Genomic DNA, 57671 nt, shown 5'->3' with positions numbered 1-57671 from the left:
TCCGGGGCCAGTGCCGCCAACGGCGCAGGTGCATCTTCGGCGAGAAACGCATAGGCGCCATCCTCGACGATCATCAGGTTGTGCTGCCGGGCAATCGCCACCAAACGCTTGCGCTGCTCCAGGCTCAGTACCCAGCCCAGCGGGTTATGCAGGGTTGGCATGCTGTATACCGCACGTACCGGGCGCTGGCGACACAGGCTATGCAGATGGTCCAGGTCCGGGCCGGCCGTGGTCACCGGGATGGCGACGATTTCCAGGTGCAGGGTTTCGGCCAGCGCCTTGAAGCCCGGATAAGTCAGCGCATCCACCGCGATCACATCCCCAGGCTTGAGCAACGTCATCAGGGTCACCGCCAAGCCGTGCTGGGCGCCGCTGACCACCAGTACCTGCTCGGCGGCCACCGTGAGTCCTCGATTCAACAAGTGCCGGGCCATGGCGGCGCGCTCATGCACGCGCCCTGCATGGGGCTGGTAACGCAGCAGTGCCTCCAGATCGCCCGACAACGCCAACTGGCGCAACGCCGTGCGCAACAGCTCGGCCTGCCCAGGCAAGGACGGGTAGTTGAAATTCAGGTCGAGCAGGCCCGGCGCCACCGTCATCTGCCCGCTGCCCTGCCCCGGCGGCAAGGTGATTTCACGCACGAAGGTACCGCGACCGGTCTCGCCACTGACCAGGCCCATGGCTTCCAACTCGCTGTACACCCGGCTCGCGGTGACCAGTGCCAAGCCATGCTCAGCGGCCAACTGACGATGGGTGGGCAAGCGCGCGCCGGCAGGCATCTGCCCACTGCGGATGGCCTCGGCGAAGGTATCGACCAGCAATTTGTAGCGCGCACGGGGCATCGGGATGTATCCATGACAATTTTTTGATTGTCCTAATCTTCAGCCCTAGGATGAGCCGCACGCAACCCCACTTTCGGACATACCGCCATGGAACGCATCGCCCGCTTCGGCACCCTGGATGTCAGCACTCAGGGTTGGATCAACGGTTTTATCGGCGTGGTGATTTTCAGCGGATCGCTGCCGGCCACGCGCCTGGCGGTCATGGAGTTCGACCCGGTGTTCCTGACCATGATCCGCGCCACCCTCGCCGCCCTGCTGGGGGGCTGCCTGTTGTGGCTATTCAAGCAAAAACGCCCCACCCGTCAGCAATGGGCTCCCTTGGTGATCGTCGCTCTGGGCGTGGTGATCGGCTTCCCACTGCTCACAGCCCTGGCCCTGCAATACGTGACCTCGGCCCATTCAATCGTCTTCATCGGCCTGCTGCCCCTGGCCACGGCGGTATTTGGCGTGCTGCGTGGCGGCGAGCGACCCAAGCCAGTGTTCTGGTTGTTTTCCATCCTGGGCAGCCTGTTGGTGATGGGTTACGCCTTTGCCCAAGGCTTGAGCGCCGCCCCTGCAGGCGACTTGTTGATGCTGTTGGCGGTGCTGGTCTGCGGCCTGGGTTATGCCGAAGGCGCCAAGCTGTCGCGCAGCCTGGGTGGCTGGCAGGTGATTTGTTGGGCGCTGGTGGTGTCGCTGCCGCTGGTGGCACCGTTGAGCCTGCTGCTGGCGCCTTCGACCCTCAGCGGCATTAGCCTGCCGGCGTGGCTGAGCCTGGGGTACGTGGCGCTGTTCAGCATGTTGATCGGCTTTGTGTTCTGGTACCGCGGCCTGGCCCAGGGCGGCATTGCCGCAGTCGGCCAGTTGCAGCTGCTGCAACCTTTCTTCGGCCTGGCGCTGGCCGCGGGCCTGCTGCATGAGCAGGTCAGCCTGGGCATGGTGCTGGTGACGTTCGCGGTGATCGGCTGCGTGGCCGGGGCGAAGAAGTTTGCCCGCTGACGCGTGGCCTGCTAAACAGGGAAGTCGCCTGAACAATAACAAGGACTTTGCATGACCACCGCTTCTCTCCAAGACATCACCGCGCCAGAAGGCATCTGCTACGGCTGCGGCAGCAGCAACCCCCATGGCCTGCATATCAAGAGCCGCTGGGCCGAAGATGGCGTACACGTGGTCGCCGAGCATCAACCCGAAGCCAGATACAGCGGCTGGCCAGACCTGGTCTACGGCGGCCTGATCGCCATGCTGGTGGATTGCCATTCCAACTGGACCGCCATGGCCTACCACTACCGCGCCGAACAGCGCGAACCCGGCAGCCTGCCGCGCATCGACTGCGTCACCGGCAACCTGGGGATCAAATTCATCAAGCCCACACCGATGGGCGTGCCACTGACCCTGCGCGCACGGGTCGAAGGCGACATCGGGCGCAAAAGCCGCGTGGTCTGCGAGGTGTACGCCGGTGACGTGCTCACGGCCATCGGCGATTCAGTTTTCGTACGCGTCGACACCGGTCAATTGGCCGCGGCCGCCCATGGTCGCGAGGTGTGATCCTGGTCTACAGTGACTGCAACCGCTGATCGAGGACTGCACCCATGCCCCGTCTTACCGCCAAGGACTTTGCTCCCGAACTGCTGGAACTCTACGACGGCTACGCCCACGGCAAGATCAACCGCCGCGAGTTTCTCGACCGTGCCGCGCTGTTCACCTTGGGCGGCCTCACCGCCTCGGCGCTGCTGGCAGCCCTGAGCCCCAACTACGCCCTGGCCGAACAGGTCAAATTCACCGATCCGGATATCGTCGCCGACTACATCACCTACCCTTCGCCCAAGGGCAACGGCACGGTGCGCGGCTACCTGGTGCGCCCGTCCAAGGCTGCGGCAAAACTGCCCGCCGTGGTGGTGGTGCATGAAAACCGTGGCCTGAACCCCTATATCGAAGACGTGGCCCGGCGCCTGGCCAAAGCCGGCTTCATTGCCCTGGCACCCGATGGCCTGACGTCCGTGGGCGGCTACCCCGGCAACGATGAAAAAGGCGTGGCGCTGCAACAGACTGTCGACCCGACCAAACTGATGAACGACTTCTTCGCCGCCATCGAATGGCTGATGCACCACGACAGCAGTACCGGCAAAGTCGGCATCACCGGCTTCTGTTACGGCGGCGGCGTGACCAACGCGGCGGCGGTGGCCTACCCGGAACTGGGCGCTGCGGTGTCGTTCTACGGGCGCCAACCCGAGGCCAAAGACGTGCCGCGCATCAAGGCACCGATCATGTTGCATTTCGGGGAACTGGATACGCGGATCAATGAGGGTTGGCCGGCGTATGAGCAGGCGTTGAAAGCTGCGGGCACGACGTATGAGGCTTACATCTACCAAGGCGCCAACCACGGTTTTCACAATGACTCAACGCCGCGGTATGACGAGCCAGCAGCCAACCTGGCCTGGGAGCGCACCCTGGGCTGGTTCCGCAAATACCTCGCCTAGCCGCCCCTCCCACATTCTTATTCAATACACGTCTGCAACCACCCCTTGAACGCAGACATCGCGGGTGTCTCATTGCGTGACTGCAAACGGGTCAACCAATAACTGCCGGTCGTGATCCCCACATCGAACGGCTGGCGGATCACATCGCTTTCCAACTGGCGTGAAAACATCAACGCTGGCGCCAGGGCCACACCGCTGCCTTGCAGGGCGGCCTCCATCATCGCCAGCGACGAGTCGAACACGATACTGCGCGGTACCAGGGTGTCTGCCGGCAACCCGGCAGCCTGCAACCAAAGGCTCCACTCATCGGCACGGTAAGAGCGCAGCAAGGTGTGCTTCAACACGTCGGCCGGGCTGTGCAATTGCTCGGCAATCTGCGGCACGCACAACACCGTCAGCGGGGCTTCCAGCAAAGGGCAGGCCTCGGTGCCATGCCAGGCGCCTGCGCCAAACCGAATGGCGTAATCCAAGCCCTCGGCAGCGACATCAACGCGGTTGTTGTGAGTGGACAGGCGCAAATCAATAAACGGATAGCGGCTGTGGAAATCCGCCAAACGAGGCAATAGCCAGCCCACGGCGAAGGTGCCGACCGCGCCCACTGTCAGCACCTCGCGGTAGTGACCGCCCTCGAACTGGCCCAGGGTGTGGGCAATACGGTCGAAGGCTTCACGCAACACCGGCAACAGGGTTTCGCCTTCGCGAGTGAGCATCAGGCCGCGTGGCAGGCGCTTGAACAGCGTGACATTGAGCTGCGCTTCGAGGCTTTTGACTTGATGGCTGACTGCGGCTTGGGTCACGCATAGCTCGATGGCCGCGCGGGTAAAGCTCAAATGGCGCGCCGAGGCTTCAAAAGCGCGCAGGGCATTGAGGGGCAGATGGGAACGCAGCAAGGCTTACCCCAATTTTTCTAATGGCTGGTGCGAGATATCATCGTTTGCTCCGGGTATAAAATCCACCTAGATTTGCCACGCCTGCGCAGGCTCCGATCATCATTGCCACCTTTACATGGAAGCGAATCACCATGAAATATCAGCCAAAGTACCTGGTTTCAGCTTTGCTGCTCGTATCCGGCGGCTGTATGGCCGCCACCGATATACGCCAGGTCGTGGACAGCAACGTCAAACCCTTGATGCAACAGCAAGGCATCCCCGGCCTTGCAGTCGCGGTGGTGAACCAGGGCAAGGTGCAATACTTTAATTACGGCGTAGCCGCCAAGGACACCCAGGCCGCGGTCACTCAAAACACGCTGTTCGAAATCGGCTCGGTAAGTAAAACCTTCACCGCTACCCTTGGTGGTTATGCCCAGGCCATCGGCAAGCTCAAGCTGTCGGACACAGCCAGCCAGTACTTGCCGTCCCTGGCCGGCAGCGCGTTCGATCGCATCAGCCTGCTGCAACTGGCGACCTATACCCCTGGCGGCTTGCCGCTGCAATTTCCGGATGCAGCCGACAGTGCATCGACCATGCTGGGCTACTTCCAGCATTGGAAGCCGACTTACGCTGCGGGTGAACAACGCTTGTACTCCAACCCCAGCATCGGCCTGTTCGGCTACCTGACCGCGCAAAGCCTGGGCCAGCCGTTCAACGTTGCCATGGAGAAGACGCTGCTGCCCAAGCTAGGGTTGACCAACACGTATGTCAGCGTGCGCACGGACAAAGCCAGCCAATATGCCCAAGGCTATGACAAGCAGCAAAAACCTGTGCGCGTCAGCCCCGGCGCGCTGGACAGTGAAGCCTACGGGCTCAAGACCACCAGCCAGGACCTCGCCCGCTATGTCATTGCGAACATGCACCCGCAAACCCTGGAACAGCCCGTGCAACAGGCCATCGCCGCCACCCACGCTGGCTACTACACCGTGAACGGCATGACCCAGGGCCTGGGCTGGGAGCGCTACCCCTACCCCATCACCCTGCAAGCGTTGATCGACGGTAACTCAACACCGATGGCAATGGAGCCGCACAAGGTCACCTGGCTCAACCCGGCCCAGGCGCAGCCGGCCAACGTGTTGTACAACAAGACCGGCTCTACCGGTGGCTTTGGTGCGTATGTGGCGTATGTGCCGAGCAAGGATATGGGCGTGGTGATTCTGGCCAACAAGAACTACCCGAATGCCGAGCGGGTAAAAGTGGCCCATGCGATCTTGAGTGCGATGGATCAATAGCGCCCAACACAAAACATGTGGGAGGGGGCTTGCTCCCGATGAGGGGGTGTCAGAAAGCACATCTGTGACTGACCCACTGCTATCGGGAGCAAGCCCCCTCCCATCTTACATCCCCAGCCACTGCGGCAGCGCGAGGGAAATGAACGGCAAATAAGTGACCATGATCAGGAACACCAACAGAATCATCAACCACGGCATGGCCGCGCGGATGGTCTGCCCCAGCGTCAACCCGGTCACCGCCGAAGTCACGAACAGGTTCAACCCCACCGGCGGGTGCACCAGGCCGATTTCCATATTCACCACCATCACGATGCCCAAGTGAATCGGATCAATGCCCAGCTTCATCGCAATCGGGAAGAAGATCGGCGCCAGGATCAACACAATCGCCGAAGGCTCCATAAAGCTGCCGGCAATCAGTAGCACCACGTTGACCATGATCAGAAAACCAATCGGCGTCAGCCCTTCGGAGATCACCCACGCAGTGATTTCCTGGGGGATCTGCTCCGTGGTCAGCACATGGGCAAACAGCATGGCGTTGGCGATGATGAACATCAGCATGATCGACAAGCGCCCCGACTCCAGCAGCACCTTGGGGCAGTCGCGCAGCGTCATGTCCTTGTAGATGAACAGCGCGACAAACGCCGAGTACACCGCCGCCACCGCTGCGGCTTCAGTCGGGGTGAACATGCCGCTGTAGATACCGCCGAGGATGATCACCAACAGCAACAGGCCCCAGAACGCCCGGCGTGCGCAACTGAGCCACTCGCGGAACGTCGCCCGTGGTTGCGCGGGTAGCTTCTTGATACGCGCGACGATGTAGATCGCGATCATCAACATCAGGCCCAGCAACAGTCCCGGGATCACCCCAGCCATGAACAGCTTGCCCACTGAGGTTTCGGTCGCCGCCGAATACACCACCATCACAATCGAAGGCGGAATCAGGATACCCAAGGTCCCGGCGTTGCAGATGATCCCCGCACCAAACTCCTTCGGATAACCGGAACGCACCATGCCTGCCACGGCAATCGAGCCCACCGCCGCCACCGTGGCCGGTGACGAGCCGGACAGCGCCGCAAACAACATGCAGGCCAGCACCGCCGCAATCGCCAGACCGCCACGGATATGACCGACACAGGCATTGGCAAAGTCGATCAGCCGCTGAGCCACGCCACCAGTGGTCATAAAGGCACCGGACAGCAGGAAGAACGGGATCGCCAGGAAGGTATAGGCGTCGCTGGTTTCAAACAGCTTGATCGCCAGGGAGCTCACCGAGTCCTGGCTGAACATCAGGATCGACACCGCGCCGGACAGCCCCAGGGAAATCGCAATCGGCACGCCAAGGAACATGAACACGAACAACAGCAGAAACAGACAGAGCACGGCCATCAGTGACGCTCCTCATGGCTGCCGGCCAACTTGCTGGCCTCCCCGGCCTCATCGGCCAATCCCAACCCGACCTGGCGGTGGGTAAAAATGCGGTAGAAAATTTCCAGGTAGCGAATCAATACCAAGGCAAAACCGATAGGCACGATCACCACGATGTCACCGACGTCGATACCGAACTGGTCAAGGTCCTCGGCACCGATATGCGCGGTCATTACCGCACTCACCCACTTGTAGCTGGCGACCATGAACAGGCCGGCGTAGGCCAGGCAGCACAGGCAGGCGAGCATCCCGAGCAAGCGTTGTACCGGGCGTTTGGTCAACCTGACCAGCGCGTCCACGCCCAGGTGGCCGGCAGTGCGTACACCGTAGGAAATACCGAAGAAAATCAACCAGCCGAACATGGCCTTGGTCAGCGCCACGCTCCAGGTCATGTCCTGGGCCCAGGTCATGGTGGTGTCGCCCAGGGCATTGAAGAAGTGACTGCTCCAGGCCCATTTATCCGCCAGAGCAAAGAACAGGGTGTAGATGTTATTGAGCATGACGTAGACGAATGTCACCAGGGTCATGGCGGCCAGCAGGAAGGCAATAAAGCCTTCCTCCAGGTGCTCCCAGACGCGCCTTAGCGTTTGCATGGCAAAACCTCGCGAGGCAAATGAAATACCAGGGTGGAACTTGCCCAAATGTGGGAGGGGGCTTGCTCCCGATAGCAATGTGTCAGCTTGCAGATCTGTCTCTGATCCACCGCTATCGGGAGCAAGCCGCCTCCCACATTGGATCTCAGTACACCCTGGGATTATTGGTTGGAAGCGTCCGCTGCCTTGATCAGCTCAGCCCCGATCTGGCCTTCGAACTTCTGCCACACCGGGCGCATGGCTTCGCGCCAGAGCGTGCGTTGCTCGGGGGTCAGTTCGATGATCTCGCTGGTCTTGGCATCGATGATCTTCTGCCTGGCCGACTGGTTCAGCGCTTCGGCCTGCTTGTTCACCTCGACAGTGACTTCGGCCATGATCTGCTCCAGCGTGCTGCGCACATCCGGCGCCAGGCCGTTCCAGAACTTGGCGTTGGTGATCACCATGTAGTCGATCAGGCCATGGTTGGACTCGGTGAAATACTTCTGCACCTCGTTGACCTTCTGGCTTTCATAGTTCGACCAGGTGTTCTCAGTGCCATTCACGGTGCCGGTCTGCAAGCCCTGGTAAACCTCGGCAAAGCTCATCTTGCGCGGGTTGGCGCGGATCGCCTTGAACTGCTCTTCAAGCACGCTGGAGGCTTGCACGCGAAACTTCAGGCCACGGGCGTCCTTGGGTTCGTGCAGGGCCTTGTTGGCGGAGAGTTGCTTGAGGCCGTTGTGCCAATAGGCCAGGCCGAGAATGTTCTTGTCCTGCATTGCAGTCAGCAGTTGCTTGCCCTGGGCGGCCTGGAAACGGTCGACGGCAGCCAGGTCGTTGAACAGGAACGGCAGGTCGTAGATCTGCACCTGTTTGGTGTACTGCTCGAACTTGGCCAGGGACGGCGCCAGCATCTGCACGTCACCCAACAGCAACGCTTCCATTTCCTTGCCATCGCCGAACAGCGACGAGTTGGGGTACACCTCGACCTTGACCTTGCCGGGCAGGCGTTCTTCGGCGAGCTTCTTGAACAGCAGCGCGCCCTGGCCTTTGGGCGTGTTCTCGGCCACCACGTGGGCGAACTTGATCACAATCGGGTCAGCCGCCTGGGCCAGGCCCGCGGCGAACAAGGTGGCGGCGCACAGCAGCGCCCGAGAGAGCTTGAGCATGGGAAATCACCTTCTTATTGTTGTGTTGTAAGGCAAAGTGCCTGATGTGCTGCATATTGAGAATTTCGAATTTTAGATACCTGCGTTCGGCCTGGCCGAACACCAACCTCAAGGAGCATGTCGATCCTGTGGGAAGGCTTATCCAGTCAGGGTTGGGCAGCCAGCAGTCTCTGTGCCCGCAGCAACACCGGCGCATCCACCATCTGCCCATCAATCTGATAGGCCCCTGCCCCATGGGCACTCGCCTCCACTACCCGCTTGGCCCAGGCCAGTTCTTCGGCGCTGGGCGCCAACGCCTGGTGAATCACCGGCACCTGCTTGGGATGAATACACAACGCCCCGGCAAAGCCCATTTCATAGGCGTGCCGGATCGAACTGCGCAGGCCCTCAGGGTCGTCGATGGCCGGATGTACGCCGTCCAGCGGTGCCACCAGGTCGGCGGCGCGGGAATGCACGATCAGTGACAGGCGCGCCTGGTCGAGGGCAAACTCAGCAGCGCGGGAATGGCTGCTCAGGTTCAGATCCAGGGCCAGGTCCAAGCCACCGAACGACAGCCGCTCTACCAGCGGAGCATGGGCAATCTCGGCCACCGCCAACAAGCCGCGAGCGCTTTCGATGATCGGCCAGATGGGTTTGCCGGTGGCAGCCACTACGGCGACCTGGGCTGCGCTCTCGACCTTGGGGAGCAGCACACCCGCGACATTTGCATGAGCCTTGCAGAACGCCACATCCTCAAAATGCTCGACGTGTTCCGGCGCATTGATGCGCACCCACACCTGAGCCTCGGGGTGGGCCTGCAGGAACATCCCCAGATTGTCCCGGGCCTGGCGCTTGAGCGGCTCTTCCACGGCGTCTTCAAAATCCACAATCACTGCGTCGGCGCCGCTGGCCAAGGCTTTGGCGAACCGCTCCGGGCGGCTGCCCGGCACAAACAACGCTGAACGAACTAAAGGCTTTGGCATCGCACACTTCCTGATCAGATAACGCCGCGCGCACGCAGGCTGTCGATGGCCTCACCGGAATAACCCAGCTGGTCGAGAATGCCCTGGCTGTGTTGCCCCAGTGCCGGCACACCATCCATGCGCGGGGTAAACGCGGCGTTACGCGCTGGTGGCAGCAGCGAGGGCAACGGCCCGGCCGGGCTGTCGACTTCACGCCAACTGTCGCGGGCCTTGAGTTGAGGGTGGGCCCATACGCCTTGCATATCGTTGACCCGCGCGCTGGCGATCTGCGCATCCTCCAGACGCTGAATCACCGCCTCGGCGTCCAACCGGGCAAAGCTGTCCACGATAATCTGGCGCAGCGCCTCGCGGTTGGCCGAACGCTTGAAGTTGGCGCTGAAACGTTCGTCCGTCGCCAGCGCCGGGGTGAGCAGTACCTTGTCGCAGAACGCCGCCCACTCGCGCTCATTCTGCAACCCGAGCATCACCGTGCCGCCATCACCAGTGGGAAACGGCCCATAGGGGTAAATCGTCGAATGTGCTGCGCCCGCACGCGGGGGCGGCGGCGCGCCGTCGAAGGCGTAATACATCGGGTAGCCCATCCACTCCACCAGGCTTTCCAACATGCTCACATCGATACGGCTGCCCTTACCGGTCGTGCCCCGCAGCAGCAACGCCGAAAGAATGCCGCTGTAGGCATACATGCCCGCGGAGATATCCGCGATGGAGCAGCCGGCCTTGGCCATCTGCTCATCACCCGGGCCGCCAGTCACCGACAGGAAGCCGCCTTCGCTCTGGATCAACAAGTCGTAGGCTTTCTTTTTCTCGTAGGGCCCGCCTTCGCCATAACCGGAAATATCGCAGACGATCAGCCTTGGAAAACGTTGATGCAGTACCTCGAACGACAAGCCCATGCGCGCCGCCGCGCCGGGTGCAAGGTTTTGCACCAGCACATCGGCATCGGCCAGCAGCGCTTCAAGGATTGCGCCCGCCTCGTCCTGCTTGAGGTCCAGGGTCAGGCTTTCCTTTGAACGGTTGGTCCAGACGAAATGCGATGCCAGGCCGCGCACGCGTTCGTCATAACCTCGGGCAAAGTCACCGACACCGGGGCGCTCGACCTTGATCACGCGGGCGCCGAGATCGGCCAATTGGCGGGTACAGAATGGCGCGGCAATCGCGTGTTCCAGGCTGACAACCGTGATGCCGTCCAGCGGTCGTTGATTACTCATGACAAATCCCTCAAAGCCAATGGGCCATGGACACGGTGTTACGCAGGTTCCATACCTGCTCGATCAGGCCACTTGCCTGGGCGGGGGTACGGGCGCCGCTGAAGTGAGTCAGGCGCTGGAACTTATCCGCCAGTTCGACGCGGCTCAGGGTGTTGCCCGGGTCGCCCTTGGGCTCGTCGATGGCACCGTGCAGCGTGCGCCCGTCAGTGGTGGTGACGATGACACGGCCCAGCCAGCGTTGCGGATAGGCACTATCGACCTCGGGGTCGAGGGTCATGCTGACCTTGTCGCGAAAGGCCGCGACCGCAGGGTCGGTCAACGCCAGTTCATGGAACTCGGGCAACCCTGCTTTGCCATGCACCGCGATCAGGCCAAGCACGGTGCCCATGGAGAATTTGGCCTGGTGCACGGTGGCCGGCACCGTCACCCGGCCGAGCACATCGATGGCGCCTTGATGCACGCGGGTTTCCACTCGGGAGATTTGCGCCGCGCTCAAGCCTTCACGCTGCATCACGTCCAGTAGCGCATCCGCAGCGGGATGGGTGTGGCGGCAGGAGGCGTGGAACTTGAACGAGGTTTCCACCAGCGCCCAGCGGCTACCCAAATCAGCGGACAACTTGCTCGGCTCTGAATCACTCGACATGCCCGCCGCCAAGCCTTGATCGCCTTCAAGGATATTGCGCGCACCGGTCAATCCATCGGCTGTCAGGTAAGCTGCCAGCAAGCCATCCGCTGCGGCTTTGGCCGTGTGCAGTTGCTTGGAGTCGGCGGCATCACGCAAGAACTCCCACAGCCCTGCCGCTTGAGTGCCGGCACTGCCGAGCAGGTTGATGAACTGTTCCTGGTTGAAGTCGAGCAATTTGCCCACGGCGACCGCCGCCGCCAGGGTGCCGACGGTGGCCGTGGTGTGGAAGATGCGGTAGTGCGAGCGGCCCAGGAACTCGCCGATGCGAATCCCGGCCTCATAACCGGCCACCGCAGCCAGCAACAGATCGCGACCCGATTTGCCCAGGTCCTGGGCGGCCGCCAGCGCGGCGGGAAACACCACCGTGGCCGGGTGCAGCACCGAACTGTTGTGCAGGTCATCCTGCTCCACCAGGTGCGACGATGCCGCATTGACCAGTGCCGCAAAATACGCGCTGCTGCTGGCGCCGCTGACGATCACCTGGGCCGGGCCGCTGCTCGGCCCCATCTTCTGCGCATAGCGCTCGAACAGGGGAATCGGGTGTGCGCCCTGGCTGGCCAGCGCCGAGGCGAGCCAATCCAGATACAGCTCCTCGATGCGATCCAGTACGTGCTCGGGCAACTGCGAGTAGGTCAGATCAGCGAGGAATTGGCACAGGGCTTGGGTATGACGCATGCTCAGGCCCTCAGAAACTGCGTGGCAGTTCGAGCAGGTGCTCGGCCACGTAGGACAGGATCAGGTTGGTGGAAATCGGCGCCACCTGGTACAGGCGCGTCTCGCGGAATTTGCGTTCCACGTCGTATTCGCAGGCAAAACCAAAGCCACCGTGGGTTTGCAGGCAAGCGTTGGCTGCCTCCCACGACGCCTTGGCCGCCAGGTACTTGGCCATGTTGGCGCTGGCCCCGGCGTTCTTGCCGCTGTCGTATTCCTCGCAGGCACGCCAGCGCATCAAGTCGGCCGCTTCGATCTCGATATGCGCTTCGGCAATCGGGAATTGCACGCCCTGGTTCTGCCCGATCGGCCGGCCAAACACCACGCGGTCGCGAGCATAGGCGCTGGCCTTTTCGATAAACCAGCGGCCGTCGCCGATGCACTCGGCGGCGATCAGGGTGCGCTCGGCATTGAGGCCATCGAGGATGTATTTGAAGCCCTTGCCCTCTTCGCCAATCAGGCTGTCGGCCGGCAATTCCAGGTTGTCGAAGAACAGTTCGTTGGTCTCATGGTTGACCATATTGGCGATGGGCTGCACGGTCAGGCCGTTACCGATGGCCTCGCGCAGGTCGACCAGGAAGATCGACATGCCTTCGGACTTTTTCTTCACCTCGGCCAAGGGTGTAGTGCGCGCCAGCAAGATCATCAGGTCGGAATGCTGCACTCGCGAGATCCAGACTTTCTGGCCGTTGATCACGTACTTGTCGCCGCGTTTGATCGCGGTGGTCTTGATCTTGGTGGTGTCAGTGCCCGTGGTGGGCTCGGTGACGCCCATTGATTGCAGACGCAGTTCACCGCTGGCCAGCTTGGGCAGGTAGAAGCGCTTTTGCGCCTCGCTGCCGTGACGCAACAGGGTGAACATGTTGTACATCTGGCCATGCACGGTGCCGGAGTTACCGCCGCAACGGTTGACCTCTTCGAGGATCACCGACGCTTCGGCCAGGCCCAGGCCGGAACCGCCATACTCTTCGGGGATCATTGCCGACAGCCAGCCGGCAGCGGTCAGGGCCTTGACGAAGGCTTCGGGGAAGCCTTTGTCTTCGTCGATCCTGCGCCAGTAGGCGGCATCGAACTCGGCGCACAAGGCGCGCACGCCTTCGCGGATGGCATTGAGTTCTTCGTTGTCATTGGGGTTCATGCGCGGCTCTCCGCCTGTTGTTCTTGGGTTATTCGAAATGCACCTGGGCGGTCTGCGCCAGACCTTCAGCGTTGCCAGCCCAAAGTTCTGCGACGCCGGTTGCGCTGATGCGCCCGCCGACTTCAAACGGCTGCGGTGCAATCAACGGGCGCACGCCGCGATAGATGAAACGGCGCAGCGTGGCTTCAGGGTGCGCCCGGCAGAACGCACGCAGGCTCAAGGTGGCGATCAGTGGGCCATGCACCACCAAGCCGCTGTAGCCTTCAGTGGCGGTGACATAGGGATAGTCGTAATGGATGCGGTGGCCGTTGAAGGTCACGGCGCTGTAGCGGAACAACAGGGTTGGTGTCGGTTCCACCGCTTCTGTCCATTCGCCCCGGACCAGGGCATCGCCGCTGCCGGGTTTGGGCGGCGTGGGCTCGCGATAGACGATGTCCTGTTCCTCGCGGATCGCCAGGCGCCCGGCCTGGGAATAGTCGTGGCGCACCGTGACAAACAACAGCGAACCGGTGCGACCGGTCTTTTCTTCGACCTGAGTGATGGTCGACACGCGGGTCGCCGCCTCGCCGGCTCGCAGCGGGTGCACAAACTCGATACGCCCACCGGCCCACATGCGATTACGGTTATCGGCCGGTGGCAAGAACCCGCCGCGAGCCGGGTGGCCATCGCTGCCCAGGGCCGACTCCGGCAGCGGGTCCTGGAAAAAGCACCATTGCCACAATGCGGGTACGGCTGCACCGTCGGCAGGCACCCCTTCACCGAACGTGGCGGCGATGCGCTTGAGCAGGTTATGGCTCAGGTGGTCGTGGGCGGTCTCGCTTCGGCCGATCCAATCAGTGGCGCTCATCGGGTGCAGATCCTCAGGCAGTGGGTGTCTGCTGCCGATCATGCAAGGGCCTGCCCGTTCTGAGAATTTGCATTTCAATAAACCAGCGTTCGGTTATGCTGAACGCTGCCACCCTGTACCGGGAGTCTTGCATGCACTTTGATCTCGCCGACCTGCGCCTGTTTATCCATATCGCCGAATCCCCCAGCCTGACCCAGGGCGCCAAGCGCGCGTTTCTGTCGCCGGCCGCCGCCAGTGCGCGGATCAAGGCCCTGGAAGGTCAGCTCGACACCCGCCTGTTGTACCGCGACAGCCGTGGCGTGGAGATCACCCCGGCGGGCGAGCGCCTGTTGCACCATGCGCGATTGATCATGCGTCAGGTGGACTACCTGAAAAGCGAGTTCACCCAATACGGCGTGGACTCAGCCGGGCATATCCGCATCTTCGCCAACACCACGGCGGTCACCGAGTTCTTGCCGGAAGTGCTGGCGGGCTTTTTGTCCCAGCGCCCAGGCGTGACCGTCGACCTGCAGGAGCGCCTGTCTCGGGACATCGTGCGCGGCGTACTCGATGGCACCAGCGACATGGGCATTATTGCCGGTCCCGTGGAAGCTGCTGGCTTGCAGGTGCTGCATTTCAGTACGGATGAATTGGTGCTGATGGTGCCCGTCGGGCATCCCTTGGCCGATCAGCCTTCGGTCACCCTCGAACAAACCCTCGCCTACCAGCATATCGGCCTGCATGAAGGCAGCACGCTGCTGAGTTTCCTGCGCGAACATGTCGAGCGCCTGGGCAAGCAGTTGTCGCTGCGCATCCAGGTGTCGAGCTTCGAGGCGATCTGCCGGATGGTCGAGGCCGGCGTGGGCATCGGGATCATTCCCGAGTCCGCCGCCCAGCGCCACAGCCGCACCATGCAGTTGGTGACGGTGAAGCTGGACGAGCCTTGGGCGATTCGCGAGCGCAGCATTCTGGTGCGCGAGTTGGAGGCATTACCGGGGACCATTCGGGCACTGATCGCCACATTGATGCCCTGATCTTGTAGGCGCGAGCAAGTTCGCTCCTACAGTTGGCCGTTAACAGTCTTTGACAGTTTCCCGACAAAGCACTCAAAGATTCTCAGCCCCCGCCGCCCTAGCATTCCAGCATCCAAATCATCATTCGGGTGCTCTTGATGTTTCGCAGACTGCGCGGTATCCCGCTATTGGGTTGCCTGCTGAGCAGTATCGGTTGCCACTCGCAACCGCCTGCTCCGCCGCCGATTCAAAAAGGCGATTACGGCGCGATCATCCGTTACCTGCAAACACGCATACCCCGGGAGATGGTCCGGGAAAATGTGGCAGGCTTGTCGATTGCCCTGGTCAATGGCCAGGAGTTGATCTGGGCCCGTGGCTTTGGCCTGGCCGACAAGGCCCAGGGCGTGCCGGTTACGCCCAACACGGCGTTTCGCGCCGGGGGGATTTCCAAACTGATCACCGCCACGGCGGCGCTGCAGTTGGTGGAGCAACAGCGCCTGGCACTGGATGCACCGATCCAGCAAACCCTGCGTGAGTTTTACGTACGCTCGCGCTTTCATGACGACCAGGCCGAAGCAGATCGCGCCATCACGTTACGGCGTTTGCTCAGCCATCAATCCGGCCTGCCCAGTGAGCACCTGCGTGACCTGCACAGCACCTATGCCATGGGGCAGATGCCGATGCGCGTGTCGGGCGTATGGCTGAGCAGCCCGCCCGGTTTTCAGGTGGCTTATTCCAACCTCGGCTATTCGCTGGTGGGTGCCGCCATCGAGCGCAGCAGCGGCAAAAGCTTCGAAGCCCAGCTACAAAGCAGCCTCTTGACCCCCTTGCACATGAACCAGGCCAGTTTCCTCGGCACCGGCGCGCAATTGAGCTTTCGCGCCCTGGGTTATGAGGACGGCAACGCCAGCACCGACGCCCAGGTACGCGACCTTGCCGCCGGTGGCCTGTGGGCCAGCCCCAAGGATCTGAGTCACTACGTGCAGATGTTGTTTGCCAAAGGCACCTACAAGGGCAACCGCGTGCTGGGCAGCGCTTCAATAGATCAAATGTTCACCCAGCAAAACACCGGCAACGCCTTGGATTTTGACTGCCAGATGGGCCTGGGCTGGTTTCTGGCGCCATGCGGTGACGAGCCGATTGCCCCCGGTGTGCGTACTTACCAGCACAGCGGCGGCGGCGATGATTTCGCCGCCCAGGTGACCCTGCTGCCGGACCAGCAACTGGCCGTGATCATCATGGCCAACGACAGCAATGCCGAAGAGATGGTGGTGTCGCTGTCCACCGACAGCCTGCGCCTGATGCTTGAAGCACAAACCGGCGAGCGCGCCTGCGCCGACGACTGCCAGGCTCCCGGCCACGGTCTAAAACTGCGCCACGTGCCAGCGGCCGTCGACCGCAAGCGCCTGGCCGGGTTCTACGCGACCCCCTGGGGCATATTCCGTATCAAGGATGACCGTGAGCGCCTGGCCGGCGAACTGGCCGGCTACACCTTCGACTTGTTGCGCGATGACCAGGGCTGGCTGCGTGCGCAGAAAAAGGTCCTGGGTTTTTGGCTCAAGGACCTGGGCGACCTGGGTCGCATCCAGCTTGATGTAGTGACGGTACAAGGCCGGCAGATGCTCACGGCCCGCAGCCACGGCCAACGCATTGCTATCGGTGAGCGCATCGAGCCGCCGACCCTGTCTACGGCTTGGGCCGACACCATCGGCACCTATCAGGTACTCAATAGCCATGAACCCGACGCACCGTTGAGCGGTATCAGCGTGCGCCTGGAAGACGGCTTCCTGGTGATACGCGGCCAATTGCACGACGAGCCTCTGACTGACTACATCCTGCTGCCGGTCGACAACGCCCACGCGGTACTCGCCGGCACCGGCTACGGCCTGGGCGACACCGTCAGCCGCCAGGTCAACGGGCTGAGCGCTTCGGGTTATTCCTTCAAACGCACCCAGTCCCCCCACACACCCTTGAATTTCTAACCTGGAGAAACACCTGATGCACGCAAAAAACCTGTGCCTGTCAGTGACCTCACTGTGCCTGCTTGCCGCCGCCGACACGGCGCTTGCCGAAGACTGGCAATACAGCCTCAAGGCCGGCATAGCCAACGCCCCCCGCTACAGTGGCAGCGACGAACGCATGACGGCGCCTGTGCTGGGCGGCAAAATCATCAGCCCTTGGGGCGTCTTCCTCGACACTGATACGGGCCTGGGCTGGGGTTACGAAGGCAATGCCTTGAGCTTCAGCGCATACGTTGGCGCAAGCGATTCGCGCAAGGATAAAAACGAAAGCATGCATGCCGGCTCCAAACGCCTCAAAGGCATGGGCGAGATCAAGTCACGCCCGCAATTGGGGGTGAGTGCCGCCTACAACCTCGGCGGTGTGATCATTGGCGCCACCCTGGAACATGCGCTTGAAGAAGATAAACACAAGGACACCGGCAAGGCTTTTACCCATCTGGAGTTGAGCCTGGGGACCAATCTCTATGAAGGCCGTTACGGTTCCGTCGATACCGCCATCAACAGCCACTTTGGTGACCGCGACTACCTGCAGACCTGGTACGGCGTGACCACCGGCCAAGCCGCGCGCAGCCGCTTCAAGGCATACAAGGCCAGCGGCGGCAATATCAGCAATGGCATGAACCTTACGTGGAGCTTGCCAATCAGCGAGCACACACAGTTCTCGACGCTGCTGGATGTGCAGTACCTGGCGGATAAAGCGGGCAAGAGCCCGATTGTGGAGCGCCGCTTGCAGACGTCGGTGATGGGGATGGTGGAATACACCTTCTGATTCAAGTTGGTAACCCAATCAAAATGTGGGAGGGGCAGTGCAGTATTCAAAAGGTGTTACTCGCCATACGCCCAGGTCATCCGAAACGACGCCCCGCCCCACTCCGAATCCAGCACTTCCACCTGCCCGCCATGCCACTGGCTGACGCGCTTGACCAACGCCAGGCCCAAGCCAAACCCTCCAGTACGACGGTCGCGGCTGGCGTCGAGGCGCAGGAAGGGTTCGAAGATCTTGGTGCGGCCCTCCAGCGGCACGCCTGGGCCATCGTCATTGACCCGTACTTCATAGCCGTTGCCGAACTTGACCAGCGACACTTCCACGCGGCGATCGGCATAACGGATGGCGTTACGCAGCAGGTTGATCACCGCCCGCGCCATAAAGCGTGGCTCGATGCGGATAAAGTCGACCTCACAGGTACGCAGCGATAACTGCACCCCCTGTGCTTCGGCCTCCAGGGCCACACTGCCGATCACGCTGTCGAGCCAGCTGTGGGCTTCGATGTTCTCGCGGGTGACCTGGGTGGCACCGCGCTCCAGGCTGGCGTAGGTCAACAGTTCGGAAACCATTTCTTCCAGCTCGCCGAGGTCGGCGTACATATCGGCAATCAACTCGCTGCTTTGGCGTGGATCGATCTGCTGGCGCAGTTGATCAAGTTCAAACGACAAGCGCGCAATCGGCGTGCGCAATTCGTGAGATACGGCGTTGGTGAGTTCGCGCTGGTTGGCGATCAGGCTCTCGATGCGCTCGGCCATCTGGTTGAAGTGCCCTGCCAGTTCGCGAACGGTGGAGCGCCTTGGCAACAGGATGCGTGAGCCGAGGTCATTGTCACCAAAACGTTGCGCCGCCAGGCGGATATGCTCCAGGTCACGCCAGTGCGGGCGTACCCAGAAATACAGGACGATGGCCAGGCCTGCGCCCAGAAAGCCATAAGCCCACAAATACAGCCATTTGGGTTCTTCCGGCAGCTGGATCTCAAGTAATTGCGGGCCGCCGTCAATCGCTGACAGGAACTTCATAAAATCCTCGCGTACCACCACTTGGTCACTCGCCAGGAGTTTCTGTTCGCGCTCGCTCAGGTGCTGGGCGTCGCGCTGCACCAGTTTCAGGCGCAAGCCATAATGCGGTTGCAGCTCAGCCAGGCGTGCCTGGCGCGCCTCTCCCTGTACCGGTCGCAATTGTTCCACCAGGGCCCACGCCGGGCCGCGCAAGGCTTCACGGTTATAGGTCTCGTTGGACTCGGGCATGTACGCGTCCAGGCCATAGTTGACCAGCCAGACCGACCCGGCCAGGCCGAGCGCGAGGATCACATAGAGGCGCAGATACAAGCGCAGCATCTAAACCTCCCACGCGAACGGATTGAACAGGTAACCCTTGCCCCAGATGGTTTTGATGCACACCGGCTCGCGTGGGTTGTCGTTGAGCTTACCGCGCAATTTGCTGATGTAGACGTCAACGCTGCGATTGAGGCCATCAAAGGCAATGCCACGCATACGGTTGAGGATGTCATCGCGCGAGAGGATCTTGCCCGAGCTGCTGGCCAGTAACCACAGCAACTCGAACTCCATGGTCGTCAGATCGATGGTCTGACCGCCCAGGCTGACGACCCGGCAGCTGCGATCAATCGACAAGCGGCCGAACTCCAGGGCACCCCGCGCCGCGGGCTCGGGCACCTGGCGGCGCTGCAACGCACGCAAACGTGCAAGCAGCACTGGCGGCTTGATCGGCTTGATCACGTAATCGTCAGCACCAGACTCAAGGCCCAGGATATGGTCCAGATCGTCTTCCTTGGCTGTCAGGATCACGATGGGCGTGTCTGACACAGTGCGAATTTCGCGGCAAACATGCAGCCCGCTCTGGCCCGGAAGCATCAAATCGAGCACGACAATCCTGGGTTTGAAGTCCAGGAACGCCGCCAGGGCTTCATCGCCCCGGTGCACGACACGCACCTCAAAACCATGCTGCGACAGGAACTGCGCGATCAGCCCTGCCAGCTTTTCATCGTCCTCAACGAGCAGGACCTTGCCCAGACCCAGGTTTTCCATAAGTTCTCAGTGTAGAAACGCAGATTGAAGTGCGCGCATTATAGGTAGCAAGCAGGCGCACAGAAGCAGCTGGCCAGTACGAGCCGATGAAACTTCATGCTTTTAAGAGTTTTTAACAAATAGCCTGCAATCTTTAACGCCATTCTCAAGGAGTTGTATGCGCAAGGATTACCTGGCGTTCTTCGTTTCGCTGTTCCTCTCGCGGCTGGCCGACCAGATCCTGCTGTTCATCGTGCCGCTGATCGTGTTCCAGACCACTCAAAGCGTGTCGTGGGCGGGCCTGGCGTTTTTTGTCGAATCGCTGCCGCGCTATCTGGCATTTCCGGTGTGCGGAGCCTTGTGCGACAGGTTTTCACCCGTACGCATTCTGCATATCAGCCAGGTGTATCGCGCGCTGGCCTGCGTGGTGGCGGTGGCGCTGTATGGGCTGTTCGACGGGATCCATTGGCTGGTGATGCTGTCCGCGTTGTGCGGGGTATTGACCACTCAGGGCATCATGGCGCGGGAGGTGGTGATGCCGCATGTCTTCCAGCATTACACCTACGCCAAGACCTTGTCCTATTCGCAGATTGCCGACCAGAGCGGCCTGGTGCTCGGGCCGTTGCTGGCAGCGTTGATGCTGCAGGTTTGGGCCTGGCCCTGGGTGGTGCTGGCCATCGCCGCACTGTTTGTTCTCGCTGACCTGGCAATGCTGATCTGGCAGCGCAACACCACGGTGAGCCTGCAAAGCCATGGGCAGCACCCGGGTATCTGGCTGCAACCGCTGCGCACCGCGTTTGGCCACATCCGCAACCTGGTGGAACTCAAGCGCATCATCATTCTGGCAGTCGGCGTGAACCTGATTATCGGGGTCACACTGGCCACCTCGGCCGCCATGGTTACCGGCCAATACGTCGCCGACAAGGATGCCTACGCCCTGCTGCAAGCCGCCGGCGCGCTGGTCACCATCGGGATTCTGTTTTACCTGGCACGCTCATCACTGCCGTTGAAAGTAATGGGTGGGCTGTCGTATTCGATGATTGCAGTCGGCGCGCTGATCACCGCCGTCAGCCCCGGTGTGTGGGCGTATGCCGTGGGCTTCCTGCTGGTGACGGGCTTCGACAAGATGTTCAACGTGTACCTGCGCAGCACCCGTCAAAAAGTGATTCCGGTGCAGGATTTCGGCAAGACGGTAGGCGTGATCACCTTGCTCAACAACCTGCCGCAGCCGTTGGCGGGCTTGATGATCGCCGTGCTGGCAGCGCCGTTGGGCACGCATACGGTGATCCTGCTGCTCGCCGGGATCACCGCCTTGATCGGCGTGGCGGTGGCCTCAGGCTGGCACGCCACTGTGAAAGCGGAACTCGATGTCGGGTGATTCGATCAGCTCCTGCTCGGCCGCCCTCACCCGCTCGATCACCTGGGCGATGTCCTTGGCGTCGCCATACTGGTAGGCCAGCTTCAAGTAACCCTGGAAGTGCCGGGCTTCGCTTTTGAGCAAACCGAAGTAGAACTTGCCGAGCTCTTCGTCCAAATGCGGCACCAATGCTTCGAAACGCTCGCAGCTGCGTGCTTCGATAAAAGCGCCGACCACCAGGGTGTCCACCAGCTTGACCGGCTCGTGGCTGCGCACCACCTTGCGCAAACCCGAGGCATAACGGCCCGCGTGCAGTTGGCGCAGTTCAACCTTGCGCTTTTTCATCAGGCGCATGACTTGCTCGTGGTGCACCAGTTCTTCGCGGGCCAGGCGCGACATCATATTGATCAGGTCAACATGGCCGTGGTACTTGGCCATCAGGCTCAGGGCGGTGCTGGCGGCTTTGAATTCGCAGTTTTTGTGGTCGATCAGCAGGGTTTCCTGATCGGCCAGAGCGGCCTGGACCCAGGCGTCGGGGGTGCGGCAGCCGAGGAATTCGTGGATTTCGGACAGGTTCATCGGGCTCACGGGCAAAGGATCACAAAAGGGCGCCGATTATACCGACCCCGCCGCAGACCACCAGCCACCGGCCTTGATGTGCATCAACATGACGTCTGGCGGGCAGCAACTATAGTTGTTGCATGCCCCTTCCTGGAGATCCCGATCATGCAAGCCATCCGCAGCATCCTGGTGGTCATCGAGCCCGAGCATTCGGAAAGCCTGGCCCTCAAGCGTGGCAAGCTGATTGCCGGGGTGACCGACGCACATCTGCACTTGCTGGTCTGCGACAAGAAACACGAGCATTCGGCGCTGTTGAGCGTGCTCAAGGAAGGTTTAAGGAACGACGGCTACAGCGTCTCCACCGAACAGGCGTGGAACGACAGCCTGCATGACACCATTATCGAGGTGCAGCAAGCTGAAGGCTGCGGCCTGGTGATCAAACAGCATTTTCCCGACAGCCCGCTGAAAAAAGCCCTGTTGACGCCGGCGGACTGGAAGCTGCTGCGCTATTGCCCGACGCCGGTGCTGCTGGTCAAGACCGCCACGCCATGGGCCGGCGGGGTGATTCTGGCGGCCATCGATGTGGGCAACACCGACGGCGAACACCGCTCGCTGCACAATTCGATCATCGACCACGGGTTTGATATAGCCAGCCTGGCCAAGGCGCAGCTGCATGTGATTAGCGCCCACCCGTCGCCGATGCTGTCGGCAGCCGACCCGACCTTCCAGCTCAAGGAAACCATCGAGGCGCGCTATCGCGAACAATGCAAGGCATTCCAGGACGAGTTCGACGTGGACGGCAGGCACCTGCATATCAAGGAAGGCCCGGCCGATGTGCTGATCCCGCATATGGCCCATCAGCTGCACGCGGCGGTGACCATCATCGGCACCGTGGCCCGCACCGGGATTTCGGGGGCGTTGATCGGTAATACGGCGGAGGTGGTGCTGGATGCGGTGGAAAGCGACGTGCTGGTGCTCAAGCCGCAGACGTTGATGGATCATCTGCAAGAACTGGCAACCAAGCCCTGAAGAACAATAGAGGGCAAAATGTGGGAGGGGGCTTGCTCCCGATAGCAGTGGGTCAGTGAAGGATGGGCTGACTGACACACTGCTATCGGGAGCAAGCCCCCTCCCACATTTGGATGCATGCTGTCAGGTAGACAGCGCATCTCTCAGGAACCCCGGGGCGATATAGCGCTGGTAATGCGCCTCGGACAAGATAAAGAACTCCCGGTCAATCGCATCGCGCAGGTCCGGCAAGGGCCAGTCGCGAAACTCCGGCAACAGCACCATGCCGTACGCCTCAAGGTTATTGATCACCCGCGCCCCGCGTGCGATCAACTGGTAGGCCCAGCAATACTCGGACTGGTGCGGCACGAAGCGGATCTTGCGTTGCTCCAACTGCCCGCGCAGGGTCTTGGGGTCAAACACCTCCACTTTGCCGGCCATCACCTGCACCAGCAGTTGCTCAAGCCTGAGCCAGACTGCACGCTTTTCTTCTTCGTTATAGCCATTCCACTGGATCACTTCATGGTGGAAACGCTTGCAGCCGCGGCACACGAGGTCGCCGTAGACCGTGGAGCACAAGCCGACGCAGGGGGTCTTGATGGTTTGGTTGGACATGGGCGATAACACGCAAATCAGCGAAACAGTGCGCCATGTTAGCCCTTTGTCTAAGGTTGATCACCCAGCAAACTTGGCCAGGCAACTTACCTTTAGATTTTTTTTGCCGTAGAATCACCCGGCCTTGTAAGGCGCCAATAATCCGCTGGAAGCTGTTTTCAAAGCGTCACGAGCACAGTCGTTCCTTCAGAACGGTGTTGGCGTGGTTTCGACCCGGTAGGTCAGAGCCCACGCCAACCCTCATCAGCTCCGTTCTGCAGGCGTAAAACTTTGAAAGCAGCTTCTGTAAAGGAATGCCGGCAGCGCTGGCTTTGCGGCCCAAAAAGCCCCTGAGCGCATGCGTGCCGTTCATTTCTGGATGAGCGTCCCGTGGGACCACTGATGAGGGTAATAACTGTGCTTGAAGCCTACCGCAAACATATCGAAGAGCGTGCAGCACTGGGTATCGTTCCCCAGCCGCTTAACGCCGAACAAACCGCAGGCCTGGTCGAGCTGCTGAAAAATCCTCCGGCTGGCGAAGAAGAATTCCTCGTTGACCTGATCACCAACCGCATTCCACCAGGCGTTGACGAAGCTGCCTACGTCAAGGCCGGTTTCCTGTCTGCCCTGGCCAAGGGCGAAGCCACTTCCCCCCTGATCGACAAGAAACGCGCTGTTGAACTGCTCGGCACCATGCAAGGCGGCTACAACATCGTGACGTTGGTCGAGCTGCTGGACGACGCCACCCTGGCGCCCGTCGCGGCCGCCCAACTCAAGCACACCCTGCTGATGTTCGATGCGTTCCACGACGTCGCCGAAAAAGCCCGCAACGGCAACGAACACGCCAAAGGCGTGATCCAGTCCTGGGCTGACGGCGAGTGGTTCCGCAACCGCCCTACCCTGGCCGACAAGATCAGCCTGCGCGTGTTCAAGGTCACCGGCGAAACCAACACCGACGACCTGTCCCCGGCGCCGGACGCCTGGTCCCGCCCTGACATCCCGCTGCACGCCCTGGCCATGCTGAAAATGGCTCGTGAAGGCATCGTGCCGGACGAGCAAGGCAAGACCGGCCCGATGAAGCAGATCGAAGAAATGCGCGGCCAAGGCTTCCCGATCGCCTACGTCGGTGACGTGGTCGGTACCGGTTCGTCGCGTAAGTCGGCCACCAACTCGGTACTGTGGTTCTTCGGTGACGACGTGCCTTACGTGCCGAACAAGCGTGCCGGCGGTTTCTGCTTCGGCAGCAAGATCGCTCCGATCTTCTACAACACCATGGAAGATGCTGGCGCATTGCCAATCGAATTCGACGTCACCAACATGAACATGGGCGACGTGATCGACCTGTACCCTCATGCTGGCAAAGTCTGCAAACACGGCACCGACGAAGTCCTGACCACCTTCGAAATGAAGACTCCGGTACTGTTGGACGAAGTTCGCGCCGGCGGCCGTATCCCGCTGATCATCGGTCGCGGCCTGACCGACAAGGCCCGCGCCGAACTGGGCCTGGGCCCTACCGACCTGTTCAAGCTGCCTGAAGCGCCTGTCGACACCGGCAAGGGCTTCACCCTGGCACAGAAGATGGTCGGCAAGGCGTGCGGCCTGCCAGAAGGCAAAGGCGTTCGTCCTGGTACCTACTGCGAGCCGAAGATGACCACCGTGGGCTCCCAGGACACCACCGGTCCAATGACCCGTGACGAACTGAAAGACCTGGCGTGCCTGGGCTTCTCGACCGACCTGGTGATGCAGTCGTTCTGCCACACCGCGGCGTACCCGAAGCCGATCGACGTGACCACCCACCACACCCTGCCTGACTTCATCATGACCCGTGGCGGTGTATCGCTGCGTCCGGGCGACGGCATCATCCACAGCTGGCTCAACCGTATGCTGCTGCCGGACACCGTCGGTACCGGTGGCGACTCCCACACCCGTTTCCCGATGGGCATCTCGTTCCCGGCCGGTTCCGGTCTGGTCGCGTTCGCCGCAGCCACTGGCGTAATGCCACTGGACATGCCGGAATCGATCCTGGTGCGCTTCAAAGGCAAGATGAAGCCTGGCATCACCCTGCGTGACCTGGTTCATGCCATTCCTTACTACGCGATCCAGGCTGGCCTGCTGACCGTAGAGAAGAAAGGCAAGAAAAACGCCTTCTCTGGCCGCATCCTGGAAATCGAAGGCCTGAACGACCTGACGCTGGAACAGGCTTTCGAGCTGTCCGACGCCTCGGCTGAACGTTCGGCTGCCGGTTGCACCATCAAGCTGTCCAAAGAGTCCGTTACCGAGTACCTGAACTCCAACATCACCCTGCTGCGCTGGATGATCGGTGAAGGCTACGGCGATGCCCGCACCCTGGAACGTCGCGCCCAAGCGATGGAAGCCTGGGTTGCCAACCCGGAACTGATGGAAGCCGATGCCGACGCCGAATACGCCGAAATCATCGAGATCGACCTGTCGGAAATCAACGAGCCGATCCTCTGCGCCCCTAACGACCCGGACGATGCCCGTCTGTTGTCCAGCGTTGCCGGTGAGAAGATCGACGAAGTGTTCATCGGTTCGTGCATGACCAACATCGGTCACTTCCGCGCTGCCGGTAAGCTGCTGGAGCAGGTCAAGGGCCAGCTGCCGACTCGTCTGTGGCTGTCGCCGCCGACCAAGATGGACGCTCACCAGTTGACCGAAGAAGGCTACTACGGCATCTACGGCAAGGCTGGCGCACGCATGGAAATGCCGGGCTGCTCGCTGTGCATGGGTAACCAGGCACGTGTAGAACCGAACTCCACCGTCGTGTCGACGTCGACCCGTAACTTCCCGAACCGCTTGGGTGACGGTGCAAACGTCTACCTGGCATCGGCCGAACTGGCGGCAGTGGCCTCTACCCTGGGTCGCCTGCCGACTGTCGAAGAGTACATGGGCTACGCAGCGAAACTGGACACCATGGCCAGTGACGTCTACCGCTACCTGAACTTCGACCAGATCGCCGAGTTCCGCAAGATCGCAGCAAGCGCCAACATCCCGGTGATTCAAGCTTAAGGGTGTGTTGATGTGAAAGACGCCGCGTATCGCAAGATACGCGGCGTTTTTTTATGCCTGGAACTAACCTTTACTGCCAACACAAAACCAATGTGGGAGCTGTGCAGTCAGATAGACCGCATCAGGGCTTAGGCAACCAGCGAATACACCAATGCCGTAATGGCAACCAAGCCGACTGCCGTGACAAACACATTCGACGCCTGCCCACGGTACTTGGCCATGGCCGGAACCTTGCGGATCGCGTACATCGGCATCAGGAACAGGATCGACGCAATCACCGGCCCACCCAGGGTCTCGATCATGCCGAGGATACTCGGGTTGAGCGTGGCGACGATCCAGCACACCACCAGCATGAAGGCGGCGGTCATGCGGTCCAGGGTCTTCGGTGCCGGGCGGCGACCGGTCTTGACCACCAGCCCCTTGAGACCCTCGCTGGCACCGATGTAGTGGCCCAGGAACGACTTGGCAATCGCCACGAACGCAATCAACGGGGCGGCAAAAGCGATGGTCGGGTTGTCGAAGTGGTTGGCCAGGTACGACAGGATCGACAGGTTCTGCGCTTTCGCCTCGGCCAGTTGCGCGGGCGACAGGGTCAGCACGCAACTGAACACGAAGAACAGCACCATCGCCACCATCAACAAGTGAGCGCGGGACAGGATCTGCGAACTGCGCTCCTCGGCGTGTGCGCCGTACTGGCGTTTCTGGTCAACCGCGAAAGCCGAGATGATCGGCGAATGGTTGAACGAGAACACCATCACCGGAATCGCCAGCCACAGCGTATTGAGCAGCGCCGACGGTGCTGGCACCTCGCTGGCAGTGCTGAGAATGCCGCCATTCCAGTGCGGCACCAGGTACACGGCCAGGAACAGCAGGGCGACGATAAACGGATACACCATCAGGCTCATCGCCTTGACGATCACTTGCTCGCCGCAGCGCACCACGGCCAGCAGGCCGAGGATCAGCACAAATGCCAGGATCGCACGAGGCGGCGGCATGATGTGCAGTTGGTGTTCCATGAAGCTGCTGACGGTATTGGTCAGTGCCACGCTGTAGATCAGCAGGATCGGGAAGATCGCGAAGAAATACAGCAAAGTGATCAACGCGCCTGCCTTGATGCCGAAATGCTCTTCGACCACATCAGTGATGTCGGAGCCTTCACGGCCAGACAGCACGAAACGGGTCAGCCCACGGTGGGCAAAGAACGTCATCGGGAACGCCAGTAACGCCAGGATCACCAGCGGCCAGAAGCCCCCCAGGCCCGCGTTGATTGGCAGAAACAAAGTACCGGCGCCAATGGCGGTACCGAATAGCCCGAGCATCCAGGTGGTGTCCTGGCGGCTCCAGCTTGTGAGGGTTGCAGGTGTCGTTGCATAGCGTTCGTCGACGCTATTGGCCTGATCATTCATCCGGTCGGATCTCCGCATTCACATGGCCAGCACGAGTCAGAAAAACCTGACAGGCAGCGCCCTGGCCGTAACAAGGGCCGGATTGTCCGGGATTCTCTTGAATAAGCAAAGACTTAGATGAGGAACGGTAATGCAGTGCAAAGGCTGGAAGGCAGCCCATGGGGCGGCTCAGTTGATTCAACGCCAGATGTCCACCGCCTTTACCCACCTCACGAACGCCCCTGCCAGCGGGGCATTGGGAGGGTCGATCACGCAAGGCCGACGAAGCTTTGTTTAAATAAACCCAGTCACTCAAAGTTCGCCAGTGGGGAGCCGCTGACAGAGACCCAATATCAATTAAAGTTAAACACCCTCACATATAAGAAAGTTCTTACATACAGTTAATCAACGCCTCTCGATTGAAACTCTAATGATTGCGGCATTTGTTGCAAGGGTTTTCCCAGGCATTGAGAGCCCCTTCTATCACGTTTATATTCCAGTCCAGTTCAAAAAAACAAAAGCATCTAAACCCACCACAGCAGAATTAAAAACCTCACTCATCAGGAGCGACTAGATGAACAAACACAACCTTATTTTCTCCCTGATACTTGCCACCGGAATACTCAGCCCATTGGCCAGCCAAGCACAACCGGCAGTAGAAAACTCAGACGCAAGTGCCCTGGGTACATCCCCCCGCTGGCTGACGACAAAAGTTTATATAGAAGGCGCCCCGGAGATCGACGTAAAGGACAAGTACCCAGGTGTCGTTGGAATATCAGTGTGGGACCCTGAACGTAATCGCTACGAATTTTTCTACACCGATACCGGGCTATCAAAATATGACAACGGCGGCGGCGGTTACTTCATGGTAACGGGTGACAAGAAAAACCATATCCTGATACCGGATAAAGGTGCAACGAAAACCATCGTCAGAAAACTTGAGACGTTGAACAATCAGGAATTCACTTATTCTCGTGAAGTGCCGCGCGACATGATCGACGCCAACCCTCTTGTTCGAATACATGTGGTTCATGCGCCCTATACCGGATCAGTCAAAACCACCCCCACCCACTAACCCTCAACACTCATCCCACGAGTAGCGACAATACTCATAAAAGGCCTCACTCAATGAAAACACTATTAAAGCCTTTACTGGCGTCTGTTTTATTGCTCTCTACCCTTGTTTCAGGCGGCCTTCATGCGCAGGCTTCCACGTCAGGAAAACCTGTCGCCATCAGCGCTGACAATGCGGTCATGTTGACCGTCTTCCTCAAACATGACCAATCTCGCAACTTGAACGAAATAAGAACAAAACTCACCGAACAGGAACTCTTTAAAGTATTCCCTCCTGAAGGGGTAGAGATTGTCAGTTGGAACATCGCCATGGGGATCGGTCACGTCATCGTTCTACGCTTCCCCGCCTCGCGCCTGCGGGAAGTCAATCTCGCCATCGAACGCTCTGCATGGGGCCCCTTCAGGACGGAGTTCTTTCCTACCTACGATTACATGGACATCGTAGCGGCCGAACAGAGCAAGGTGCGCAAGCCCGTAGCCGCTAAATAATTCGCACGCGCGCAAACAGCGTCTCCCACTCGCCGAGACGCTGGCACTTTTCGCAAAATCAGTGGCGCTTTCTCTGCGCCCTCAGCATTTCACACAACACAAATGCAGCATAATCCGAGCATCGAACTCACCGGAGAGCTGCCCCATGCCCACCACCGTTCTAGTCCTGGTTGAAACCATCAACGAATACCTGCAAATCATCGAGAGCAATGACTTTCATGTGATTCTGGCGCCGACGCCCGCCGAACGCGCTCAGGCGATCAAGTTGCACGGTGGGCAGATCAAGGCCGTGCTGACCCGTGGCCCGCTGGGGTTGTACGCTGATGAAATCGCGGCACTGCCGTTGCTGGAACTCATCTGCGTGATCGGTGCCGGCTACGAACATGTGGACCTGCAGGCGGCAAGCGACCGTGGGATAGTGGTCACCAACGGTGCCGGCGTGAACGCCCCCTCGGTGGCCGATCACGCCATGGCGCTGCTGCTGTCGCTGGTGCGCGGGATTCCCCAGACCGATGCCGCCGTGCGGCGCAGCGAATGGCCGAAGGTCATGCGCCCTTCCCTGGCCGGCAAGCAACTGGGAATTCTCGGGCTCGGTGCCGTGGGGATGGAAATCGCCAGGCGCGCCGCCCTCGGCTTCGGCATGGAGGTGAGCTATCACAACCGCCAACCCCGCGATGACGTGGATTACACCTACTGTTCAACGGCCGTCGAACTGGCGCGCACCTCGGACTTCCTGATCCTGGCCACGCCAGGTGGGGCCAGCACTCGCCATCTGATCGATAAACATGCGCTGGATGCGTTGGGCCCCAATGGCTATCTGGTGAACATTGGCCGCGGCAGCGTGGTGGTGACCGCTGACCTCGTGGCTGCCCTGGAGCAACGGCGTATCGGCGGCGCCGCGCTGGATGTATTCGACGACGAACCCAAGGTGCCCGACGCCCTCAAGCGCCTGAGCAATACCGTCCTGACCTCCCATGTGGCCGGCCTGTCACCGGAGGCTGCCCATGACACCGTGCAGCGGGTGGCCGACAACCTGGTGGAATACTTCGCCGGCCGTCCTGTGCTCACGCCGGTTGCGCTGCCAGCGCCCGCAAAATGACCGATCAGGCACGCTGATCACCCTTCAACACGCTAACCTATTAAGCCGCCCCGACCTTGTCGCTGGGCGGCGGTGCGCATTAGATTAGGAAATAGTCCAAGGCCTTTAGAATAAGCAGAAGGGATAAGCATGGCGCTGAACGACCAATCGACCCAGATTCGCCCCGGCGAAGAACTTGATGCCAGCCTGATCGATCCCTACCTCAAGGCCCACATTCCGGGCTTGAACGGCACGCCTGCGATCAGTCAGTTCCCCGGCGGCGCATCGAACCTGACCTACCTGCTGGAATATCCAGGCCAGGAATTCGTGCTGCGTCGCCCGCCGTTTGGCCACAAGGCCAAGTCCGCCCACGACATGGGCCGCGAATACCGCATTCTCAACCAGCTCAAAGATGGTTTTCCGTATTGCCCCAAGGCATACGTGCACTGCACCGATGAATCAGTGATCGGTGCCGAGTTCTATGTGATGGAACGGGTCAACGGCATCATCCTGCGCTCTGACCTGCCGCCCGAACTGGGCCTGGACGCGGCCAAGACTCAAGCGCTGTGCAAAAGCTTTATCGACAAGTTCGTCGAACTGCATCAAGTCGACTACAGCGCCTGCGGCCTGGCCGACCTGGGCAAGCCTGAAGGCTACGTGGCGCGGCAGATTCGTGGCTGGGGCGAGCGCTACGAAAAAGCCCTGACCCCTGATGCGCCAAAATGGGAAGCGGTACGCGCCTGGCTCAACGACAAAATGCCAGCCGATTCGCCCACGTCCAGCATCGTGCATAACGACTACCGCTTCGATAACGTGATCCTCGACCCCCACAACCCGATGCAGATCATCGGCGTGCTGGATTGGGAACTGACCACCCTGGGCGACCCGCTGATGGACCTGGGCAACACCCTCGCCTACTGGATCGAAGCCGCAGATCCGGCGCCGGTCCAACTGATGCGGCGCCAGCCGAGCAACGCCCCGGGGATGCTCACCCGCCGTCAGTTTGTCGACTACTACGCCGAGCGCTCGGGGCTTGCGATCGACAATTTCGATTTCTATTACACCTACGGCCTGTTCCGGCTGGCCGGCATCGTGCAGCAGATCTACTACCGCTTTTTCCACGGCCAGACCCAGGACAAACGCTTTGCGCAGTTCATCCACATGAACAAGCTGCTGGAGCAAATGAGCCTGAATGTCATTGGCAAATCAGCGCTCTGATCGCAACCACAAGGAACCCTTATGTCCAAGACCAACCTGTTTGACCTTGACGGCAAGATCGCCTTCGTTTCCGGCGCCAGCCGTGGTATCGGCGAGGCCATTGCCAAGCTGCTGGCCCAGCAAGGCGCCCACGTGATCGTCTCCAGCCGCAAGCTGGAAGGTTGCCAGCACGTCGCCGACGCGATCATTGCCGACGGCGGCAAGGCCACGGCGATTGCCTGCCATATCGGTGAAATGGAGCAGATTACCCAGGTGTTCGCCGGCATCCGCGAACAGTTCGGCCGCCTGGATATTCTGGTCAACAACGCCGCGACCAACCCGCAGTTCTGCAACGTGCTGGATACCGACCTTGGCGCATTCCAGAAGACGGTCGACGTGAATATCCGCGGTTACTTCTTCATGTCGGTGGAAGCCGGCAAGCTGATGCGCGAGAACGGCGGCGGCAGCATCATCAACGTGGCGTCGATCAACGGCATTTCGCCGGGCGTGTTCCAGGGCATCTACTCGGTCACCAAGGCTGCCGTGATCAACATGACCAAGGTGTTCGCCAAGGAATGCGCGGCATTCGGCATCCGTTGCAACGCACTGCTGCCGGGCCTGACTGATACCAAATTCGCCTCGGCGCTGGTCAAGAACGATTCGATCCTGAAAGTGGCCCTGGCGCAGATCCCCCTCAAGCGCGTCGCCGACCCCAGCGAAATGGCCGGCGCGGTGTTGTATCTGGCCAGCGATGCGTCAAGCTACACCACCGGTGTGTCGTTGAATGTAGACGGCGGCTTCCTGTCCTGACACTGCCTGGTTTCTTCAGATCGATTTGCGCGTAACCTTGGCGCGGATCGATCTGTCTCCAGGATGAAACATGGAACTGCACCTCGTCATCAATGGCCGCAAGGACCTGGCTGCCCAGCTTTATCAGCAACTGCGCGAAGCTATCGCCACCGGGCGACTGTCGGCGGGTACGCAACTGCCACCGAGCCGACTGCTCGCCGAACAACTGGGCGTATCGCGCAAGACGGTGTCGGATACCTACACCACCCTCACGTACGAAGGCCTGCTGATCGGCAAGATCGGCCGCGGCACTTTCGTCAATGCGTGGGCGCCCCAACCCGATCGCGTGCAAACCGCCACCGACCTGGCCTGCGCCGCCAACCTGGGCAAGTGGGCAGCACTGCCCTCGCCCATGGGCCACCCTTCCCGTGAGGGCATCCTGCGCTACGAATTTATCGGCGGCGCGACTGCACGCAACCAGTTCCCTCAGGACGAATGGCGACGCTGCACCCAGGATGCGCTGCGCCGTATCGCCCAGAACAGTGGTTTCTACAGCCAACCGGAAGGGTTACCGGCATTGCGCGAGGCCATCGCCGGGCATATCGCGTTTTCCCGAGGGGTCAAATGCCGCGCCAGCGATATCGTGGTCACCAATGGCGCGCAGCAGGCGCTGGACCTGATTGCCCGCGTGGTGCTGGAACCCGGCAGCATGGTCGCGATGGAAGACCCAGGCTATAGCCCCGCGCGCCAAATGTTCGTAGCGATGGGCGCCAGCGTCGCCAGCGTGGCCGTCGACGAACAGGGCCTCCAGGTCGATCAGATCCCCGATGGCACCCGTCTGATCTACGTCACCCCGTCCCACCAGTTCCCCCTCGGCATGCCGATGAGTCAGAGGCGCCGCCAGGCACTGCTGGACCGCGCAATCGAGCTGGGTGCGATCATCATCGAAGACGACTACGACAGCGAATTTCGCTACGAAGGGCGCCCCACCGACTCCCTGCAAAGCCTGGACACCCGAGGCGTGGTCACCTACGTCGGGACCTTTTCCAAAACCCTGTTGCCCGAGTTGCGCCTGGGCTACGCGGTGCTGCCGCCAGCGATCTATGGCGCGGTGCTCAAGGCCAAGCAGTTGACCGACCAGCACAGCTCTACCCTGCCGCAGTGGGCATTGGCCAAGTTCATCAGCGAAGGCTACCTGCTCAAGCATATTCGCCGTTGCCACAGCATCTACGCGGGGCGTCGCGAACGAATACTGCAGCGTCTGGCGGGCGATCTGTCACCGTGGTTCGAGGCGGTTCCGACGGTGGCGGGCTTTCACCTGGCGGCATTGTGCAAGGTGGCGTTGAATATCCCATTGCTGATAGAACAGGCGCGTCAGGTCGAGGTGGGGTTGTACCCCCTGGACGTATTCTTCCAAGACGTGCCATTACGCTCGGGGCTGATTTTCGGCTTCGGCGCCATCGAGACCCTGGACATCGATCCGGCGCTGGACAAGGTGCGCGATATTCTCCGGCAGATTGGCTAAGGGGTTTTCCGGCGTATTGGTCATTGGTGGCGTACAGGCTACGGCGTAGGGTGAAGAGGTCTCGAACTACGCGGAATCCTGATCATGAAACGATTGCTCGCCACCACGCTGATGCTCACCTCCCTCAGCGCATTTGCCCACGACCCGGTATACAACCAGGAAACGCTCAAGGTGCTGCAGGAGCACCCCTTGACCAACGTGCCCGGCAAGAAAACCATCATGCTCACCGTTGACTACGCCCCCGGCCAGGCCACCGTGCCCCATAGCCACACCGGCACTGCGGTGGCTTATGTGCTGCAAGGCGCGATCACCTCGCGGGTCAATGATGAAAAGGCGATCACCTACAAAGCCGGGCAATCGTTCTACGAACCGGCCGGCTCGCGGCATTTTGAGTCAAGCAATGCCAGCCAGACCCAACCGGCCAGGCTGCTGGTGGTGATGGTGCTGGATGACAAGGCTGAGGTACTCACCCCGCTTCCTAAATAATCAGCAACACCACAAAACCCATGGGGGAGCTGGCTTGCCTGCTCCCACAGTTTTAACCGTATCTGGTCAGGGACGTTTGAATAGGTCGCGCTGGTCTTCAATGCGCAGCCGGCACTCGCAACCCTCCAGATGATCATTGACCATCCCCATCGCCTGCATCAACGCATACATCGTGGTCGGGCCGACGAAGGTCCAGCCGCGTTTCTTCAGGGCCTTGGACAAGCGCATCGAAGCCGCTGAGGTCGGATTGGCCGTCCAGTAAGCCATGTCCACCACTGCCGGCCGCTCTTCTGCGCCGGGCTCGAACGCCCACAGCCAGCGCGCCAGCGAGCCGGTCTCCTCCACCAGTTCAGAGGCCCGGCGTGCGTTGTTGATGGCCGAGATGATCTTTGCCCGATTGCGCACGATGCCCGGCTCGCTCATCAACCGCTCAATGTCCGCTTCGCCGTACTGCGCCACCCGGCGAAAATCAAAACCCTCGAACGCCTGCCGAAAGTTATCGCGCTTGCGCAGAATGGTGATCCACGCCATCCCCGCCTGAAACCCCTCCAGGCAGATCTTCTCGTACAACGCGATGTCATCCGCCACCGGCACCCCCCACTCGTGGTCGTGGTAATGCAGGTACGCAGGCGCTGCAGTGCGCCAGGCGCAATACATGCGCCCTGCTTCGTCGGTTGTAAGCCCTGATTGGTCCATCCATCACCTCGTATGCCCAAGGCGATGATACGCAAAAAAAATTAATCCCCGTCAACCGCTCAAGCACCGTACTTACCGACCAACTGGTCAGACCGGGACCTGCCAACCGCTGAATATTTACTTGTTGTTTGAAAAAAACCAAGCGTAGACTGGCCGCGCACTGGACTTACCGGTAAGACCACAACAATTAAGCCCTGGAACCACCAGGGCACCGAATAGAGATCCCTCCCATGCTCAGATGGTGCTCGCGTTCGATTTTCCTGCAAGTCGTGATTGGCCTGATGCTCGGCATCGCCTGCGGCCTGGCCCTTCCCGAATTTTCCTCACAACTCAAACCCCTGGGCGACGGCTTTATCAAGCTGATCAAAATGCTGATCGGCCTGATCGTGTTCTGTGTCGTGGTCAGCGGTATTTCCGGCGCCGGCGATTTGAAGAAGGTCGGGCGTATCGGGCTCAAGTCGGTGATCTACTTTGAAGTGCTGACCACCGTCGCCCTGGTGCTTGGCCTGATCATGGCCTTCAGCACCGGCATCGGCAGCGGCGCCAATATTCATCTTGAGCAACTCTCTTCCGCCGGCTTGAATGAGCTGGCCGACAAGGGCCAACACATCAAGGGCACCAGCCAGTTCCTGATGGACCTGATTCCCAACTCGGTGATCGGTGCGTTTGCCGATAACAACGTGTTACAGGTGCTGCTGTTCTCGGTGCTGTTCGGCAGTGCGCTGAACCTGGTGGGCGAAGCGGCCAGCGGTATCTCGCGGCTGATCAATGAGCTTAGCCATGTGATCTTCCGCATCATGGGCATGATCGTGCGCCTGGCGCCGATTGGCGTATTCGGTGCCATCGCGTTCACCACCAGCACCTACGGCCTGGACTCGCTGCAACACCTGGGCAGCCTGGTTGGGCTGTTCTACCTGACGTGCTTTGCCTTTGTCGCGCTGATCCTCGGGCTGGTAATGCGCTTGTCCGGCCTGCGGATGCTGCCGCTGCTCAAGTACCTGCGCGAAGAGCTGCTGATCGTGATGGGCACCGCTTCGTCCGACGCTGTGCTGCCGCAGATCATGCGCAAGCTGGAACATTTGGGCATTGGCAGTTCCACCGTGGGTTTGGTAATTCCCACCGGGTACTCGTTCAACCTCGACGGTTTCTCGATCTACCTGACCCTGGCCATCGTGTTTATCGCCAACGCCACCGGTACACCGCTGTCGATGACCGACTTGCTGACCATCCTCCTGGTATCGTTGATCACCTCCAAAGGCGCCCACGGCATTCCGGGCTCGGCATTGGTGATTCTAGCGGCGACACTCACGGCGATCCCGGCAATTCCGGTGGTGGGCCTGGTGTTGGTGCTGGCGGTGGACTGGTTCATGGGGATCGGTCGTGCGCTGACCAACCTGATCGGCAACTGCGTGGCTACCGTGGCGATTGCTCGCTGGGAAAAAGATATCGATATCCAGCGTGCCAACAAGGTGCTCGACGGCCAGCAGGGCTATGCCTTTCAGGCCAAGAAGCCGGTGCTGCCGGCGCATCAGGAGTTCTAGGACAACACCCATCCAATGTGGGAGCTGGCTTGCCTGCGATAGCGGTGAGTCAGCGTCAAATGTAGTGCCTGACACTCAGTCATCGCAGGCAAGCCAGCTCCCACATTGGCCCTTTGCCAGACTGAATACTGTATGAGCAACATCAAGGAGCCTTCGACGTGATCAGCACCTCAACCGTCGTCAATTCAGTGGTAGAAAAACTGCGCGCTGCCCTGGCACGCGGCCAGTGGAGGCGTGGCGAAATGCTGCCAGGCCAGCGTGAGCTGGCCGAGCAACTGGGTATCAGCCGCCCGAGCCTGCGTGAAGCGGTGATCGTGCTGGAGACCTTGGGCCTGGTGCGTTCCATGCCGGGCAAAGGTGTGGTGGTACTGGAAACCAGCGTCAGCGAGCCGCAGTCGAACGACGCGGTGGCCGACGCCAGCCTGGAAGACATCCTGCAACTGCGCTATACCCTCGAACCCTTCATCGTCGGCCTGGTCGCCCAATCCATCAGCAGCAAGGAAATCGGCCAACTGCGCCTGACGCTGATGGACATGCGCGAAGCCCTGGATGCCGGCGACGCCGAGGCGGGCATGAACGCCTACATCGACTTTCACGAAGAACTGTTTGCCCTGACCTCCAACCCGATCTTCCAGAACGTGGTGCAGCAAACCAGCACCGCGCTCAAACAAAGCGCCCAGGTATTGCGCAACTCCCCTGAACACCTGGCCGAACGCCTGCAAGAGAACGAAGCCGTGGTACGCGCCATCCGCAACAAGAACAGCGCCCTGGCCAGTGCCGAAATGCGTCGGCACATCCTGCAGGAAGGCTTGCGCATGGGCATTCGCTTGAATATCCCGAATGACCATCTGGGCAGCTGAATAATTGGAGACCGGCCATGAACGTCCACGCCCTGCAACGTGACCCTCTGCCCTGCCTGCGCCTGGTGTCGGGCAAGAAGCCTTCGGTTGACGACATCTACCCGCGCTTGTTCGACGCGATCCTTGAGCAACGCATTGCGCCCGCCAGCCGCTTCACCGAAGAAGGCCTGGGCGAACTCTTTGGCGTGAGCCGCAGCGTGATTCGCCGGGTGCTCGCCAAGCTGTCCCATCAGCAAGTGGTCATCCTGCGCCCCAACCAGCGCGCCCAGGTCGCCGCGCCGGATGCCCAGCACACACGGCAGATTCTGGAAGCACGGCGCCTGACCGAAATGACCGTGGTGCAACTGGCCTGCGCCCAGGCCACAGCGATGCAAATCCGCCAACTGCGCGAGCTGATTGCGCAGGAGCGCGATGCCATTGAGCGTGACCAGCGTGGGCCGGCGATCCGGTTTTCTGGAGAGTTTCATCTGCAACTGGCGCACATGGCAGGCAATGCGCCGTTGGCACAGTTTCTCAACAGCCTGGTGCCGTTGACGTCGTTGATCATTGCGCAATTTGAAACGAAGGCCTGCACGTATTGTGCGTGGCAGGAGCATGTGGCGATTGTGGATGCCGTGGAACAGCGCGACGCCCACACGGCTGTCGCCCTGATGACCCAGCACCTGGATCACCTGGAAACCCGGCTACTCAAACACCACTGACCTGCGGATAATAAGGAGATCCAAATGTGGGAGGGGGCTTGCTCCCGATAGCGGTGGGTCAGCCATGTAAGTGTTGACTGCCCCACCGCTATCGGGAGCAAGCCCCCTCCCACACTAGCCCTTCAGTGTTTGATAAATGGTGTTCCAATAAAAAGCCCCCGCATCTCACGATGCGGGGGCTTTTGGTTTACCGAAGCATCAAGCCGGCTGCAACACCGACTGACCACTCAACGCCAGGTCCAGCAACTCACGATTGGCCACCGCGTACATGGCGTAGTCCGTGCCAACCGCAGCACGAATTTCCACCATCATGGCACGCCAGCGATCAGCCATGTCCTGGTGCTGTTCAAGCCACAGGGCCACGCGGGCTTCCATGTCTTGTGGCGCGTCGGCCATTTGCAGTACCGAAATGGTAATCGCCCGTTGCTGCCAGTCCACGTCATCGCGGAAGGCCTCACGGGCCTGGGCCTGCCAGTTGTTGGCGACAGGCAGATCGCTGATCTGCTGCAGGTACCACGGCAGGTCCAGGGCGCTGCCGACGGCGAAGTAGGCTTTGGCCACTTCGGCGGCGTCATGCCCGGTCACGTCGGCGGCTTCGATGATCGGCAGCAAGGTGTACAGGTGGGTAGTGCCTGCAACCATGCGTGCCAACAATTCCGGTACGCCGGCCTGGGTGTAGGCCTGGTAACGGTTCTGCCAGCCTTCACGGGTCGGACCTTCCAGCAGTTCGTCGAGCTTGAGGCCCAATGCTGCCAGATGCGGACCGAAGTGCGCAGTGTCACGCCCGGCGTCCTGTTCGTTGCGACGGCTGCGCAGGAACCAGCGCGTAGCACGACGGCCCAGGCGCATCAGCTCGTCCATCAGCTCCAGTTGCACGTCGGCCGACACCTGGTGGTCCAGGGCTTCGATCTGACGGAACCAGTGCGGGAGGTGGAAGATATCGCGCACGATCACATAGGCACCGGCGACGTTCGCCGGGCTCATGCCGGTCGACTCTTTGAGTCGCTGCACGAAGGTGATGCCCATGTGGTTGACCAGGTCGTTGGCGATCTGGGTGCTGACGATCTCGCGCTTGAGGCGATGGCGACGCATGGCTTCGGAGAACTTGGCCACCAGGCTCGGTGGGAACGCGGTCTCCATGTCACGGGTCAGGTATTCGTCATCCGGCACCAGGGATTTGAGCAGCGCTTCCTTGAGGTCGATCTTGCTGTACGAAATCAGCACCGACAACTCCGGACGGGTCAAGCCCTTGCCGGTCGAAGCGCGCTCGGTGAGCTGCTCTTCGGTCGGCAGGTACTCGATGGCGCGGTCCAGCTTGCCACGGCCTTCCAGGTCGCTCATCAGGCGTTTGTACTCGGCGGCGCGCTCGTAAGCCTTGCGTGCGGCCAGGGACAGGGCCTGGGTCTGCTTGTAGTTGTTGCCCAACACCAGGTGGCCGACTTCATCGGTCATGCTCGCCAGCAACTGGTTGCGTTGCTTGTCGGTCATGTCACCGGCCTGCACCACTTCGTTGAGCAGGATCTTGATGTTCACTTCGTGGTCGGAGCAGTCCACGCCACCGGCGTTGTCGATGAAGTCGGTGTTGGAACCGCCGCCATTGAGGCCGAATTCCACACGGCCCAGTTGGGTCATGCCCAGGTTACCGCCCTCGCCCACCACCTTGCAGCGCAGCTCGTTGCCGTTGACACGCAGCGCGTCGTTGGCCTTGTCGCCCACGTCGGCATGGCTTTCGGTGCTGGCCTTGACGTAGGTACCGATACCGCCGTTCCACAACAGGTCCACCGGCGCCTTGAGCAAGGCGTTGAGCAGTTCGGTCGGGGTCAGCTTGTCGGCCTGGATGTCGAAACGCTCTTTCATCTGTGGCGAGATGGCGATGCTCTTGGCGCTTCGCGAGAAGATACCGCCGCCTTCAGACATGATGCTGGTGTCGTAGTCGGTCCAGGACGAACGCGGCAGCTCGAACATGCGCTGGCGCTCGACGAAGCTGGTGGCCGGGTTCGGGTTCGGGTCGATGAAGATGTGCAGGTGGTTGAAGGCCGCGACCAGTTGCAGCTTGTCGGACATCAGCAAACCGTTACCGAACACGTCACCGGCCATATCGCCGACGCCCACTACGGTGATGCTGTCTTCCTGCACGTTGATGCCGCGCTCACGGAAGTGACGCTGCACACCGACCCACGCGCCCTTGGCGGTGATGCCCATTTTCTTGTGGTCGTAACCGGCAGAACCGCCGGAAGCGAACGCGTCACCCAGCCAGAAACCGTAGTCGATAGCGATGCCGTTGGCGATGTCGGAGAAGGTTGCAGTGCCCTTGTCCGCCGCCACCACCAGGTAGGGGTCATCGTCGTCATGACGCACGACGTTGGCCGGTGGCACCAGGGCGCCGTCCTTCAGGTTGTCGGTAATGTCCAACAGGCCGGAAATGAAGATGCGGTAGCAGGCGATGCCCTCGGCCGCGATCTCGTCCCGGCTGCCGCCCAATGGCAGGCGACGCGGCAGGAAGCCGCCCTTGGCGCCCACCGGCACGATCACCGAGTTTTTCACTTGCTGGGCTTTTACCAGGCCGAGCACTTCGGTACGGAAGTCTTCTTCACGGTCGGACCAGCGCAGGCCGCCGCGAGCGACGTTGCCAAACCGCAGATGCACGCCTTCAACACGGGGCGAGTACACGAAGATTTCAAACTTCGGCACCGGCTTGGGCAGCTCGGGGATCGCGTGCGGGTTGAACTTGAAGCTGAAGTACGACTTGTTCTGGCCGTTTGCGTCGGTCTGGTAGAAGTTGGTGCGCAGGGTCGCCTTGATCAGGTCCAGGTAGCGACGCAGGATACGGTCTTCGTTGAGCACCTGAACGTCGTCCAGGGCGGTGAGGATCGCCTGTTCCAGGCGTTGCTGTTTGTCTTCCAGGTCGTCGGCAGTGAGCTTGCGTGCCAGGTAGAAGCGGGTCTTGAACAACCTTGTCAACTCGCGGGCGATGTCGGTGTGGTTGTTCAGGGTGCTGGCGATGTAACCCAGGTCAAAGCCCAGGCGGATCTGCTTGAGGTAACGGGCGTAGGCACGCAGCAGCGCAACGTCACGCCATGGCAGGCCGGCGGTCAATACCAGGCGGTTGAATGCATCGTTCTCGGCGTCGCCATGCACGATGTGCACGAATGCGTCCTGCAGGGTGTCGTTGAGCTGCTGGATATCCAGGTTCACGCCTTCGGCGGCGATGAATGCAAAGTCATGGATCCAGAACTCACGGCCATTGGCATGGCGCAGGCGATACGGAAACTCGCCCAGCACGCGCAGGCCGAGGTTTTCCAGGATCGGCAGCACGTCGGACAGCGCCAGCGGGGTGTCAGCGTGATAGAGCTTGCAATGCAGTTCGCGCTGACCGGAGACCTGGCCCAGCGGCTGATAGAAGCTCATCACCAGCGGGTTGGCTTCGGTGAGGCTGTTCAGATGCTGCATGTCGACCACGGCTGAATGCGCGGCGAAACGCTCGCGGTAGCCGGCCGGGAAGCCTTTGGGGAAGTCCGCCAGCACGTTGGTACCGTGGGCTTCGCCGAAACTCTCCACCACCAGACTGGCGTAGTCGTCCTGCCAGCTGCGGCAGGCTTGCACCACTTCTTTTTCCAGTTGCAGCGGGTCGATGTCCAGGCGGTTCTTCGGGTCGACCCGCAGGATCAGTTGCACACGGGCCAGCACGGACTCGGAGAAGAAGGTCCAGAACTCGCAGTCCGAAGCCTTGAGGCGATCCATCAGCACTTGCTGGATCTTCTGGCGCACTTCGGTGGAGTAGATATCGCGCGGCACATAGGCCAGGCAGTAGCAGAAACGACCGTACGGATCTTTGCGCAGGAACACGCGGATCTTGTTGCGTTCCTGGATCTGCACGATCGACATCACGGTGCTGAACAGCTCGTCGACCGGGGTCTGGAACAGGTCGTCACGGGGCAGCACTTCAACCACTTGGGCCAGTTCCTTGCCCAGATGCGCCTTGGCCTGGAAGCCCGAGCGACGCTCGATTTCCGCTACCTTGCGGCGAATGTACGGGATCACTCGCACGCTTTCGCCGTACACCGAGGAGGTGTAGAGGCCCATGAAGCGGTGTTCCTTGATGACCTTGCCGTCGGCACTGATCTCGCGGATCGACACGTAGTCCGGATACGCCGGGCGGTGCACGCGGCTTGGGTGTGCAGCCTTGGCGAACGACAGCACCGTCGGTTCACGCAGGTAGGCCACGGCGTAGTCTTCGATGCGCAGGTCTTCGGCGGTGAGGCCGGCGCGCAACAGCTTGGTCAGACCGAGGAAGGAGCTGGCGTCATATTCGATATGACCGCCGTCCGCCTCGTCACGTACCACGAACTCTTCATAGCCCAGGAAGGTGAAGTGGTTGCCCATCAGCCATTCCAGGAAGTTCTTGATCTCGGCTTTTTCTTCACCGTCGATCGTGAATGCGCTGGCGTCGATACCGGCCAGCAGGTCCTGGACCTTGGCTTTCATCGGTTCGAAATCGGCCACGGCCACGCGCACTTCGCCCAGCACCTGCTCCAGCTCTTTGCTCAGCACGTTCAGCTCGGCGGCGTTGGCGCAGCGGTCGATCTCCAGGTACATCAGCGATTCTTGCAGGATGCCTTCGCCCTGGGTGCCCTTGGGCAGGATTTCCAGCAACTCACCCTTGCTGCCACGGCGCACGCTGAGCACGGTGGTTTGCAGGGTATGGATGCTGTAGCCACGGCGGTTCAGCTCGGTACGGACCGAGTCCACCAGAAATGGCAGGTCATGGTGCAGCACTTCGACCGCGGTGTGGGTCGATTGCCAGCCATGACGTTCGTAATCGGGGTTGTAGACCCGCACTTGCGGTTGGGTGTGATCGAAGCGCTCAAGCAGGCGCCAGGCAGACAGGGTGCAACCGGCCAGGTCGGAAAGGCGACGCTGGGTCAGTTCGTCCAGGGAAATGATGCCGAAGAATTGCTCAGCGAACAGCGCCACTTGTGGCAGTGCCTGTTCACTGATGTGCTGCGCCAGTGCCGCTTGCAGTTGATGCTGGAAGTCGGCCTTGCTGGCTGCGGTGAAGAACGCCATCTGTGGTACTCCGCTTGGGCTTGTTATTGATGGAAGCGTCGCGTGTTATCCCCTTGCGGGGAGACCGTCAGCTCTGTTCGTGGGTCACGATAAACGAATCAGGCCGACAGGTGGGTGAAGCTGGACAGGACAGTCAGGTCACATACAACTTCCACAAGATGCACACCTTGCCGGGTGACGGTACGACGGGCAGGTCAGGCGCCGGGCGCGGGGCACATCCGTTGCGCAGCTTAACGAGTGTAGGAAGACCGCTGCTTGCGACGCTGCGACATATTCGGTCATCGGTAAGCAGGCAATAGGTTGCAACTTGGGCAACCGCGTTTTTCCGGGCAAAAAACCTGCGTTTTTCAGCCCTCTGAGTACCGAAAATGACTGATACCGCACGCCAGGTCATGCCCTGGGTCTGACACACCCTGCAGCATAAAATTCGCCGCAATGGCACAATTGCCAGCGCAACGCCCTCCTCCACACAGGATTTCCCATGCTGCAGCTGAAAACCGACGCCCTGATGGCCACCCCGTGCGACGAAGAAGAAGACAACATGGCCATGCTTTGCTGCCACGGCAAAAACGGCGAAATGTTCATGTTGAGCCGCTACCCGGATGAAGAGGAAGTGGAACTGACCTGGGATTACGAGCCGTCGACGCTGGATGGGCTGAAGATCACCTTGAGTGCTACGAGGTTGCTGGTCGAACTTGCAGCGGGTGATGCCGATGCATTGGGCGGCAAGGATCATCTGGAGATCACCCACGCCACGGCCGCATCCGACCTGGCTGAAGTGGAGGAAACCCTGCAGAAAATCCTCGCAGGCACTGGCACTTTCATCCGGATTTAAGCTGCACTCTGGTTCAAATGTGGGAGAGGGCTTGCCCCCGATAGCGGCGGGTCAGTTAATACATCGGTGCCTGACACACGGGCATCGGCGGCAAGCCCCCTCCCACATTGACCGTGTTCCCACACCAAAAGCCTACAAGTTTTTCTGAAAATACCCGTGACGTCGTTAGTCGACACCCCCTTCGATGCATTAAAGTAGCCTCCCAAGCCTGGCGCTCGCGCTCCACCATCAGGCTCATCTTTCCAGGAACCGTCATCGATGGAACATCGTGAAGCGCTGCTTGCGCTGCGAACCTTTCTTTCTACGCAGATTCTCGGCCAGGAAAAACTCATCGATCGCCTGCTGATCGCCCTGCTCGCCGACGGCCATATGCTGGTCGAAGGCGCACCGGGGCTGGCCAAGACCAAGGCGATCAAGGAGCTGGCCGAAGGCATCGAAGCGCAGTTCCATCGTATCCAGTTCACCCCCGACCTGCTGCCCGCCGACATCACCGGCACCGAGATCTATCGCCCGGAAACCGGCAGTTTCGTGTTCCAGCAGGGGCCGATATTCCACAACCTGGTGCTCGCCGACGAAATCAACCGCGCCCCGGCCAAGGTCCAGTCGGCCTTGCTTGAAGCGATGGCCGAGCGCCAGGTCAGCGTGGGCCGTAGCACTTACGAGCTATCGCCGCTGTTTTTGGTGATGGCCACGCAGAACCCCATCGAGCAGGAAGGCACCTACCCTCTGCCCGAAGCCCAGCTCGACCGCTTCCTCATGCACGTCAAGATCGGTTTCCCGGACGCCGCCGTCGAACGGCGCATCCTGCAACAGGCCCGCGGCGAAGCGCTCAATGGCGAAACCAAGCCTGAGCGGCGCGTCAGCCAACAGGCGATCTTTGCCGCCCGCAAGGAAATCCTTGGCCTGTACATGGCCGATGCGGTAGAGGAATACCTGGTGCAACTGGTCATGGCCACGCGTACGCCTTCCAAGTTCGACCCGGAAATGGCCGAGTGGATCGCCTATGGCGCCAGCCCCCGAGGCTCCATCGCCCTGGACCGTTGCGCCCGCGCCCACGCCTGGCTGGCCGGTCGCGACTTCGTGAGCCCCGAGGATATCCAGGCGGTGCTGTTCGACGTGCTGCGTCACCGCATCATCCTGTCGTTCGAAGCCGAAGCCGCCGGGATCGACCAGGACCGCGTGGTGCAACGCATTCTTGACGTTGTTGCCGTCGCTTGAAGCCGATGAACGCCAGCGATGGTATACGCGTAACCCTCAGTGAACTGATTGAGATGCGTCACCACGTGCGCGAAGTGCAGCTGTTCTCCACGCCCGGCCAGCGCAGCCCGTTGATCGGCCTGCACCACTCCAAGCTGCGCGGGCGCGGTGTGGACTTCGATCAGGTGCGGGTGTACCAGGCGGGCGACGACGTGCGCACCATCGACTGGCGCGTGACAGCGCGCACCCAGGAACCGCACACCAAGTTGTTCCACGAAGAACGCGAACGGCCGATCTTTATCATGGTGGAGCAAAGCTGCCGTCTGTTCTTCGGCTCGGGGCAGATGTTCAAGTCGGTGCTCGCCGCACAAGCGGCCAGCCTGATCGGCTGGGCGGCCCTGGGGCATAACGATCGGGTCGGCGGGCTGGTGTTCGGCGACAGCGAGCACTACGAAATCAAGCCTCGACGCAGCAAACAAAGCCTGTTGCAGCTGCTTAACCGCCTGGTGCGGGTCAACCAGAGCCTGAACACCGAAAGCCGCCCCGAAGCTGATGCCCTGGGCATGGCCTTGCGCCGTGGCCGTGAAGTGTTGCGACCGGGCAGCCTGGGAATTGTGATCTGCGATGAACGGGCGCTGACTGATAGCGCCGAGCAACAGCTGAGCCTGCTGTCGCGACATTGCGACCTGTTGCTGCTGCCCATTTCCGACCCGCTTGATCACGCCCTGCCCGCCGCCGGGTTACTGCGCTTCGCAGAACGCGGCGCACAGCTGGAACTGGACACCCTGAACATTGATTTGCGCCAGGCCTACAAAGCCCAGGCCGAAGCGCGTATCGCCCGCTGGGAACGGCTCGCGCAAAAGCTGCGGGTGTTGTTGATGCCGTTGAGCACACAGAGTGAAATGGTCGAGCAACTGCGCGAGTACCTCAACCCGCAACGCCCGGTTAAAAAACAATGAGCAGCCTGGACCAACTGCAACCGCTGATCGCCCCGCCGGCCATCGGCTTCTGGCCGCCTGCGCCCGGCTGGTGGCTGTTGCTGCTGGTGATCCCGCTGCTCGGCTGGGGCCTGTGGTGGTTGCGCCGCTTCCTGCCAACCCGCCGCCCCGTGGCCCGCGCCGAACAACCGCTGGACCCGCTGCGCATCGCCGCCCTCGCCGAACTGGCCTTGATGCCCAAGCCCTACGACGGCGCGCCCGCAGGTGCCTGGCTGCAACAACTCAACGGCCTGCTCAAGCGCCTGTGCCGTAACGACTACCCGTATAGCCAGAGCCATACCCTCAACGGCCGCAAATGGCTGGCCTTCCTCGACAACCGCTGCCCCGCCGCCGGCCTGACGCGCTGGATGGTACTGGTGGAAGGCGCCTACAAGCCCGAATGCAAACTCGACGACAAAGCTATCGCCGGCCTGACCCAGGCTGTCGACACCTGGATCCGCAAACATGTTTGAGTTCGCCTGGCCGTGGATCTTTACCCTGTTGCCATTGCCCTGGTTGATGCGCCTGATCCTGCCCGTGGCCGACAGCGGCGAACCGGCATTGAAAGTCAGCTACCTGAGCGACCTCGAAGGCTTGGCCCGCCGTCGCGCCCGCGCCAACCTGCCAGGCTGGCGCCAGCAGGCCCCCTTCGTGGTGCTGTGGCTGCTGCTGTTGACTGCCGCCGCACGCCCGCAATGGCTGGGCGAGCCTTTGCCAATTGCCGCCAGTGGCCGGGACTTGCTGGTGGCGGTCGACGTGTCAGGCTCCATGGATTTCCCCGACATGCACTGGCAGGGTGAGGACGTGAGTCGCCTGGCCCTGGTCAAACACCTGCTCGGGGACTTTCTTGAAGAACGCGAAGGTGACCGCGTGGGCTTGATCCTGTTTGGTACTCAAGCCTACCTGCAGGCACCGCTGACCTTTGATCGGCGCACCGTACGTACCTGGCTGGACGAAGCGCGTATCGGCATTGCCGGCAAGAACACCGCCATCGGCGATGCCATTGGCCTGGCCTTGAAACGCCTGCGCCAACGCCCGGCGCAAAGCCGTGTGCTGATCCTGATCACCGACGGCGCCAATAACGCCGGGCAGATCGACCCGTTGACGGCAGCGCGACTGGCGGCCGAAGAAGGCGTGAAGATTTACCCGATCGGCATTGGCGCCGACCCGGAGCAAACCGGTTCCCTGGGCATTCTCGGCGTAAATCCGAGCCTGGACCTCGACGAGCCGGCGCTCAAGGCGATGGCCGAGGCCACCGGCGGTCAATATTTCCGCGCCCATGACGGCGAGGAACTGCAGCAGATCAAGGAGACCCTCGACACCCTGGAGCCCGTCGAACAACAACCCACCCAAGCGCGACCGGCCCAGGCGTTGTACAGCGGCCCGCTGGCGCTGGCGCTGATCTTGAGCCTGTTGCTGGTGATCCAGGAACGCTGGCCCAACAACGCCTTGCAACGCGGGTTCAACAAGCTGTCGAGCAAAGGGATCTTCCTGCAACAACACCCTGAATGGCGCCAGCGCCTCAAGCGCTTGCGTTTGCGGAGACGTCGATGATCGCCCTGTGGCCGCACTGGTTCCGGCCCTGGTGGCTGTTGCTGCTGCCGCTGCTCGGCTGGTTGCTGTGGCAGTTGTGGCACCGACAAAAGCGCGCCGGCCGCTGGCAGATGATCCTGCCACCGGCCTTCCATGCCGTACTGCTCAGTGGCGGCAACGGCCGCGAGAGCAAATCGCCGTGGGTGCTGCTGGGCATCGCCTGGCTGTTGGCCGTGCTGGCGTTGCTGGGGCCCAGTTGGCAACGGGTTGAACAGCCCAGTCAGAAACCCGCTGACCCGCTGGTGGTACTGCTGGAACTGACCCCGGAAATGCTTGCCACCGACAGCCCGCCCAACCGCCTGGAGCAGGCGCGGCGCAAGCTGTATGACCTGCTGCAAGCACGCACCGATGCGCAAACCGCCATCGTCGTGTATGCCGGCAGCGCCCATACGCTGGTGCCGCTGTCGGACGACCTGGCCACCAGCCGCAATCTGCTGGAGGCCCTGCGCCCCTCGATCATGCCCGAGCCCGGCCATCGCGCCGATCTGGCCGTGGAAAAAGCCCTCGGCCTGCTCAAGCAAGGCGGGCTCGGCCAGGGGCGCCTGCTGCTGATCGGCTCCTCGCTGTCGAAACAGGAGCGCCAGGGCATCCGCCTGCAACTGCAAAGCGCCCAGGCACCGCCCTTGTCGATCCTCGGCATCGGCAGCCGTGAAGGCACACCGGTGACCCAGGAAAGCGGCGAGTTCCTCAAGGACGACCAGGGCGCGATCCTGGTGCCACGCCTCGACAGCCCGACGCTCAAGGCCTTCGCCAGTGAAATGGGTGGCCGCTACCGTGCAGCGCGCCTGGATGACAAGGACCTGCGCCAACTGGGTATGCTCGACAGCGTACAAGCCCTGCGCAACGACGGCCAAGTGCTGCACCTGGACACCTGGGCCGATCAGGGTTACTGGCTGCTGCTGCCGCTGTTACTGCTGGCCGCCTGCGCCGGGCGTCGCGGCTGGCTGTTCTGCCTGCCTTTGCTGCTGCTGGGCGCACCACAACCCAGTTACGCCTTTGGCCTTCAGGACCTGTGGCTGCGCCCCGACCAGCAAGGTCAATACCTGCTCAAGCACAAGCGCCCAGCCGAAGCCGCCGAACACTTTCAAGACCCGCAATGGCAAGGTGTAGCCCTGTACGAAGCCGGCAATTACGCCGAGGCGATCAAACGTTTTGCCCAGGGCAACGACGCCTATTCCCACTACAATCGAGGCAATGCCCTGGCCAAAGCCGGTGAACTCGAAGCCTCTATCGACGCTTACGAGCAAGCCCTGGAAGCCCAGCCCGATCTGCAACCGGCGCTGAAAAACAAGGCCCTGGTTGAAACCCTGATGCAAGAGCAAGCCGAGCCCGAGCCGACCCAGCCTGCAAAAAACGAAGATGACGAAAGCCCCCAACCCGGCCAAACTGCGCAACCGGGGGCCAGCGGGCAAACGGGCCAGAGTGGCGAACAATCGCCCCAGGGCCAGGGCGAAGCCAGCAGCGGTGAAACTCAGGCCGGCGCCACCCCACAGCCAGGCCACAATGAAGTGCCGGGCAGCGAACTGGGCGACGAGCACACTACCACGCCGCCCCTGCGCCCTGTCGACACCCGCCTTGAAGGTGAACGCCGCCAGGCGCTGGAGCAATGGCTGCAAGAAATCCCGGACAATCCCGGTGAGCTGCTGCGGCGCAAATTCTGGTACGAACAGCAACAACATCAGGACACGACTCGATGAGCCGCCGCACCACCCTTTTGCTTCTGCTCGCGTTGTCGGCAGGCCACGCCCAGGCGGCGAACCTGGTTGCCAGCGTTGACCGTAACCGCCTCAACTCCGGGGAAACGGTGGAGCTGACGGTGGAGTCCAGCGATGTAACCCAATTCGGCAAGCCGGACCTGTCGCCCCTGGACGCACAGTTTGAAGTCAGCGGCACCCGCCAGATCAACCAGCTCACCACCCTGGGCGGCGATAACCACGCCACCACCCGCTGGATCATCACCCTGCTGCCCAAGGAAAACGGCAACGTGATCATCCCGCCGTTGCAAGTGGGCGCACTCAAGACCCAGCCGATCACCCTGCAAGTGGTCGAAACAGCCAGCCAGAACACCAGCACCGAGCTGGCCCCAGTATTTATCGAGGCCAACCTCGACCAGACCGCCGTGTACGTCCAGGCCCAAGCGCTGTTGACCGTACGCGTGTACCACTCGGTATCGCTGTATGACGACAGCAGCCTCACGCCCTTGCAGATTCCCGATGCACGTGTCGAACAACTGGGCGAGTCGCGTACCTATGAGAAGGTCATCAACAGCATCCGCCATGGCGTGATCGAGACCCGCTACGCTGTCTACCCGCAGCACAGCGGCACGGTGGTGATTCCGGCGCAAACCTTCAGCGCTACCCTGGTGGAGTCGCGTCCACCCCAGGAAAACACACTGCAGGGCACCAAGCCGGGCAAGATGATCCACGTCAGCTCTGCGGCCCTGCCGTTGACGATCAAACCCAAGCCGGACCTCTACCCCGCCGACGCTCCCTGGCTGCCGGCGCGCAGCCTGACCCTGAGCGAAGGCTGGAACCCTACGCCGGACCACGTGCAGGTCGGCGACTCTCTGACTCGCAGCCTCACCGTGCAGGCCGAGGGCTTATCCAGCGCACAGTTGCCGGCGCTGCCCAGCGCCGACGTCAACGGCCTGCGCCGCTACCCGGACCAACCGGTACTGGGCAACCAGACCAGCGACCGCGGCCTGATCGGCAGCCGTGAAGACCGCGAAGCCCTGGTGCCAACCCGCGCCGGCGAGCTGGAACTGCCGCCGGTGGAAGTGGTGTGGTGGAACACCCACGAAGATCACCTGGAACGCACAAGCCTGCCGGCGCGCACTGTGCAAGTGGCGGTCAATCCCAGCCTGGTGGTGGACGCACCCGCCACGCCGACCATCATCACTGCACCCGACGATGAGCGCCTGTGGCTGTGGCAACTGAGCACACTGATCCTGGCATGCACCACGTTGCTGGGCTTCGGCCTGTGGTGGCGCGCCCGTCGGCAGCCGGCCGTACAGCGCGCCGCGCAAACCGGCCCGAGCCCGCGCACCCTGCTCGACGACCTCAAGCGCGCCACCCAGGCCAACGATCCGCAAGCCACCCGCCAGGCCCTCGATGCCTGGGCGCGTCAACAGCCGGAAACCCTGGCCGACATGGCGGCGCGGTTTGTGCCATTGTCAGATGCCCTGGATGGCTTGAACGGCGCGCTGTACAGCGAAAGCGGCCAGTACTGGCTGGGTGAAGACCTGTGGCGTGCGATCAAGGCCATCCCCGTGGCCGAACGCGAGCAGGACCCGGCGACCGACACCACCAGCTTGCCGCCGTTGTATCCCAAGTAATACCGCAAACTCATGTGGGAGGGGGCTTGCTCCCGATGGCAGAGTTTCAGTTGATACATCTTTAACTGACCCACCGCTATCGGGAGCAAGCCCCCTCCCACAGTTGCCCTGTGTCGCCTGTTCGACATCCATCTGGATGTTAGTGATTACGGCGCGGCACCTTCCATTCACGATGGGGGAATTTGTACAGATAGTTCAGGTTATCCATATCGAACCGGCCATCTTCCTTGCCGGGGCCACCAAAGAAGCTGATGCCGATATCCAGCTTGCGCAGCAGTTCGGGGCGTGACAACAACTCCAGTGCCGTGTGGTGTGCCTCTGGAGAAAATGACCTGTCGCTGGCTATCAGACCGGCCGCTTCTTTCAATTCATTGAAGTTTACGTAGCTGTCTGTCGCCCCGGCGGCGAACTCGCGAAAGTGGTCGCGGACCAGCCCTATCAGTTGCCGGTCGGTCACTCCACCAAAAGGACGCGCGTGAGGGGCGCCGGCTTGGGCCTCAGCGCTTCGCGCTTGCCGATGGCTGGACGAGGGTGAGGTTTTTTCAGGGTTCACCTGCTGAGGCATCACGTGAAAAGGACTAATAGGGGATGCATTTATTGAAACTGTCATGGTGAGTCTCTGATTCCGAAGGTTAATTAAGGCGTCCACGTGAGTGTGTGGTCCTCCCCTGTCCAACCGTTCCCCACGGCTGGCGCCCAACGCGACATGGCCCGCGCAATGGCCTGCCTGCCCCCCCACCCCCGTCAACACCCATAACCCCTGTGGGAGGGGGCTTGCTCCCGATAACGGTGGATCAGCCAATTAATCCATATCTGATTCACCGTCATCGGGGCAAGTCCTCTGCTATATCGGGTCTGGGCCACTTGCAGGCACTGTGTGCGTGTTTACAGGTAAACTCCCCTCCTTTTCATCTTCTCCACGGAGTTCGCCTTGCGTCTGTTTCACACCTCCGACTGGCACCTGGGCCAAAACCTCCACGGCCAGGAACGCGACTTCGAACATGCCTGTTTCCTTGAGTGGCTGCTGGGCCAACTGAAGGCCCAGCGCCCGGATGCGCTGTTGATCGCTGGCGATATCTTCGACACGGTCAACCCGCCGCTCAAGGCCCAGGAACGCCTGTATGACTTCATCATCAGCGCCCATGAGCAAAACCCGACGCTGACGATTGTGATGATCGCCGGCAACCATGACTCCGGCTCGCGTATCGAGCTGCCCGCGCCGTTGATGCGCCGCCTGCGCACTCATGCCCTGGGCCGGGTGTTGTGGCTCGACGATGGCCAGTTGGACGCCGAACGCCTGCTGATCCCCTTGCCGGATGCCAAAGGCAAGATTGCCGCCTGGTGCCTGGCGCTGCCATTCCTGCGCCCGGCGGAAGTTACCGGTGCGCATCTGGGAGACGACTACTTGCGGGGTATCGGCCAGGTGCATGAATGGCTGATCGCCGCCGCCAATGCCAAACGCAAAAAAGGCCAGGCACTGATAGCCATCAGTCATGCGCACATGGCCGGGGGGTCGGTATCGGAAGACTCCGAGCGCAGCCTGATCATCGGCAATGCCGAGGCACTGCCGGCCAGCCTGTTCGACAAAACCGTCGGCTATGTTGCCCTCGGCCACTTGCACAAGCCGCAACAGGTCAATGGCGAAGAGCGCATTCGCTACAGCGGCTCGCCGATTCCGCTGTCGTTTTCCGAGATTGGCTACAAGCATCAGGTGCTCGACGTGACGTTCCAGGGTGAACGGCTGGTGGGCGTCGAACCGCTGCTGATCCCCCGTTCAGTCAACCTGCAACGTCTGGAAGCCGCACCGCTGGCGGACATCCTCAAGCAGCTGCGCGACCTGCCGGACATCGACCTGCTGGCCGAAACCCAACGTCACCCTTGGCTGGAAGTGCGGGTACGCCTCGACGAACCACAGCCAGACCTGCGCCAGCAGATCGAAACCGCCCTGCAAGGCAAGGCCGTACGCCTGGTGCGCATCGCCGCCGAATACGCCGGCCAGCGCGGCAACAGCGAAAGCGACGATGAGCGCTTGATCGAACTCGACCAGCTCACGCCCCAGGAATTGTTCAGCCGTGCCTGGCAGGACAGCTATGGCAGCGAAGTGGATGAACAAACCCTGAAGGATTTCGCCGTGCTGCTCCAGGAAGTGCAACAGGAGGGCGAACAGCCATGAAGATCCTCGCTATCCGCCTGAAAAACCTCGCCTCCCTGGCCGGCCCGTTCGAGATCGACTTCACCGCCGAGCCCCTGGCCAGTGCGGGCCTGTTCGCTATCACCGGGCCGACCGGCGCGGGTAAAAGCACGCTGCTTGACGCATTGTGCCTGGCGTTGTTCGGCGCGGTGCCGCGCCTGGGCGATACCGGCCAGGCCAAGATGCCGGACGCCGACACCGATATCTCCATCGGCGATCCGCGCACGCTGATTCGGCGCGGCACCGGCGGCGGTTATGCCGAAGTGGATTTCGTCGGCGTCAGTGGCCGTCGCTACCGTGCGCGCTGGGAAGCCAACCGCGCCCGCGACAAGGCCAGCGGCAAGTTGCAGAACAGCCGGCAAAGCTTGATCGACCTGGACAGCGAGCAACTGCTGGCCAGCCAGAAAACCGAATACAAGACTCAGCTTGAGCTGGCCCTGGGCCTGAACTTCGAGCAGTTCACCCGTGCGGTGTTGCTGGCGCAAAGCGAGTTCAGCGCCTTCCTCAAGGCCAATGACAATGAGCGCAGCGAACTGCTGGAAAAGCTCACCGACACCGCGCTGTACACCCAACTGGGTCGACGTGCGTTCGACAAGGCCAAGGAGGCCAGGGATGCTCACAAACAGCTACAAGACCAGGCCACCGGCGTAGTACCCCTGGCACCTGAAGCTCGCGCCGAACTCGATCAACAGTTGGCCGAGGCCCAGCAACAACTCAAGACTCAGCAGGCCCAGCTCAAGCAGTTGGAGTTGCAGCACACCTGGCTCAAAGAGTTGCGTGAGTGGCAAGAGCGCCAGCTCAGCGCCGTCGAACAATTGCAGCAGGCCCAGCAGCAGTGGGATAGCCAAGGCCCGCAACGCCAGGACCTCAATCGCCTGGAGCAATTGGCACCGCAACGTCATCACTTCCTGCGCCAGGCTGAACTCGGCACCCTGCTGACGCCACTCGCGGCACAGATTCAGCAACAGCTGGAGCAGCAAGTCGCCCTGCATACCCGCCAGGACCAGGCGCAACAACAGCAAGTGGCCGCCCAAGCGGCGCTGGCCGACGCCCTGAAAAACCAGGCCGAGGCGGCTCCCCTGCTGCGCCAGGCCGTTGAAGAACAGAACACCCTCGCCCACTTGACCCGGGAACTGGCCAAGCGCAGCGAAGAAAAACAACAACAGCAAAGCGCCTGCAACGAAGGCCACGCCCTGCTCAAGGGTTTGCAAGACACGCAAACCCAAGTCGCCGAGCGCCTGCACCGCCTGGCTGCCGAGCTTGAGCACAGCACCGCCCTTGCCCCGCTGAGCGAAGCCTGGAACGCCTACCGCGACCGTCTGCAACAGCTGATGGTGATCGGCAATCGCCTCAACAAGGGCGAGGCCGAACTGCCGCAACTCGAACAGCGTGCCAGCGCCGCCGCCGATCAGTTCACCCAACAGCGCGAAGCCCTCGACCTGCTCTATCAGGAAGCCGGTGCCGAACCCCACGCGGTGGCCGAGCAAATTCAGTTGCTGGCCAGCCTGCTGCAGGATAATCGCAAGCAACAGCGTGCTTTCGAAGACCTGGCCCGCTTGTGGGACAGCCAGCAGCAACTGGATCAACAGACAGCCGCGCTGACACAACAACTCGCCGATGCCGCGCAACGCCGCGAGCGACTGAACCAGAGCGGTTTGCAAACCAAGGCCGAACTCAGCGTGGCCGAGCAAACCCTGACGGTGACCAAGCAACTGCTGGAACGTCAGCGCCTGGCCCGCAGTGCCAGCGTCGAAGAGTTGCGCGCGCAATTGCAGGATGACCAGCCCTGCCCGGTGTGCGGCAGCCACGAGCATCCGTATCACCAGCCCGAAGCCCTGTTGCAGAGCCTGGGTCGCCATGACGAGAACGAAGAAGCCACGGCGCAAAAGGCGGTCGACGACCTCAAGGAAAAACTCAACGAACTGCGCGGTGAAGTCGGTGGACTGATCGCCGAACAAAAGGAGTTCCTGCGCCAACAGGAACAGCTGGCGATACAACAGCAAGGCCTGGCACAGAGCCTGGAGGCCCATTCACTGTCCGCCTCGTTGTTCAATCAGGACGCGGCCAAACGCAGCGGCTGGCTGGCTCAGCAACTGGCCCAACTGACCCAGAGCCTCACTCAGGACGAACAACGCCAGGACGCCCTGCTCAACCTGCAACAAAACGCCGGGCGCCTTCAGCAGCAGTTGCAAGCCGCTCAGGAGGCCAGCCAGCAAACCCGGCAGTTGCTGGTGGACCAGCAACGGGAATTGGCCAAGGACCGCGAACGCCTCGACGCAGAACTCGCCACCTTCGCCACCCTGTTGCCCACCCAAACCCTGGAGGGTTTGCGCAGTGCGCCTGCGGCGACCTTCATGCAGCTCGACCAGCAGGTCAGTCAACGTCTTGAGCAGTTGGGCCATCAGCGCGATGAACTGGCCGAGCAGCAGGAGCGCCAGCAGGCCATCGAGAAACAGCAGACCCACCAGCAACATCGCCAGCAGCAACTCGACGCGCTCACACTGCAAGTCACCGAAGTGGCCTCACAGCAACAAGCTGTTCAAGAAAAACTCAGCGCCTTGCTGGGCGACCACGCCAGCGCCGAACACTGGCAGCAGCAACTGGAGCAGGCCGTCGCGCAGTCACGCCAAAGCGAGACCGACGCCAACCACGAGCTGCACACCGTGCACACGGCCCTGGTCCAACTGGCTGCGGACATTAAGGCCCAGCAGGACCGCCAGCACGCGCTGCAAGCGGAACAACAAGCGCTTGAAACACGCATCAATGAATGGCGCACGCTGCACCCCGATCTGGATAACCAGGGCCTGTCACGTTTATTAGCCTTCGATGAGGCTCAGATCGCGCAGCTACGCCAGGACCTGAACAGCAGCGAAAAAACTGTCGAGCAAGCCAAGGTGCTGCTGCAAGAGCGCGAACAGCGCTTGGCCGAACACCAGGCCTTGCACAACGGCAATCTCGACGCCGATCAACTGGACCACACCCTGGCGGCGCTCAATCAGCGGCTGGCCGAAGGCGAGAAGCATTGCGCCGAACTGCGCGCCCGCCAAGCCGAAGATCAACGCCGCCAGGACGCCAACCAGGCCCTGGCCGAACAGATCACCAAGGCCTATGAAGAATGGCAGCGCTGGGCGCGCCTGAATGCGTTGATCGGTTCGGCCACCGGCGACACCTTCCGCAAGATCGCCCAGGCCTACAACCTCGATTTGCTGGTGCATCATGCCAACGTGCAGTTGCGCCAACTGGTGCGCCGCTACCGGCTTAAACGCGGCGGCAGTATGCTCGGGCTGTTGGTGATGGACACGGAGATGGGTGACGAATTGCGCTCGGTGCATTCACTGTCCGGTGGCGAAACCTTCCTGGTGTCGTTGGCGCTGGCCTTGGGCCTGGCGTCCATGGCCTCAAGCACCTTGAAGATCGAGTCGCTGTTTATCGATGAGGGTTTCGGCAGCCTTGACCCCGAGTCCCTGCAATTGGCCATGGACGCTTTGGATGGTTTGCAGGCTCAGGGCCGCAAGGTGGCGGTGATCTCTCACGTTCAGGAAATGCACGAGCGTATCCCGGTGCAAATCCAGGTCAAGCGCCAGGGCAATGGCCTGAGCACCCTGGAGGTCAAGTGAGCCAGGCGCTGCTGTATTCGTTCCGGCGCTGCCCTTATGCAATGCGGGCGCGATTGGCGCTGCGCTATTCAGGCGTGCCGGTGGACATTATCGAAGTGAGCCTGAAAGCCAAACCGACCGAGATGCTGGCGCTGTCGCCCAAGGGCACGGTGCCGGTGTTGAGCGTCGAAGGCCGAGTGATCGAAGAAAGCCTGGAGATCATGCAGTGGGCGCTGGCACAGCACGATCCCGAGGATTGGTTATTGCAGGGTGAGCCTGCGGTATTGGCGCTGATTAGCGAGAACGATCAGGTGTTCAAACATCACTTGAATCGATACAAGTACGCCGAACGCTACCCGGAGCAACCGATGGAACATTATCGGGCCGAGGGCGAGGTATTTTTGCGCAAGCTGGAGGGTTTGCTGACAGAGCGGGAGTATTTGCTTGCCGATCACCTGAGCCTGGCAGATGCGGCGCTGGTGCCCTTTGTAAGGCAGTTTGCCCATGTGGATCGCGAGTGGTTTGCGGGGACGCCGT

48 protein-coding genes (2 of these 48 cut by a window edge) are annotated in these 57671 nt (G+C 61.3%); 30 read left to right on the top strand and 18 right to left on the bottom strand.

Going from position 1 to position 57671, the window contains the following annotated elements; genetic code table 11:
- Window positions 1-842 carry the 5' portion of a PLP-dependent aminotransferase family protein gene (locus tag E4O97_RS07050; RefSeq protein WP_248161019.1) on the bottom strand. Its footprint begins 484 nt before the window's first position, so the window shows 842 of its 1326 coding nt (coding positions 1-842); its start codon is at window positions 840-842; the stop codon falls past the left edge of the window.
- An 87-nt stretch (window positions 843-929) separates the two neighbouring features.
- On the opposite strand from E4O97_RS07050, the gene E4O97_RS07045 reads away from it, so the two are divergent.
- From E4O97_RS07045 to yghX, 3 genes are read left to right on the top strand one after another with little or no spacing between them, the layout of a single operon-like run.
- Window positions 930-1820 (top strand): DMT family transporter, encoded by an 891-nt coding sequence (locus E4O97_RS07045; protein WP_078821236.1) that lies wholly within the window; start codon window positions 930-932, stop codon window positions 1818-1820.
- A gap of 51 nt (window positions 1821-1871) precedes the next feature.
- On the top strand, window positions 1872-2366 hold the full coding sequence (locus E4O97_RS07040) for a thioesterase (RefSeq protein WP_078821235.1): 495 nt from the start codon (window positions 1872-1874) through the stop codon (window positions 2364-2366).
- 44 nt (window positions 2367-2410) lie between these two features.
- Entirely contained in the window at window positions 2411-3298 is an 888-nt protein-coding gene (gene yghX / locus E4O97_RS07035) for a YghX family hydrolase (RefSeq protein WP_248161018.1), read from the top strand.
- 17 nt (window positions 3299-3315) lie between these two features.
- Here the strand turns inward: yghX and E4O97_RS07030 are convergent, their stop codons facing one another.
- Window positions 3316-4188, bottom strand: a complete 873-nt coding sequence (locus tag E4O97_RS07030) for a LysR family transcriptional regulator (protein WP_032880863.1) — start codon at window positions 4186-4188, stop codon at window positions 3316-3318.
- Window positions 4189-4319: 131 nt separating this feature from the next.
- Here E4O97_RS07030 and ampC point away from each other — a divergent pair, with 131 nt between their 5' ends.
- A complete protein-coding gene (gene ampC, locus E4O97_RS07025; RefSeq protein ID WP_032880862.1) occupies window positions 4320-5459 on the top strand; it encodes a class C beta-lactamase in 1140 nt (379 codons plus the stop codon).
- Between the two features lie 105 nt (window positions 5460-5564).
- Here ampC and dctM read toward each other — a convergent pair whose 3' ends face one another.
- From dctM to E4O97_RS06985, 8 genes are all read right to left on the bottom strand, one after another.
- Entirely contained in the window at window positions 5565-6845 is a 1281-nt protein-coding gene (dctM, locus tag E4O97_RS07020; RefSeq protein ID WP_122732263.1) for a C4-dicarboxylate TRAP transporter large permease protein DctM, read from the bottom strand.
- Window positions 6845-7477 (bottom strand): TRAP transporter small permease, encoded by a 633-nt coding sequence (locus E4O97_RS07015; RefSeq protein ID WP_005787907.1) that lies wholly within the window; start codon window positions 7475-7477, stop codon window positions 6845-6847. Before E4O97_RS07015 ends, dctM begins: the two co-directional genes overlap by 1 nt.
- Before the next feature lie 161 nt (window positions 7478-7638).
- Window positions 7639-8622, bottom strand: coding sequence for a TRAP transporter substrate-binding protein (locus E4O97_RS07010; RefSeq protein ID WP_005787905.1), 984 nt, complete (start codon window positions 8620-8622; stop codon window positions 7639-7641).
- Window positions 8623-8768: 146 nt separating this feature from the next.
- Entirely contained in the window at window positions 8769-9584 is an 816-nt protein-coding gene (locus E4O97_RS07005) for a CoA ester lyase (RefSeq protein WP_248161017.1), read from the bottom strand.
- Between the two features lie 14 nt (window positions 9585-9598).
- Complete coding sequence (locus E4O97_RS07000; RefSeq protein ID WP_248161016.1) at window positions 9599-10792, bottom strand: CaiB/BaiF CoA-transferase family protein; 1194 nt, start codon at window positions 10790-10792, stop codon at window positions 9599-9601.
- A gap of 10 nt (window positions 10793-10802) precedes the next feature.
- The gene (locus tag E4O97_RS06995) at window positions 10803-12152 is read right to left on the bottom strand and encodes an MmgE/PrpD family protein (protein WP_248161015.1); all 1350 of its coding nucleotides are present in this window, start codon (window positions 12150-12152) and stop codon (window positions 10803-10805) included.
- A 10-nt stretch (window positions 12153-12162) separates the two neighbouring features.
- A complete protein-coding gene (locus E4O97_RS06990) occupies window positions 12163-13326 on the bottom strand; it encodes an acyl-CoA dehydrogenase family protein (RefSeq protein WP_248161014.1) in 1164 nt (387 codons plus the stop codon).
- A gap of 28 nt (window positions 13327-13354) precedes the next feature.
- Window positions 13355-14173, bottom strand: coding sequence for a MaoC family dehydratase N-terminal domain-containing protein (locus tag E4O97_RS06985; protein WP_032880852.1), 819 nt, complete (start codon window positions 14171-14173; stop codon window positions 13355-13357).
- A gap of 131 nt (window positions 14174-14304) precedes the next feature.
- On the opposite strand from E4O97_RS06985, the gene E4O97_RS06980 reads away from it, so the two are divergent.
- The 3 genes from E4O97_RS06980 (at window position 14305) to E4O97_RS06970 (ending at window position 17955) form a co-directional block, all read left to right on the top strand.
- Window positions 14305-15186, top strand: a complete 882-nt coding sequence (locus tag E4O97_RS06980) for a LysR family transcriptional regulator (RefSeq protein ID WP_032880850.1) — start codon at window positions 14305-14307, stop codon at window positions 15184-15186.
- Between the two features lie 137 nt (window positions 15187-15323).
- Window positions 15324-17147, top strand: a complete 1824-nt coding sequence (locus E4O97_RS06975; protein ID WP_248161013.1) for a serine hydrolase domain-containing protein — start codon at window positions 15324-15326, stop codon at window positions 17145-17147.
- 16 nt (window positions 17148-17163) lie between these two features.
- Complete coding sequence (locus E4O97_RS06970) at window positions 17164-17955, top strand: MipA/OmpV family protein (protein WP_078821230.1); 792 nt, start codon at window positions 17164-17166, stop codon at window positions 17953-17955.
- Window positions 17956-18011: 56 nt separating this feature from the next.
- Here the strand turns inward: E4O97_RS06970 and E4O97_RS06965 are convergent, their stop codons facing one another.
- Window positions 18012-19289: an ATP-binding protein gene (locus E4O97_RS06965; RefSeq protein ID WP_078821229.1), complete on the bottom strand. Its 1278-nt coding sequence runs from the start codon at window positions 19287-19289 to the stop codon at window positions 18012-18014.
- Entirely contained in the window at window positions 19290-19997 is a 708-nt protein-coding gene (locus E4O97_RS06960; RefSeq protein WP_248161012.1) for a response regulator, read from the bottom strand. It abuts the gene before it with no gap.
- 157 nt (window positions 19998-20154) lie between these two features.
- Between E4O97_RS06960 and E4O97_RS06955 the strand changes: the two genes are divergently transcribed.
- On the top strand, window positions 20155-21354 hold the full coding sequence (locus E4O97_RS06955) for an MFS transporter (protein ID WP_248161011.1): 1200 nt from the start codon (window positions 20155-20157) through the stop codon (window positions 21352-21354).
- On the opposite strand, the gene miaE is transcribed toward E4O97_RS06955, so the two are convergent.
- The gene (miaE, locus tag E4O97_RS06950; protein WP_248161010.1) at window positions 21310-21912 is read right to left on the bottom strand and encodes a tRNA isopentenyl-2-thiomethyl-A-37 hydroxylase MiaE; all 603 of its coding nucleotides are present in this window, start codon (window positions 21910-21912) and stop codon (window positions 21310-21312) included. The two genes, E4O97_RS06955 and miaE, sit on opposite strands and share 45 nt — an antisense overlap.
- A 147-nt stretch (window positions 21913-22059) precedes the next feature.
- Here miaE and E4O97_RS06945 point away from each other — a divergent pair, with 147 nt between their 5' ends.
- Window positions 22060-22923 (top strand): universal stress protein, encoded by an 864-nt coding sequence (locus tag E4O97_RS06945; protein ID WP_078821226.1) that lies wholly within the window; start codon window positions 22060-22062, stop codon window positions 22921-22923.
- Window positions 22924-23046: 123 nt separating this feature from the next.
- Here the strand turns inward: E4O97_RS06945 and E4O97_RS06940 are convergent, their stop codons facing one another.
- Entirely contained in the window at window positions 23047-23517 is a 471-nt protein-coding gene (locus E4O97_RS06940) for a DUF1289 domain-containing protein (RefSeq protein ID WP_078821225.1), read from the bottom strand.
- Window positions 23518-23913: 396 nt separating this feature from the next.
- Here E4O97_RS06940 and acnB point away from each other — a divergent pair, with 396 nt between their 5' ends.
- Window positions 23914-26523 carry a bifunctional aconitate hydratase 2/2-methylisocitrate dehydratase gene (acnB, locus tag E4O97_RS06935; RefSeq protein WP_005787883.1) on the top strand — a complete coding sequence of 870 codons (2610 nt, stop codon included), beginning with the start codon at window positions 23914-23916 and terminating at the stop codon, window positions 26521-26523.
- 128 nt (window positions 26524-26651) lie between these two features.
- Here the strand turns inward: acnB and E4O97_RS06930 are convergent, their stop codons facing one another.
- On the bottom strand, window positions 26652-27929 hold the full coding sequence (locus E4O97_RS06930; RefSeq protein WP_005787881.1) for a serine/threonine transporter: 1278 nt from the start codon (window positions 27927-27929) through the stop codon (window positions 26652-26654).
- A 553-nt stretch (window positions 27930-28482) separates the two neighbouring features.
- Between E4O97_RS06930 and E4O97_RS06925 the strand changes: the two genes are divergently transcribed.
- The 7 genes from E4O97_RS06925 to E4O97_RS06895 all read left to right on the top strand — a co-directional run bounded on the left by E4O97_RS06925 (window position 28483) and on the right by E4O97_RS06895 (window position 34546).
- The gene (locus E4O97_RS06925; RefSeq protein ID WP_032880841.1) at window positions 28483-28983 is read left to right on the top strand and encodes a DUF4822 domain-containing protein; all 501 of its coding nucleotides are present in this window, start codon (window positions 28483-28485) and stop codon (window positions 28981-28983) included.
- A gap of 53 nt (window positions 28984-29036) precedes the next feature.
- Entirely contained in the window at window positions 29037-29471 is a 435-nt protein-coding gene (locus E4O97_RS06920; protein WP_078821223.1) for a hypothetical protein, read from the top strand.
- A 145-nt stretch (window positions 29472-29616) separates the two neighbouring features.
- Entirely contained in the window at window positions 29617-30570 is a 954-nt protein-coding gene (locus tag E4O97_RS06915) for a 2-hydroxyacid dehydrogenase (RefSeq protein ID WP_248161009.1), read from the top strand.
- A 129-nt stretch (window positions 30571-30699) separates the two neighbouring features.
- Window positions 30700-31767, top strand: a complete 1068-nt coding sequence (locus E4O97_RS06910) for a phosphotransferase family protein (protein ID WP_032880838.1) — start codon at window positions 30700-30702, stop codon at window positions 31765-31767.
- A gap of 21 nt (window positions 31768-31788) precedes the next feature.
- Window positions 31789-32556: an SDR family oxidoreductase gene (locus E4O97_RS06905; protein ID WP_032880837.1), complete on the top strand. Its 768-nt coding sequence runs from the start codon at window positions 31789-31791 to the stop codon at window positions 32554-32556.
- A 70-nt stretch (window positions 32557-32626) separates the two neighbouring features.
- On the top strand, window positions 32627-34060 hold the full coding sequence (locus tag E4O97_RS06900; RefSeq protein WP_032880836.1) for a PLP-dependent aminotransferase family protein: 1434 nt from the start codon (window positions 32627-32629) through the stop codon (window positions 34058-34060).
- A gap of 84 nt (window positions 34061-34144) precedes the next feature.
- Window positions 34145-34546, top strand: coding sequence for a cupin domain-containing protein (locus E4O97_RS06895; protein WP_078821220.1), 402 nt, complete (start codon window positions 34145-34147; stop codon window positions 34544-34546).
- A 66-nt stretch (window positions 34547-34612) separates the two neighbouring features.
- Here the strand turns inward: E4O97_RS06895 and E4O97_RS06890 are convergent, their stop codons facing one another.
- The gene (locus E4O97_RS06890; protein WP_282445310.1) at window positions 34613-35242 is read right to left on the bottom strand and encodes a DNA-3-methyladenine glycosylase I; all 630 of its coding nucleotides are present in this window, start codon (window positions 35240-35242) and stop codon (window positions 34613-34615) included.
- A 215-nt stretch (window positions 35243-35457) separates the two neighbouring features.
- Here E4O97_RS06890 and E4O97_RS06885 point away from each other — a divergent pair, with 215 nt between their 5' ends.
- The 3 genes from E4O97_RS06885 to E4O97_RS06875 all read left to right on the top strand — a co-directional run bounded on the left by E4O97_RS06885 (window position 35458) and on the right by E4O97_RS06875 (window position 38344).
- Window positions 35458-36783 carry a C4-dicarboxylate transporter DctA gene (locus E4O97_RS06885; protein ID WP_177327440.1) on the top strand — a complete coding sequence of 442 codons (1326 nt, stop codon included), beginning with the start codon at window positions 35458-35460 and terminating at the stop codon, window positions 36781-36783.
- Between the two features lie 158 nt (window positions 36784-36941).
- A complete protein-coding gene (locus E4O97_RS06880; protein ID WP_248161008.1) occupies window positions 36942-37643 on the top strand; it encodes a FadR/GntR family transcriptional regulator in 702 nt (233 codons plus the stop codon).
- A 17-nt stretch (window positions 37644-37660) separates the two neighbouring features.
- Entirely contained in the window at window positions 37661-38344 is a 684-nt protein-coding gene (locus tag E4O97_RS06875; protein WP_078821218.1) for a GntR family transcriptional regulator, read from the top strand.
- Window positions 38345-38542: 198 nt separating this feature from the next.
- Here the strand turns inward: E4O97_RS06875 and E4O97_RS06870 are convergent, their stop codons facing one another.
- Window positions 38543-43411: an NAD-glutamate dehydrogenase gene (locus E4O97_RS06870; protein WP_248161007.1), complete on the bottom strand. Its 4869-nt coding sequence runs from the start codon at window positions 43409-43411 to the stop codon at window positions 38543-38545.
- A gap of 481 nt (window positions 43412-43892) precedes the next feature.
- Here E4O97_RS06870 and E4O97_RS06865 point away from each other — a divergent pair, with 481 nt between their 5' ends.
- From E4O97_RS06865 to E4O97_RS06835, 7 genes are all read left to right on the top strand, one after another.
- Window positions 43893-44246: a hypothetical protein gene (locus tag E4O97_RS06865; protein WP_216091271.1), complete on the top strand. Its 354-nt coding sequence runs from the start codon at window positions 43893-43895 to the stop codon at window positions 44244-44246.
- 258 nt (window positions 44247-44504) lie between these two features.
- Entirely contained in the window at window positions 44505-45464 is a 960-nt protein-coding gene (locus E4O97_RS06860; RefSeq protein WP_005787860.1) for a MoxR family ATPase, read from the top strand.
- Window positions 45465-45469: 5 nt separating this feature from the next.
- On the top strand, window positions 45470-46402 hold the full coding sequence (locus tag E4O97_RS06855) for a DUF58 domain-containing protein (protein WP_005787858.1): 933 nt from the start codon (window positions 45470-45472) through the stop codon (window positions 46400-46402).
- Complete coding sequence (locus E4O97_RS06850; protein WP_017136650.1) at window positions 46399-46893, top strand: DUF4381 domain-containing protein; 495 nt, start codon at window positions 46399-46401, stop codon at window positions 46891-46893. Before E4O97_RS06855 ends, E4O97_RS06850 begins: the two co-directional genes overlap by 4 nt.
- Window positions 46886-47974 (top strand): VWA domain-containing protein, encoded by a 1089-nt coding sequence (locus tag E4O97_RS06845; protein ID WP_032880830.1) that lies wholly within the window; start codon window positions 46886-46888, stop codon window positions 47972-47974. Before E4O97_RS06850 ends, E4O97_RS06845 begins: the two co-directional genes overlap by 8 nt.
- Window positions 47971-49710, top strand: a complete 1740-nt coding sequence (locus E4O97_RS06840; protein WP_248161006.1) for a tetratricopeptide repeat protein — start codon at window positions 47971-47973, stop codon at window positions 49708-49710. Before E4O97_RS06845 ends, E4O97_RS06840 begins: the two co-directional genes overlap by 4 nt.
- Complete coding sequence (locus E4O97_RS06835; RefSeq protein WP_032880828.1) at window positions 49707-51347, top strand: BatD family protein; 1641 nt, start codon at window positions 49707-49709, stop codon at window positions 51345-51347. The genes E4O97_RS06840 and E4O97_RS06835 overlap by 4 nt, the downstream gene beginning before the upstream one ends.
- 139 nt (window positions 51348-51486) lie before the next feature.
- Here E4O97_RS06835 and E4O97_RS06830 read toward each other — a convergent pair whose 3' ends face one another.
- Complete coding sequence (locus tag E4O97_RS06830) at window positions 51487-51957, bottom strand: hypothetical protein (protein ID WP_177327417.1); 471 nt, start codon at window positions 51955-51957, stop codon at window positions 51487-51489.
- Between the two features lie 321 nt (window positions 51958-52278).
- Between E4O97_RS06830 and E4O97_RS06825 the strand changes: the two genes are divergently transcribed.
- The 3 genes in view from E4O97_RS06825 to E4O97_RS06815 are tightly spaced (each overlapping or abutting the next) and all read left to right on the top strand, a layout consistent with a single transcriptional unit that may run on beyond the window.
- Window positions 52279-53520, top strand: a complete 1242-nt coding sequence (locus E4O97_RS06825) for an exonuclease SbcCD subunit D C-terminal domain-containing protein (RefSeq protein WP_078821214.1) — start codon at window positions 52279-52281, stop codon at window positions 53518-53520.
- A complete protein-coding gene (locus tag E4O97_RS06820; RefSeq protein WP_248161005.1) occupies window positions 53517-57155 on the top strand; it encodes an AAA family ATPase in 3639 nt (1212 codons plus the stop codon). The genes E4O97_RS06825 and E4O97_RS06820 overlap by 4 nt, the downstream gene beginning before the upstream one ends.
- Window positions 57152-57671: the 5' portion of a glutathione S-transferase gene (locus E4O97_RS06815; protein WP_078821212.1), read on the top strand. It continues 74 nt past the right edge of the window; 520 of the gene's 594 nt are visible here — the first part of the coding sequence; it begins with the start codon at window positions 57152-57154; its stop codon lies off the right edge, out of view. The genes E4O97_RS06820 and E4O97_RS06815 overlap by 4 nt, the downstream gene beginning before the upstream one ends.

Origin of the sequence: Pseudomonas sp. W15Feb34 (assembly GCF_023127765.1) — a bacterium.
GTDB lineage: Bacteria > Pseudomonadota > Gammaproteobacteria > Pseudomonadales > Pseudomonadaceae > Aquipseudomonas > Aquipseudomonas synxantha_A.
The sequence above is the reverse complement of the archived record's forward strand: the minus strand, read 5'-3'. Positions and strand labels throughout refer to the sequence as shown.

What these genes read in the sequence shown, in the direction of transcription:
- E4O97_RS07045 (WP_078821236.1), top strand. Translation starts at nt 930, where the DNA reads ATGGAACGCATCGCCCGCTTCGGCACCCTGGATGTCAGCACTCAGGGT.
- E4O97_RS07040 (WP_078821235.1), top strand. Translation starts at nt 1,872, where the DNA reads ATGACCACCGCTTCTCTCCAAGACATCACCGCGCCAGAAGGCATCTGC.
- yghX (WP_248161018.1), top strand. Translation starts at nt 2,411, where the DNA reads ATGCCCCGTCTTACCGCCAAGGACTTTGCTCCCGAACTGCTGGAACTC.
- ampC (WP_032880862.1), top strand. Translation starts at nt 4,320, where the DNA reads ATGAAATATCAGCCAAAGTACCTGGTTTCAGCTTTGCTGCTCGTATCC.
- dctM (WP_122732263.1), bottom strand. Translation starts at nt 6,845, where the DNA reads ATGGCCGTGCTCTGTCTGTTTCTGCTGTTGTTCGTGTTCATGTTCCTT.
- E4O97_RS07015 (WP_005787907.1), bottom strand. Translation starts at nt 7,477, where the DNA reads ATGCAAACGCTAAGGCGCGTCTGGGAGCACCTGGAGGAAGGCTTTATT.
- E4O97_RS07010 (WP_005787905.1), bottom strand. Translation starts at nt 8,622, where the DNA reads ATGCTCAAGCTCTCTCGGGCGCTGCTGTGCGCCGCCACCTTGTTCGCC.
- E4O97_RS07005 (WP_248161017.1), bottom strand. Translation starts at nt 9,584, where the DNA reads ATGCCAAAGCCTTTAGTTCGTTCAGCGTTGTTTGTGCCGGGCAGCCGC.
- E4O97_RS07000 (WP_248161016.1), bottom strand. Translation starts at nt 10,792, where the DNA reads ATGAGTAATCAACGACCGCTGGACGGCATCACGGTTGTCAGCCTGGAA.
- E4O97_RS06995 (WP_248161015.1), bottom strand. Translation starts at nt 12,152, where the DNA reads ATGCGTCATACCCAAGCCCTGTGCCAATTCCTCGCTGATCTGACCTAC.
- E4O97_RS06990 (WP_248161014.1), bottom strand. Translation starts at nt 13,326, where the DNA reads ATGAACCCCAATGACAACGAAGAACTCAATGCCATCCGCGAAGGCGTG.
- E4O97_RS06985 (WP_032880852.1), bottom strand. Translation starts at nt 14,173, where the DNA reads ATGAGCGCCACTGATTGGATCGGCCGAAGCGAGACCGCCCACGACCAC.
- E4O97_RS06980 (WP_032880850.1), top strand. Translation starts at nt 14,305, where the DNA reads ATGCACTTTGATCTCGCCGACCTGCGCCTGTTTATCCATATCGCCGAA.
- E4O97_RS06975 (WP_248161013.1), top strand. Translation starts at nt 15,324, where the DNA reads ATGTTTCGCAGACTGCGCGGTATCCCGCTATTGGGTTGCCTGCTGAGC.
- E4O97_RS06970 (WP_078821230.1), top strand. Translation starts at nt 17,164, where the DNA reads ATGCACGCAAAAAACCTGTGCCTGTCAGTGACCTCACTGTGCCTGCTT.
- E4O97_RS06965 (WP_078821229.1), bottom strand. Translation starts at nt 19,289, where the DNA reads ATGCTGCGCTTGTATCTGCGCCTCTATGTGATCCTCGCGCTCGGCCTG.
- E4O97_RS06960 (WP_248161012.1), bottom strand. Translation starts at nt 19,997, where the DNA reads ATGGAAAACCTGGGTCTGGGCAAGGTCCTGCTCGTTGAGGACGATGAA.
- E4O97_RS06955 (WP_248161011.1), top strand. Translation starts at nt 20,155, where the DNA reads ATGCGCAAGGATTACCTGGCGTTCTTCGTTTCGCTGTTCCTCTCGCGG.
- miaE (WP_248161010.1), bottom strand. Translation starts at nt 21,912, where the DNA reads ATGAACCTGTCCGAAATCCACGAATTCCTCGGCTGCCGCACCCCCGAC.
- E4O97_RS06945 (WP_078821226.1), top strand. Translation starts at nt 22,060, where the DNA reads ATGCAAGCCATCCGCAGCATCCTGGTGGTCATCGAGCCCGAGCATTCG.
- E4O97_RS06940 (WP_078821225.1), bottom strand. Translation starts at nt 23,517, where the DNA reads ATGTCCAACCAAACCATCAAGACCCCCTGCGTCGGCTTGTGCTCCACG.
- E4O97_RS06930 (WP_005787881.1), bottom strand. Translation starts at nt 27,929, where the DNA reads ATGAATGATCAGGCCAATAGCGTCGACGAACGCTATGCAACGACACCT.
- E4O97_RS06925 (WP_032880841.1), top strand. Translation starts at nt 28,483, where the DNA reads ATGAACAAACACAACCTTATTTTCTCCCTGATACTTGCCACCGGAATA.
- E4O97_RS06920 (WP_078821223.1), top strand. Translation starts at nt 29,037, where the DNA reads ATGAAAACACTATTAAAGCCTTTACTGGCGTCTGTTTTATTGCTCTCT.
- E4O97_RS06915 (WP_248161009.1), top strand. Translation starts at nt 29,617, where the DNA reads ATGCCCACCACCGTTCTAGTCCTGGTTGAAACCATCAACGAATACCTG.
- E4O97_RS06910 (WP_032880838.1), top strand. Translation starts at nt 30,700, where the DNA reads ATGGCGCTGAACGACCAATCGACCCAGATTCGCCCCGGCGAAGAACTT.
- E4O97_RS06905 (WP_032880837.1), top strand. Translation starts at nt 31,789, where the DNA reads ATGTCCAAGACCAACCTGTTTGACCTTGACGGCAAGATCGCCTTCGTT.
- E4O97_RS06900 (WP_032880836.1), top strand. Translation starts at nt 32,627, where the DNA reads ATGGAACTGCACCTCGTCATCAATGGCCGCAAGGACCTGGCTGCCCAG.
- E4O97_RS06895 (WP_078821220.1), top strand. Translation starts at nt 34,145, where the DNA reads ATGAAACGATTGCTCGCCACCACGCTGATGCTCACCTCCCTCAGCGCA.
- E4O97_RS06890 (WP_282445310.1), bottom strand. Translation starts at nt 35,242, where the DNA reads ATGGACCAATCAGGGCTTACAACCGACGAAGCAGGGCGCATGTATTGC.
- E4O97_RS06875 (WP_078821218.1), top strand. Translation starts at nt 37,661, where the DNA reads ATGAACGTCCACGCCCTGCAACGTGACCCTCTGCCCTGCCTGCGCCTG.
- E4O97_RS06870 (WP_248161007.1), bottom strand. Translation starts at nt 43,411, where the DNA reads ATGGCGTTCTTCACCGCAGCCAGCAAGGCCGACTTCCAGCATCAACTG.
- E4O97_RS06865 (WP_216091271.1), top strand. Translation starts at nt 43,893, where the DNA reads ATGCTGCAGCTGAAAACCGACGCCCTGATGGCCACCCCGTGCGACGAA.
- E4O97_RS06860 (WP_005787860.1), top strand. Translation starts at nt 44,505, where the DNA reads ATGGAACATCGTGAAGCGCTGCTTGCGCTGCGAACCTTTCTTTCTACG.
- E4O97_RS06855 (WP_005787858.1), top strand. Translation starts at nt 45,470, where the DNA reads ATGAACGCCAGCGATGGTATACGCGTAACCCTCAGTGAACTGATTGAG.
- E4O97_RS06850 (WP_017136650.1), top strand. Translation starts at nt 46,399, where the DNA reads ATGAGCAGCCTGGACCAACTGCAACCGCTGATCGCCCCGCCGGCCATC.
- E4O97_RS06845 (WP_032880830.1), top strand. Translation starts at nt 46,886, where the DNA reads ATGTTTGAGTTCGCCTGGCCGTGGATCTTTACCCTGTTGCCATTGCCC.
- E4O97_RS06840 (WP_248161006.1), top strand. Translation starts at nt 47,971, where the DNA reads ATGATCGCCCTGTGGCCGCACTGGTTCCGGCCCTGGTGGCTGTTGCTG.
- E4O97_RS06835 (WP_032880828.1), top strand. Translation starts at nt 49,707, where the DNA reads ATGAGCCGCCGCACCACCCTTTTGCTTCTGCTCGCGTTGTCGGCAGGC.
- E4O97_RS06830 (WP_177327417.1), bottom strand. Translation starts at nt 51,957, where the DNA reads ATGACAGTTTCAATAAATGCATCCCCTATTAGTCCTTTTCACGTGATG.
- E4O97_RS06820 (WP_248161005.1), top strand. Translation starts at nt 53,517, where the DNA reads ATGAAGATCCTCGCTATCCGCCTGAAAAACCTCGCCTCCCTGGCCGGC.